Here is a 56,563-nt window from a genome sequence, read left to right on the forward strand (position 1 = left end):
AAAGCTGAGCGAATACTCAGTTTATTATCTAGTAATTTCAACAAGATAAGTGGTGCCCGGAGGCGGATTCGAACCACCGACACGCGGATTTTCAATCCGCTGCTCTACCAACTGAGCTATCCGGGCATTTCGCGTTGGGCAGTGTGCCCCGCTGAGGTGAGGGTCTTATAGGGCGCCTGATTTCCTCTGTCCAGCACCTCAATGAGTTTTCCCAAAGGCTTTTAGGGGGTTAAATCTTTTTTTCTCAGAACGTATTGCAAGGAAGACGCTGGCTCACAAAAAAAGGGCGCTGTTCATGCGCCCTTAGTTCTCTTCTACTCTCAACAGACTTAGACGCTGACCCAACTGGCCTGTTCGTGAGATTTGGCCATGGTCTGAACGAGGCCTTCAATGAAGATGCCACGTTCGAAGTCGATCAGGTGGCTGTCTTCACCCTGCAGGCTTTTCAGAATCTCGTTGACTTCAATGATCTTCAGATCGTTGAAGCCGAGACCGTGGCCTGGGGCCGGGATGAAGCGGTCGTATGGTGCATGGGCTGGCCCTGCCAGAACCGTGGTATAACCCTGCCCTGCCACGTCACCTTCAGCTTTGTAGACGTGCATTTCGTTCATGCGTTCCTGATCATAAACGATAGACCCTTTTGAGCCGAAGATCTGCGCTGCAATACGGCCTTTACGGCCCCATGCAGAGCGGTTGAGCTGGAGGGTGCCGTTGCCGCCGTTTTCCAGTTCAAACAGCACGGTGGCTGCGTCATAGGTCTCAACAGCTTTGTCGTTGCCTGCTGCGTCCTTACGGGTCGCATATGGCTTGGTCATGTGGCACATGACTTTTGAGATGCGCAGGTCCAGAGCCATGAAGAGAGACATGGTATGCACGCCAAAGTCATCCAGTGCGCCAAAGCCGGAAGCTGCGCCGCTTTTGATGCCCCATTCATCATCCGGGTTGGCCATGAAGTCTTCGTCCATTTCCAGACGGACTTGCAGCACTTCTCCGATTTCACCTGCATTCAACAGGTCACGGATGCGGCGCATCATGGGATTTTGGATGTAGTTGTACCCCAGGAAAGTTTTCTTGCCGGACTTTCGGGAGGCTTCCAGCATCTTCTGCGCGTCCGCGTAGGACGGAGCCATTGGCTTTTCGCAATAGACGTGCTTGCCAGCTTCCAGAGCTGCGATTGCCATTTCCGGGTGGAACTCATTCGGCGTGGTAATCGAGATAATGTGAATATCGGGATCTGCCAGCATATCGCGCCAGTTGCCCGTTGACTTGGCAAAGCCGAAGTCTTTTGCACGTGCTGCTGCCAGCTCTTCATTCACCTCAGCAAGCGTCACCAATTCTGGCTTCAGCTCACCACCAAACACACCGGATACAGCATTCCATGCCAGAGCATGACATTTGCCCATGTATCCGGTTCCAATCAGACCTACGCCGATTTTTTCCATCTCAGTAATCCTGGAAGTGCCCCTAGAATAGAACGCGTTATGAACGGGGCATTGATAAAATGAAGGAGCGGCACGATCGGGTAATGCCGCTCCTCAGTGTCTCACTGAACATCCTGAATGTTGCGTATGCCTGACACGAAAACCGATCTGCGATTTTCGGGAAAACACATCAAACAGTGCCGCCCAATGATGCCTCCAAGCTGGCAAGCTCCTGCCCGCCAGCCATTAGATCTTGTAGTTCCTCAGCGGTGATTTCACCCTTCTTCGCAGTGCCGAGGGTTTTGCCCCTGTTCAGCACTGTGAAGCGGTCACCCACTGCCATGGCGTGGCGCACGTTGTGCGAAATGAACACGACGCCAACACCCTTTTTGCGGACCTTGTCCATGGTCGAGAGCACGTTTGACGTCTGGCGTACGCCAAGAGCAGAGGTTGGCTCGTCGAGGATGAGGACCTTCGCTCCGAAATACACGGCGCGCGCGATTGCGACTGTCTGGCGTTCCCCACCAGACAGTGTGCCCACAGCCTGATCAGGTTCGCGCAGATTAATGCCCATCTTAGACATTTCTTCCATAGTGACTTCGTTGGCGTACTTATGGTCGAAATAAGAGATCGGGCCGAACTTTTTGACTGGCTCACGACCAAGCCAGAAGTTGCGGGTGATGGACATGAGCGGGATCATCGCAAGGTCCTGATGCACCGTTGCAATGCCTGCATTCATAGCATCACGTGGGCTTTCAAAGACGTGCTTTTGACCATCCACGACGATCTCGCCCTTACTTGGCTTGTGCACGCCAGACATGGTTTTGATGAAGGTGGATTTACCTGCACCATTGTCACCAAGCAGACAATGCACTTCGCCGGGCATGACGGAGAACGAAACACCAGCCAAAGCAATGACAGAGCCAAAATGCTTTTCGATGTTCTTCATCTCAACAATAGGTTTCGTCATGATCAGCGCTCCCCTGTGACGCGCTTGCGGATCATGTTGTTAAACAACACCGCGATCAGCAGCATGGAACCGAGGAAGACCAGATACCAGTCCTGATCGATATTGGTGTAGCTGAGGCCGATCAGCACCATTCCGAAGATGATGGAGCCGAAGAAGGCGCCAATTGCAGAGCCGTAACCGCCTGTCAGCAAACAGCCACCGATCACCGCTGCAATGATTGCCTCAAACTCCTTTTGGAAGCCACGGCGGGCGTCCGTTGAGCCTGCATCCATAACAGTCAGGATGGCAACAAGAGCTGCACAGCATGCGGTGAACATGAACAGGTACATTTTGACCTTGCGCACTGGTACACCGGAGTTGCTTGCCGCGTTGCTGTCGCCACCAGCTGCAAAGATCCAGCTGCCAAACGGAGAGCGAAGCAGAACCCAGGTTGCCAGAAGAGCCAGCAGACCAAACCAGAGAATATCGACCGGGATGCCATCTACTTTCGGCTTGCCGGACTTGAAGGTGTCGATCCAGCCCGCTTCAGCCAGCCAGTAGAAGAATGGTGTGAACGCTTCTCCGCTAAAGAAGTCAGCAAGCCAGCTGCCTTCAAACTCTGCACGGATGCCGCGCAGCTGAGTGGAGCCGCCGGTTGCCGCTTTAAGGCCTACCAGAGACAGGCCGCGCAGGATAAACAGGAACGCAAGCGTTACAATGAAAGACGGTAAGCCCGTACGGATGACGATCTGTCCGTTGATGGCACCCATTGCAGCTGCCACGATGAAGGTGACAATAATCGCTGCATAGAGTGGCAGGTCGAAGGTGACCATTGCCGCGCCGAAAATCAGGCCTGTGAACGCAACCATAGAGCCAACGGAGAGATCAAACTCACCGCCGATCATGAGAAGTGCTGCCCCAATAGCCAGAATGCCGAGTTGGGCAGCAGGCGTCATGAAGTTCAGGATCCCCGCGAGGGTGAACATCTTAGGGTCAGCAGTAAAAAGAAAGAAGATTGTTACGAGAGCAAGGCCAGCAATGGCGCCAAGTTCAGGACGCTTCATGAGCCGGGAGATGAGCGAGACGTTTTTTACTCTTTCGTCCGCGCTCTCAACAGCAAGATCGGACATTTTATTTCCCTCAGTTTTGCATGACATGAGAGGGATGCGTGCACCCCTCCCACAGCAAAGCTCCTTAACGGATGCCTTGAGCGGACAGCTCTACAACCTGACCGGCTTTATCAGCGGTGATCAGGTTTGGACCGGATGGAACGTTGCCACCAGGGATAAGTCCGTACTCTGCATTGAGAGCGAGGAAGATAACAGGCAGGTAGCCTTGAAGGAACTGCTGCTGGTCGATTGCAAATGCTGCTTTACCGTCAGCAACTGACTGCAGGAAGCCTGCGGACATGTCGAAGGTTGCAACATTTACTTCGCCAGTGCGTCCAACTGCTTCAACAGCTGCCACTGCTGGCTCACCCACGAGAGAAGCACCAAGACCCATGATGGTGTCGATGTCTTCGTTGGATTGCAGAGTTGCCTTGATCTTCGCTTCAACTTCAGCTGGATCGTTATTTGTTGGAACAACAGTTACGTTGCCACCAAAGCCAGCTGCAAAACCGTCACAACGCAGGTCGAGGGACACATTGCCCACTTCCTGGTTGACGCAGATGCCGACTTTGCCGCCCATGTCAGCAAGTTTTTGGCCTGCTGCTTTACCGGCGTCATACTCGTCCTGGCCCACGTGCAACAAAGCACCGAAGCTTGCAGACACATCACTACCGGAGTTCATGGAGATAACTGGAATGCCAGCTTCCACTGCTTTGGTAATGGATGGGCCGAGCGCGTCACCATCAGGAATGGACACAACAATTCCGTCCGGCTCCTGAACGATTGCTGCATCAATCAGCTGGCTCATGGCCACCATGTCAAAAGTTTCTGGAGCACGGTAAGAAACGTTAGCGCCGCTGTCTTTTGCTGCTTTGTCTACACCGTTCTTAACAACAGACCAGAATGGGTCATTTGCCTGGCCATGGCTCACAACAATGATGTCAGCAGCCATTACAGCAGGTGCAGTCATGATCGCAGCAGCAGCTACGAACGCGCGTAAAGTCTTTTTCATATAAACCTCCCAAGATTGGCGGATGCCAATTTTAAGTCAGGGTTTCCCCTAGAAGTCCGGTGTTTATCTCGTCCACAAACACTGGAGTTCGAATGCGTTTCCGCACGAATTGTAGTGCTCAGCCGTCCCACGGGCAAAAGCACCCATCACCCCCATTATATCAACGCAAGCCTGATTGCGGCAAATCCGTGCTGAAACAGCACTTTAAAAGGGTGATGGACAGAGCACGTGTTACCGGCCCTACAATCGTAGAATTCATCCAAATTTGAGCAATTCGGAAAATTCATTCCAAATTTATAGAACGTACATTGCGGTTTTTCAAGTTTTGGAATAGATTTTTTTCATGACACAGAATTTAGACGCAATTAGCCCAGACATTCCCTCGGATTACGAGAGCCTGAAAGCTCGAATAAGTACTCTTTCAGACAGCATGCCCAAGCGCCTTTTGCAGTGCGCAAGATATGCTTTGGCGAATCCGGACAGAATCGCTCTTGGCACCACAGCCGAGATTGCCAGCGCTGCAGGCGTGCAGCCTTCTACTCTTGTTCGCTTTGCCCAAACGCTGGGATTTGACGGTTTCTCGCAGATGCAGCAGATCTTTCAGGGGCAGCTGGTTGGTCGCAACTCTGAATATACGGAGCGCCTGACGAAGATCCGCGAGAGTGGAACAAACACTCCAGGCAGCATTCTTGGCAACTTTGTTGAACGGTCCAAACAGTCGCTTGATGATCTGCTGCGCCAGGTCGACACGGTCGCTCTTGAGCGCTCCATTGAGGCACTGTCAGCTGCAGAAAACATACACTTATTAGGCCTGCGGCGTGCATATCCGGTCGTCAGCTACCTACACTATACATTGGGCAAGATGGGCGTGAGAACAAACCTGCTGGAATACACGGGTGGCATTCTGGAGGAACGCGTTCAGTTCATCAATGAGAACGACGCATTGTTTGTTGCGACCTTCAGCCCCTACTCTCCTGAGGTGGTTGAGTTTGCGAGCAAGGCCTTTGGCCGGGGTGTCTCTGTTATATCCTTGACCGACAGCGTTCTGTCTCCAATTGCCCGCGTTTCTTCAACTGTTCTGGAGGTTAATGAGGCCGAGCATGGCGCGTTCAGATCACTCTCCACAACCATGTGTCTTGCCACTTCTATCGCTGTTGCGGTTGGCGATGCACGAAAGTGGACGTCCCTCTCCTAGAGTATCTCTAAGGAATCAATAGGAAGCCGGCAAAGGACTGAATTTGGAAGTGAGCTTGTTTAAAATTTTGGAACAAAGCTCATTCTATTTTGAACAGATATTCCACTTGTGATTATTTTTGGAATATGTAATCTTTCAGGAAATGCTAGTACCTGATTGGGAGAATCCGTTGAAATCACTTGATGTCATCACAATCGGCCGGTCATCGGTCGACCTGTATGGAACGCAGGTTGGCAGCCGACTGGAAGACATGTCTTCATTCAATAAGTATGTCGGCGGCTCACCAACCAATATGTCAGTCGGAACAGCCCGTCTTGGGCTGAAATCTGCCCTTATCTCCCGCGTAGGGGATGAGCACATGGGCCGTTTCATCCGCGAACAACTGGTTAAAGAAGGCGTTTGCGTTGATGGTCTTGTTACTGACAAGGATCGCCTGACCGCCCTTGTTATTCTTGGCATTCGCGACAAAGAGCAGTTTCCGCTGATTTTCTATCGCGAAAACTGTGCCGACATGGCGCTGTGCGAAGATGATATTGATCCTGAATTCATCGCCTCAGCTGGTTGTGTGACTGTTACCGGTACCCATCTCTCGCACCCACGCACGGAAGCTGCTGTTCTAAAAGCGCTGCGTCTTGCGAAAGAGAACGGTTCCCGCACTGCTCTGGACATTGACTATCGCCCGAACCTTTGGGGTCTTGCAGGTCATGGTGATGGCGAAGAGCGTTTCATCGCCTCTGAAAAGGTGACCACTGAGCTGCAAAAGCACTTGCACCTGTTTGATCTGATCGTGGGCACGGAAGAAGAGTTCCACATCGCCGGCGGTTCTACCGACACTCTTGAAGCATTGAATGCTGTGCGCAAGGTCAGCAAGGCTGCTCTGGTTTGCAAGCGTGGCCCAATGGGCGCTGTGGTGTTTGAAGACGAGATTGGCACGAGCCTTGATGATGGCAAGTCCGGTCCGGGTTTCCCGATTGAGGTGTTCAACGTGCTTGGCGCAGGCGATGGCTTTATGTCTGGCCTGCTGCGCGGCTGGCTGAAAGATGAGACCTGGGAAACCACCCTCACCTATGCCAATGCATGCGGTGCGTTTGCTGTCTCCCGTCATGGCTGTGCCCCTGCTTACCCAAGCTGGGAAGAGCTGCAGTGGTTCCTTGATAACGGTTCCTCTGAGCATGCTCTGCGCAAAGATAAGAAGCTTGAGCAGATCCACTGGTCTACCAACCGCAAGGGTAAATGGTCCAACATGAAGGTGTTTGCCTTCGATCACCGCTCTCAGCTGGAAGACATGGCAGCCAAAGTTGGCGCATCCGAAGACAAGATCCCTGAGTTTAAAGAGCTTTGCCTTAAAGCTGCTCAGCAGGTTCGTGCTGGTGGTGACGACTACGGTATTTTGTGTGATGGCCGCCTTGGTGAGGAAGCTCTGTTCAAAGCAACAGGTTCTGGTCTTTGGATTGGCCGTCCGGTTGAACTACCGGGCTCTCGCCCACTGGAGCTGGAGATTGGTCCGGACCTTGGTTCGCAGCTGGCGGAATGGCCGGTTGAGCATGTGGTCAAGGTGCTGTGCTTCTACCATCCGGATGACAGCGCTGAGATGAAGGCCCGTCAGCAAGAGACCATTTTACGCCTTGCGCATGCATGCCGTGAAAATAATTTGGAATTTTTGCTGGAAGTCATCCCGTCCAAGGTTGGACCGGTTGATGATGATACCACCGCGACCATCATTCAGCGCTTCTATGATCTGGGTGTTTACCCTGACTGGTGGAAGCTGGAGCCTTTGAAGACCGATGCAGGCTGGCAGAAAGCGTGTGACGCGATCAAGACAAATGATCCCTGGTGTCGCGGTATTGTTGTTCTTGGCCTTGATGCACCAGCTGAGGAGCTTAGCGCGAGCTTTAAGGTTGCAGGCAAGTATGACCTTGTGAAAGGTTTTGCTGTGGGTCGCACTATTTTTGCTGAGGCTGCTGAGAAGTGGCTTGGTGGAAACATTTCTGACGAAGAAGCCATCGCTAACATGGCTGCAAAATTTGAAGGCCTCGGATCTGTCTGGGAGCAGGCCCGAATGGATAAGAAAGAAGTTGCATGAGCACGATCAGATTAACAGCCGCGCAGGCTCTGGTTCGCTATCTAGCAGCCCAGAAAACGCCTGAGGGAGACAGCTTTATTGCTGGGGTCTGGGCTATTTTCGGTCACGGTAACGTGGCGGGTCTTGGTGAAGCGCTTTATCACACGCAGGACACGCTGCCGACCTATCGCGGTCACAACGAGCAAGGTATGGCCCATGCGGCTATTTCCTATGCCAAGGCATCCAACCGTCGCCGTGCGATGGCTGTGACGACCTCCATTGGTCCGGGCGCGACCAACATGGTGACTGCTGCTGCGCTGGCTCACGTGAACCGCCTGCCGGTTCTGCTGATGCCAGGTGATGTGTTTGCCAACCGTGCACCGGATCCAGTGCTTCAGCAGATTGAAGACTTTCAGGATGGCACTGTCAGCGCGAATGACTGTTTCCGCCCTGTAAGCCGTTACTATGACCGTATCCAGCGCCCTGAGCAGCTTTTGACAGCTCTGCCACGCGCCATGGCGGTTATGACTGATCCGGTTGAGTGCGGTCCTGTTACTCTGGCCATGTGTCAGGACGTACAGGCTGAAGCTTATGACTGGCCTGTGAGCTTCTTTGAAGAGCGCACCTTGCACTTCCGCCGCCCTGCACCTGATGCAGCTGAGTTGGAAACTGCGGTTGCTGCAATCCGCGCTGCGAAGAAGCCGATGATCATTGCTGGTGGTGGTGTTCACTACTCTCTGGCAACGGATGATCTGAAGAGCTTTGCCGAGACGCACAATGTACCCGTTGCTGAAACGCAGGCTGGCAAGTCCGCTCTGCCATGGGATCATGAGCTGAATCTGGGCAGTGTTGGTGTGACCGGCTCTTCTGCTGCGAACGCTGTTGCTGAAGGTGCTGATCTGATCATTGCAGTCGGCACACGCCTTCAGGACTTCACGACAGGGTCCTGGGCACTGTTTAAGAACCCGGATCGTCGTATTTTGCAGCTGAACGCAGCTTCTTATGACACTGGCAAGCACAATGCACTTCCGCTGGTGTGTGATGCACGTGTTGGCCTGCAGGCTCTCAGCCAAAACCTGGGTAGCTGGAAGGCCGAGACCGAGACTGCGTCTCACCTTGCGACCTGGCTCTCTGCCGTTGAGAATGCAACGGCAGCCCCCGAGGGCGGCAATGAGTTGCCAACTGATGCGCAGGTGATTGGTGCTGTTCAGCGTGCGTCCAATGCAGACACCACTGTTGTGTGTGCGGCTGGTGGCCTGCCGGGCGAGCTGCACAAGCTCTGGAAGACCGATAAGCCGGGTGGTTACCATCTGGAATACGGCTTCTCCTGCATGGGCTACGAGATTGCCGGTGGTCTTGGCGTGAAGATGGCCAAGCCTGAGAACGAAGTGGTCGTCATGGTTGGCGATGGCAGCTACATGATGATGAACTCCGAGCTGGCGACCTCCGTCATGCTGGGTCACAAGATCATTCTGGTTCTGCTGGACAACCGCGGTTATGGCTGCATCAACCGTTTGCAGATGGCAACCGGTGGTGACAACTTCAACAACCTGTTGGATGACGCCTACCACGTTGAGCCATCCAACATTGATTTTGCAGCACATGCGGGTGCAATGGGGGCAACCTCTGAGCACGTGAAGAGCATTGAAGAGCTGAGTGAAGCTCTGGAGCGCGCAAAAGCCAGCACCAAGTCCTACTGCATTGTGATCGACACTGATCCGCTGCCAACCATGCCGGAAGGTGGCCATTGGTGGGATGTAGCTGTGCCAGAAGTATCAAAAAGAAAAGAAGTTAATGAAGCTCGCAAGGGCTATGAGCATGCGCTGACCAATCAGCGTTTGGGGGACTAAGGCCAATGATCCGTTACGGAACCAACCCAATTGCGTGGAGCAATGACGACGACCGTACTCTTGGTGCGCACATTTCTCTGGAACAGTGCCTGAAAGAAGCCGGTGAAATCGGCTTTGACGGCATTGAAAAGGGCCACAAGATGCCAACCGAGCCAGCTGCTTTGAAAGCTGCGCTCGACCCGCATGGTCTTGCCTTTGTTTCTGGCTGGCATTCCCTGAACCTGTTGGCTCACAGCGTTGAAGAGGAAAAGAAGGCTATCCAGCCGCACCTCGATCTGCTCAAAGCCATGGGCTGTAAGGTTTGCATCACCTGTGAGACTTCCAACGCGATCCACGGCGCTGATGATACCCCGCTGGCAGACAAGCCTGTGCTGGCTGATGACCAGTGGGCGAAGTTTGGCGCTGATGTTGAAGCGATTGCTGCTTACTGCGCGCAGCAGGGTATCTCGCTCGTTTACCATCACCACATGGGTACTGTGGTACAGAGCGGTGAAGAGATTGATCGCTTTATGGACGTGACCGGACCGAACACCTACCTGCTGCTGGACACTGGCCATGCATGGTTTGGTGGTGCAGATCCGGTTGAAGTTGCCAAGAGGCATATGGCGCGTGTACGCCATTTGCATGCGAAGAACGTTCGCCCGACTGTCCGCGCACAGGTTGAAGGCGAGCGCCTGAGCTTCCTGGAAGGCGTCCGCCGCGGTGTGTTCACCGTTCCTGGCGATAAAGAAGGCGGCGTTGATTTTGAACCTGTGCTGAAGGTTGCAGCCGAGCATGGCTATGAAGGCTGGCTGGTGATTGAAGCAGAGCAGGACCCTGATCAGCGCAATCCGTTCACATACCAGAGCATGGGCCTGAAAGCACTGCGTGAGATGGCTATCAGCGCTGGTCTTGATAAGAAGGTAGTCGCATGAGCAAGCTTCTCGTAAAACCCAATGGTACAGAGGGCAAGGTGCATGACATCACGCCTGAATCTGCCGGTTGGGGCTACGTAGGTTTTGGCCTTTATCATCTGGAACCGGGCGCAAACGCCAAGGAGCTGATGAAGGGTAAAGAAGCCATTCTGGTTATCGTAGAAGGCAAAGCCTCCATCACTTCTGATGGTCAGGATTTTGGTGTGCTTGGTGAGCGTAAGAACGTGTTTGAACGCATCAAGCCATGGTGTGTGTACGTTCCTGCCGGAGCTGAGTGGAGCGCAACTGCTGTTACCAAGCTGACACTGGCTGTGTGTACTGCCCCTGCAAAAGACGGCAGCTACCCTGCCCGCGTGATTGGCCCGGATGATATTCCAAGTGTTGAGCGCGGCGTTGGTGCCAACACCCGCTACATCCACCCGATTGCCATGGAAGACCAGGACTTTGCAGAGAGCCTGCTGGTGACTGAGGTTTACACCCCTCAGGGCAACTGGTCGTCTTATCCTCCGCATCGTCATGATGAAGATAACTTCCCGGAAATGACCTATCTGGAAGAGACGTACTACCACCGTCTCAACCCGGACCAGGGTTTCGGCTTCCAGCGTGTGTTCACTGAAGACGGTGAGCTGGATGAGGCGATTGCCATGTCCAGCGGGGATGTTGTGCTGGTTCCAAAAGGGCACCACCCTTGCGGCTCTCCGTATGGCTACGAAATGTACTATCTGAATGTGATGGCTGGCCCGATGCGCAAATGGCGCTTCCAGAACCACCCTGACCACGACTGGATTGCACAGCGCGACGCAAAACCTGCGGACGCCTAAGGCACCTGATATCCGCGTGTTCCCACTGATATGTCCTTGGGAGCACGCGTTTAATAAGCGCGTAGGTTCTGCGGAAACCACCAGGCATTCGTTGGAGATGCGCGATATAAACGCTGTTGTGAAAGATAAGCTATGACTGTTTCAATTGGCCTGTTGGGAGCTGGCCGTATTGGCAAGACCCACGCAAAAGCTGTGAGCCAGCTTGAAAATGCCAAGCTGGCTGCTGTGTTCGACCCGTTTGAAGATGCTGCAAAAGAGATTGCAGCTCAGACAGGTGCACGCGTTGACGGCCTTGACGCCATCATGAATGATCCGGCTATTGATGCTGTGATCATTGCGACCCCAACCGATCTGCATGCTGAGCAGATTGAGCAGGCTGCGCGTGCTGGTAAGGCAATCTTCTGCGAAAAGCCAATCCATCTGGACGGCGACCGTGTGCGCGAATGCCTCAAGGTTGTTGAAGAGACTGGCGCAAAACTGATGGTTGGCTTCAACCGTCGTTTTGACCCGAACTTCGCTGAAGTGAAGCGCCAGATTGAAGCTGGAGTGATTGGTGACGTTGAGATGGTTCAGATCACCTCTCGTGACCCTTCCCCGCCACCAGTCGACTACGTGAAGCGCTCTGGTGGTCTGTTCAAAGACATGATGATCCATGACTTTGACATGGCTCGCTTCCTGCTTGGCGAAGAAGTTGTTGAAGTAAACGCCATGGGCAGCGCAATCGTATCTGAAGAGATCGGTGCTGCTGGTGATGTGGACACGGCAACTGCAACGCTGAAGACAGCAAGCGGCAAGATCTGCACCATCACCAACTCCCGCCGCGCCACTTACGGCTACGACCAGCGCGTGGAAGTGCACGGTTCCAAGGGTATGGTGTCTGCAGAAAACATGCGCACCACCACTGTGACTGTTGCAAATGGTGACGGCTACACCGCTGAGCCACTCATGGACTTCTTCATGGAGCGCTATGAAGCAGCTTACCGCATTGAGCTGTCGGCATTCGTTGACGCTTTGACCAGTGGTTCTGAGATCTCACCAAACGGCTTTGATGGCCTGAAGGCTCTCGAACTTGCTGAAGCTGCAACTGCAGAAGTTGCCAAAGCACGCGATCTCGCAAACGCTTAAGTTCAGTTAGATATACAAATACGAAAAGGGCCGATGCATTGCACCGGCCCTTTTTTTATTGTTTCCAAAACTTTGGCTTATGCCATGGCTGCCTGACGGCGGACGGTGGCGATGCGGAAGCGGTTGGCGACGTAGGCGCCGTCAGTGAGGCTGGCGTTGCCTGCCGGGTTGGCGCCGGTAACGTGGAAGTCAGAGTAAGCTGCTGACTGGTTCACATAGATGTTGCCAGTGAGGTTTACAGAAAGCGGTGCGCCTGCCCATGCGTAGGCATCAGTGGCCTGATCAATCACCTCTTCCTTTGTTGAGTACAGCGCTGCAGTGATTGCACCGTGGCTCTTGGCTGAACCCGCTGCTCGGGCGATGGCATCGTCAATGTCATCACAGGCAATGATGAAGGAGATCGGGCCGAAGCGCTCCTGCATATAGGCTTCTTCCTCTTTAGAATCGACAGCCACAACAGTTGGTGTTGCAGAGCGTGCGCCATTCATGCCTTCCACTGGCTCGGATGAGCGGATCACTTTGCCCAGTTTTCCTGCTGCAAAAATGCGTTCCAGTGTGGACGGGTTCTGCACGGCACCAAGGATTGTAGCTGCGCGGGCCGGATCGCCGAGAAGCTTGTCCAACGAGATTTTGATGGCTTGCGCCACTTCCTCAAAGCTCTTCTTGCCGTCATTGGTTTCAATGCCATCACGGGGAACGAAGATGTTCTGCGGTGTGGTGCACATTTGACCGGAATAGAGCGACAGTGAGAACGCGATGTTGCTGGCCATGCCGCGCAGGTTGTCGGTCGATTCAATCGTAATCGCGTTGACGCCTGCTTCCTCGGTGTAAACCAATGCATCGCCTGCATTTTCACGCACCCATGCCCCAAAGGCATTGGAGCCGGTGAAGTCGATGATTTTTACAGCATCATTGGTCACCAGTTCCTTGGTTTTTGGCGCATCCGCGGTATCAGCAGCCAGCATCAGCACGTTTGGATCAAAGCCTGCTTCTTTCAGCACTTCGCGGCCAATCTGAATGGAGATGGCCATTGGCAGGATCGCCATTGGATGCGGCTTGATGATGACCGGATTGCCGGTAACGAAGCTTGCGAACATGCCTGGATAGGTGTTCCAGGTTGGGAAGGTTGCACAGCCGATAACCAGCGCGACACCGCGTGGCACAACGCGGAACTTCTTGTCGAGCACGATCGGGTCATGTTTGCCCTGCGGCTTTGTCCAGGTCACCTCGGTCGGTGTCTGGGTCATTGCGTCATAAGCATAAGCGACGGCTTCCAGTCCCCTATCCTGCGCGTGTGGGCCACCTGCCTGAAACGCCATCATGAAGGCCTGACCGGAAGTGTGCATCACCGCGTTAGCGATGAGGAATGACTTTTTGTTGATGCGAGCCAGCATTTCCAACGCAACGCCAACGCGCTCTTCAACGGTGGCCTTCGCCCAGCTCTTGCCTGCTTCTGAGGCTGCTTTGACCAGCTCTGCGGGATCAGCATCTTCATAGGTGACACCCAGCTCTTTGCCATAGGGAGACGATTCTGCGCCTGTCCAGTTGCCGTTGGTTGGCTGGCCCAGTGCGAATGGCTTGCCGAGAATCCCCTCAAATTCTGCAAGCTGATCGTCTTTTGCTGTTTCACCATAGATCTTACCGGATGCAATCTCAGGATAAGCAGACCAGTAGTCTCTTGATTTACTTGTCTTTACTGCTTGAAAGAGCGTGTCTTTGTGCGTTTCAAAAAAGTTACTCATTGTTCCTCCTCGAAAAACCTGCGCCTACCGCAGTGCTTCTTCGACCAATGTGTGAGTTGAATTCCAATTGACAGCGGTTTCACTTCCAGACAATAATTTACCGACCGGTCAGTCATTTCAAGCAAAAAGTGCTAGAACCATCGACCAGCCTACGAAGTGATTAGGTTTTCCAGAGGGCTCTCCTCATGAATTTGGAAGTTCATTGAAGGAGATTCGGTGGTTCACTGGGGAGTGATGATTGATCTATTTGGAGGGAGAAACCATGAGCGAGACCACTGTCATTTCCGAGCAGAGCATTTTGGTGGATGTGAATGACAACTACCACGTGATTACGCTGAACCGCCCTGACAAGCTGAACTCGTTCAATGACGAGATGCATCGCGCGCTCTATGCGGCGCTGGAAGCTGCGGACGCAGATGACAACTGCCGCGCCATTTTGCTGACGGCTGCAGGCAAAGGGTTCTGCGCAGGTCAGGACCTTGGAGATCGCGTTAAGCCAACAGCGGACTCCCCTCCACCCGATCTTACTCAGACTATCGGCGATTTTTACAATCCCCTCATCCGCAAGCTGAAGTCGATCAACATGCCGATCGTGTGTGCGGTCAATGGGGTGGCAGCTGGTGCAGGTGCCAACATCGCCATGGCTTGTGACATTGTGATTGCTTCTGAAAAAGCCAAGTTTATTCAGGCGTTTGCCAAAATCGGGCTGGTGCCGGATTCTGGCGGCACTTACTTCCTACCACGGCTTGTCGGCTCTGCCCGTGCGCGCGGCCTTGCCATGCTCGGCACACCTATCACCGCTGCGCAGGCCGCGGAATGGGGCATGATCTGGAAGTGCTCTTCTGCCGAGACCTTTCTGGAAGAAGCCACTGCCATGGTGCAGGAGTTTTCTGTTGGACCAACCATCGGCCTTGGTCTGATCAAGCAAGCGCTGAATGCGTCTGAAGGCAACACGCTGGATGAACAGCTTGATCTGGAGCGGGATTACCAGGGCGAAGCCGGACGGACACCGGATTATCTGGAGGGCGTGACGGCCTTCATGGATAAGCGGGCTCCAAAGTATTCAGGCAAGCGCTGATGAACAAGCAGGACTTGGCGGAGGCCGTTGCGGCCTCCATGTGGGACGAAGATGAAGCAACGCAAGCGCTTGGGATGACGCTGGACGAGATTGCACCCGGACGGGCTGTGATTTCCATGAAGGTGTTAGAGCGCATGACCAACGGGCACAAAACCTGTCATGGTGGGTACATTTTTACCCTTGCGGACAGCGCCTTTGCGTTCGCATGCAACAGCCACAACCAGCGTGTTGTCGCCTTTCAGTGTTCCATCACGTATCTCGCCCCAGCCTTTGAGGATGATGTTTTAACGGCAACTGCCGAGGAACTTACCGTGCAAGGCCGATCCGGCATTTACGACATTCATGTGCGCAATCAGGATGGCGCGCATATTGCAGAATTTCGCGGAAACTCGAGGACCATCAAAGGGACTCATATCGAGTTAAGCACCTAGTTTTTATGGATAACCAGCATTTGAGGAGGAGAAAATGTTGGAGGTTGAAGAACGCAGGCCCGATCTGGAGCCTATTGAAACGGCTGCGCGGGAGGACCTTGCCGCACTGCAACTGGAGCGCATGCGCTGGTCAGTGCGGCACGCCTATGAGAACGTAAAGTTCTACAAAGACAGTTTTGATGCAGCTGGCGTGCATCCTGATGATCTGCAAAGCCTTGCTGATCTGGCGAAGTTTCCTTTCACCACCAAGCAGGATTTGCGCGACAATTATCCGTTCGGAATGTTTGCTGTTCCGGAAGAGGATATCTGCCGTATACATGCATCCTCTGGCACCACTGGCAAACCAACCGTTGTTGGCTACACCAAGAAAGACATTGAAACCTGGGCTGGTGTGGTTGCGCGCTCCATTCGTGCAGCAGGCGGTAAGCCGGGTGACAAAGTGCACATCGCCTATGGGTACGGGCTGTTTACGGGCGGTCTGGGTGCGCACTACGGCGCGGAAGCGCTTGGCTGTACCGTTATACCAATGTCGGGCGGCATGACAGAGCGGCAGGTGCGGCTCATTGAGGATTTCAAGCCTGAGATCATCATGGTCACCCCGTCTTACATGCTCTCCATTTTGGATGAGTATCGCAAAGAAGGCCTTGATCCGCGCAAGAGTTCCATCAAGATCGGCATCTTTGGAGCTGAGCCGTGGACCAACTCCATGCGCGAAGAGATTGAACAAGCCTTCGACATGCATGCGGTTGATATCTATGGCCTTTCAGAGGTTATGGGTCCGGGTGTGGCGCAGGAGTGTGTGGAGACCAAAGACGGTCTGCACATCTGGGAGGATCACTTCTATCCGGAGATCATTGATCCGGTAACTGGTGAGGTTCTGCCGGATGGATCAGAAGGTGAGCTGGTGTTTACTACGCTGACCAAGGAAGGCCTGCCGATCATCCGCTACCGCACCCGCGACCTGACCCGCCTGATGCCGGGCACAGCCCGCAAGATGCGGCGTATGGAGAAGATCACTGGTCGCTCTGATGACATGATGATCGTACGTGGTGTGAATGTGTTCCCGACCCAGATTGAGGAGCAGATGCTGCGCTGTGACGGGCTCTCCCCTCACTACCAGATCCAGATTGCCCGCAAGGGGCGTATGGACCAGCTGACCGTCAACGTGGAAGCCGCTGCACATGCAACGTCTGACGCTGATCGTCTGGCAAGTGCCAAGGAACTGGCGGTTCATGTGAAAAACAACATCGGAATTTCGGTTGGGGTAGACGTGGGCCTGCCAAATTCCATAGAACGAAGCCAAGGCAAGGCCACGCGGGTTATCGACCTGCGGCCTAAAGAAGATTAACGGAATTAAAAAGCATGGCGCGCACCAGAGCAGCGGATTATGACGACAAACGCAAATCCATCTTAAAGTTATCGGCGCGCGCCTTCGCGCAGCAAGGCTATGACAAAACCTCAATGGCACAGCTCGCCAAGATCTGTGGTTTCTCCAAGGCTTTGCTCTATCACTATTACGAGAACAAAGAGACGCTGCTGATCGACATCATCAGCGCTCACCTTGAAGAGCTGGTGGAGGCGGTGGAAAGTGTTGCTCAGGCAGAGCCGGACCCATTGGAACGCTTACGCGGCCTGTGCCGTGCTTTACTGCTGGCTTATGAGGACGCAGATTCTGAGCATAAGCTGCAGATCAACGAGCTGTCCTTTCTTCCAACTGAGAAGAAGCAGGACATCATTGAGCTGGAGCGCAAACTTGTTGCCATCTTCGCCAAGGCAGTTGCGGCCACAAACCCGCAGTTTGGCGATGGTAGTGCCCTGATCAAGCCCGTGACCATGAGCCTGTTTGGCATGCTCAACTGGTCTTATCTGTGGTTTAAACCGGGCGGCGACCTGACCCGCGAAGGTTACGCGGATCTGGTGGTGCAGTTGTTGCTAAACGGCTCGCAATCCATACAAGGTACGGCGGCGAGCTAAGCCTCGCCTGCTCCCGATATCGCCGGTTTCCTAAGTCATCAGCTCTCCGATGCGTAGTACCTTCACCATGCTGGGGGATCTCCAGTTGAGGCTGTGGCATCTGTTGAGTGACGGGCAGGCTTTGCGGTGTGCGATGCCTGCCTTTTTCCCAAATGCCTTATTGCAGTAAAAATGCAGCTTGCAAGACTCTTCTATTTTTCCGAGAGTTACGGGAAGACTCAAGGAACAGACCCATCATGAAAACAGAACGCGAAAAGATGGAAGCGGGTGAATGGTACACCTGCATCGATGACGAGCTGGAAACGCTGCGGCAAGCGGCCTACCACGCTATACATGAGCATCGCACGCTGCACCCGAGCAAGCGTGGCTGGATAAGCCCTGCCCTACGTGCGCTGCTTGGCAGTTCCACCGACAGCACAATCATCGAGGCGCCGTTTCATTGCGCTTATGGCATCAACATTCATTTGGGAGAACGGGTTTTCCTCAATGCGGGTTGCACCATTTTGGATACAGCGCCTGTGCGAATTGGTGACCAGACCATGCTTGGGCCGAATGTGCAGATCTATTGCGCCCAGCACCACAAGGATGCAGAGAAGCGCTGTGCGGGACTGGAAGTCGCAAAGCCGGTGACCATTGGCAAGCGAGCATGGATTGGCGGGGCTGCGATCATCATGCCGGGCGTGATTATTGGTGATGAGGCCATTGTTGGCGCAGGCAGTGTGGTGACCAAAGATGTACCCGCCGGAGCCACCGTGGTAGGTAACCCCGCGCGGGTGAGAGGCTAACCCTCTAAAGAGAAACTGGCTGCCGGTGTTCCCATGCAGCCAGTTTGGATCGGGGTCAGGCTTCCAGCGTTTGTTGCCCGGCTTCTGCCTTTGGGGCTGCTAGTCTCTTCCCAAACCACATTCTGCTGATGAGGTTATCTCGCAGGATAAACTGGTGAAACGCCCATCCAACAACATGCAGCACAAGCAAAGCAGTCAGCACGTTCGCGATGACACCATGGGCGACACGTGCCGGATACACTGTGAGATCTTCTGGGAGTGGGGCTCCGGAGCCGCCCAGCGTTATTGCAAAGAGATCAGCGTTATAGGCCATAACGAGACCGGAGAGCACCATACCTGCAACCAGCGCATACATGGCCCAATGGGTCAGCCCAGCGGCAGTGTTGAGTGCAGCTTTTCCCGTGTCTGCTTTTGCAGGCTTTGTTGTCACTAAACGGGTGATGAGGCGCAGAAGGATGAGCACGCCGATGGTCATGCCCCAGATGATATGCCCAGTCATACCAGTGAGTTTTTGCGGGTCAGTGCTTTCCATAGCTGCCATCATGGGCCCTCCCACCACCAGCGCCATAAATATCATCAGGGCGAGGATCCAGTGCAAGGCTACTAAGGCCGGGTGATAGCGTGTTGTCATCGGGTGTTCCAATCATCAATCTTCAACGGAACCGGCGGTGGGTTCCTGATTATGTCTGGAGTGCATTTTACGTTACCTAATGAGAACAAGAATGATATAATAAGAAACAAGGCATTACCCTGATGTAACAAGAGAGACACCATGAGGTCACTGGACTGGGAGCTGTTGCCGTCTTTTCTTGCTGTTGCGCGGGCGGGCAGTTTGAGAGCGGGCGCTGAGTTGCTCCATACTAACTATGGCACTGTGAACCGCAACATTCAGGCTCTTGAGGCCAGTTATGGCGTGGCATTGTTTAGTCGCTCCACCAAAGGCTTCAAGCTGACTGATGCCGGCGAAACCGTGCTTCCGTTTGCCGAGCAGGCAGAACAGGTGATCATCAATGCGCGCAAACGTGTTGAGGCGCTGGACAAGAGCGAAGCGGGGACGCTCCGCTTTTCTGTCACGCCCACGTTTGCCTATGATGTGATTTCTCCAATCATCAGCAGGTTTCAGGAGGCCTATCCTGATATTCAGGTGGAGCTGAGGCTCACTTCTGCCGTTGAGGAGATCAACAAGGACGAGACAGATGTCTCTCTGCGTGCGGCCTATGAAGTGAGCGAGGATGTGGTTGCCCGCAAACTCTACCCCATAGCCATCGGCATCTATGCAAGCCAGGCCTACATTGACGCTGCGTTTGCGCAGTCCGGACCGCAAGGCTCTGGTCTTTCCTGGATCGGTTGGCCAGGTGACGCACACACGACCAACTGGGTAGCTCAAAGCCCCTTCCCTCATGCTGACATCCGGCACATGGTGTCCGATGGATATATGCGCCTCCGATTGTTGAGAGAGAACTGCGGTCTCTCTTACCTCCCTGTGGTTTTTGAACGGTTCTTTCCTGATTTGTGCCGCGTGCCCGGCACCAAGACTGAGTTGGGGCAGTCGCTTTGGATTGTGCTTCATGCAGACCTGCGCAAAACCGTCCGCATCCGCCGCTTTGTGGATTTTCTGGCTGAGGAACTCATGGCCCTGCGAGAGGACATGCAAGGCGAACTTTACAGGCGCTAAAGCAGTTCGCTTAAGTGCTGGTCACAATAAGCTCAATTGCAGGTTGGTAAAGCTGCGTATAGGCTGTGGGCATCTGATCATTCCAGCAAACATAAGTGACCTATGAAACTGTTTTACGCTCCCGGCACCATTTCAATTGCCGTTGCCATTGCCCTTGAAGAATCCGGTGTCCCTTACACCACGCACAAGATCGACTTTAAGAACCCGGAGGTCAGCCGTCCGCAGCTGTTAGAGGTGAACCCGAAGGGCCGTGTTCCTGTTCTGGTGACAGACCATGGCGTTTTGACAGAGGCCGGTGCGCTGCTCGATTACGTTGCTGATCTTGCCCCGGATGACAGTCTGAAGCCTTCGGATCCTTACAAGGCCGCCAAGATGCGGGAGGCCATGTACTATCTGGCTTCCACCATGCATGTGAACCATGCCCACAAACTGCGCGGTGCCCGTTGGGCAGACAAGGAAGCCAGCTGGGACGACATGCGCGCCAAGGTGCCGGAAACCATGACTGCCTGCTGCGCCTATGTGGAAGAGAACATCGTCACCGGCCCTTACGTGCTTGGCGACACCTTCAGCATTGCTGATGCCTACCTTTACGTGGTCAGCACCTGGCTTAAAGGCGATGGTGTGGACATCACACCGTTTCCAAAGCTCCACGCCTTCCAGAAACTGATGGAAGAGCGGGATTGCGTGAAAGCGGTGAAAGCTGCGGGGATGCTGGGTTAAGCTCCTGACCCAAACAGGGCAGCTGCCGCTTTACATCCGAGGCAGCTGCTTTGCATTGGCTCAATACCAATTGGGCGTTTTAGTTGACCACCTCAAATGCAATTTCTCCGTTATGGAGAAAACAACATTTGGTGAAAACCGCCAGATCAACCGGATTGGGAAGACGAATATCAGACAGGTCCGGCAAGGGTTTCATTGCCAGATCGAAGTCCCTTTGAATCTGCGAAATCAAGGTGATAACGATCCCTGTTTTCCTTGCAAACTCTTTGAGCTCATTCAGCTGCAAGGAGAGTTCGGGGTTTTGGCGTTTTTGATCGAGCAGCTGCAGGTAATCAATAACAACTAGCGTCTTTGAGGGCGCATGCCGAAGTTCATTGATGATGTAGCGGGCACAAATCTCATCAGAGCAATCCAGATGGAAAGCCTCCCTCATCTGAGCAGGATTATAGCCGAGCTGGGATACACGCTTCAAAACATCTGCAGGCGTATACTCAAGGGTAAAAAAGTAACTCTCGCCCCCTGCTCTGCCAGCTTGAATGGCCAGTTCCAATCCAAACAGAGTTTTGCCCTGGCCCGGACGTGCAGCAATTAAAACAAGGTCTCCGCAGTCTAACTGGCGAAGGCATTTTTGAGCGCGGCCAGACCGTGAGCCAGAAACCGACAGGTGGCTCCAGCTGCTATAGCCTTCTTTTTGCGCGAGCTGATCCAGCGCCGCATGCAGTGGCATGCCACTTTCGCGTGCGGTTAACTTCGCTTGTCTTTTCAGCTGGTGAACAGGACTGGACAGTTTCATTGAAGAACCCTCTCTTCAGAGCATACATTGCAGTCCCTCCTTATGCGCTTGCTCGAACAGTATGGTTCTGATCCTGACGTCCTACATGTGCAATGCTTCCCGGATTGGAGGGCGGAGGCTTGGACTTAGCCTTGCTGCAAGGATAGAAATCTGGCTTACCGCAATCAAGAGGCAGATGTGTTTTTCAACATGCTGCTGAGAAGACCCAGCTGCAGCCGGTTGCTCAAAGATCAAGCCGATAGACAGCTTGCTGCTCGCCAAATCGTTCAAGTTGCCGGGTTTGTTGCATGCCCAGTTTTTGTAGCAGGCGGATGGAGCGGGTGTTTTGAAGTTGGGTTTCAGCGAGAAGGGATGTCAGGTTCAGCTCCTGCATAGCGAATGGCAGGAACGCTTTGAGGGCTTCCTCTGCATATCCCTGCCCCCAATGTTCCGGCAGGAACTCGTAGGAGACTTCCATGTCTTCTCCTTGATGATAAGGAGCTAGACTGAGCAGGCCGAGGAACTCGTTGGTTCTGCTGGATCGCACTACAGCATGATACACCCCTGCTTCAGCAACCACCCTTGCACATCGGGTTTCGATAGCTTCAGGGCTTTGTTTTCCTCCCAGAAACATTCTTGTTTGCTCATTGGCGAACAGTCGTCGGAGTGCGGTTTTATCTGAATGCGTTGGCTGGGAGAGTGAGCAACGTTTGGTGGCAAGATACATAGTCCCCTCCCCTACACCCCCAGCTTGACCACCACGTTGAGGAGTGTGTCGCGGAGGGATTGGACTTCTTCTTTGGTGAGGTTTTGATAGATGACGCGGCGGTCGCCGGCCATGACACTTTCCATGGCTTTTTCCACGGTGGTTTTGCCTTTGTTGGTCAGGCGTACGATCTTGCTGCGTTTGTCGGTATCGTGATCAATGCGCGTGACGAGGCCATCAAATTCCAGCTGCTTAAGGATCTTGGTCATGCCGCCTGAAGTCATCAGCAGAGCGCGGTACAAATCACTGGGGGACATTTCCCATGGCTCAGGACGGCCTCGCAGTGCCACCAGCACCTCAAAGGCGCCGTTGGTCAGGCCATAGACCTCCAGCTCTTTTGTGCAGTTCTGATCGAGGATTTCGCTGAACCGGTTCATACTCAGAAACAGCTCGGTTTCTACAGAGACAGCTTCTGGCCAGTTCTGGCGCATCTGTTCCAGGGCTTTGCCCATTGGGTAGGCTTTCGACATGAGATCCTCATCTGTCGGAGAGCAATAGAGCCTCATACCGACAAGCTATTCGATTCCGGGAAGTGTGCCGATACCGATCACATAGCAGAAAATTAAGTTGCATATTGACATGCGTCAAAATTGCTTCCACGGCAACTTTCTAAGTTATAAAATGTCATAGCTGTGAGGATTTCTCCGTCAGTCTGAGCAGTTTGTGAACGCCACAGGTCGGTCAACCCTGCAACCTCTGGCGGTCAGAGGTCATCGAGGGTGGGGCCGTAGGTTGTCGCTGTTTTCGGCGAAATTGCCTGGAACTTTAATCTTGCCCATATGCGCAGGTGCGTTTATTGCGATTGCATCAACCGCCTTATTCTCTTGCAGCAACAACCAATGATATTAGCTTTTCAAACTCGCGCCGAGCGATAAAGCGATGCTCGATGCAATATTCAGTTTCGCGGGCGGCGGGTTTGCGGCATGAGAGAATTAGCTGCATTATCGCCTCTTCTCCGGTCATTTTTTCACTAAGGGTCAGGGGTAAAAATCGCTTCAGGAACTCGGTGGTGTCTGACTGGTGGACGATGACCGTATTCCATTTTGGGATCACTATGAGTGCCTGATTTCCCAGCCCCCACGCCCAGAAAGTCCCCTCAGGCAAACCAGTTTCTTCTGCGGGTATCCACCACAGATATCCATGCCCGTTTCGCAGCCCGCCAAAGCCTGTTTCAGTGAAATCGGTCGTAATGAGGTCTATCCAGTTTTCAGCAAGAATGCGTTGTCCACCAGCAGCTCCGCGATTGAGGTAGAGACTACCAACTCTTGCCAGATCACGCGCAGACAATTTGAACATTGCTGCCCTATGTTCGGACTGCTGAGGATCAAACATATAAGACACGGCAGAGCGATCAAAGTCTTGCATCCCGACAGGTTGTGCGATCCCGATATCAAACAACTCTGCAATCCCGGAGCCTGTTGCCTTCTCAAAGACTGTCGTCAGCGCGTTATAGTCCCAGTTGTTGTAAGCCCAGATGGTACCCGGCTGGTTTTCTGCATACCCTAAACGCCTGTCTATATCCGCTTGCAGGCTACCTGATGCGGCTGCAGGGTGGTTAATACCTGAAACACTTCGCAGCAAATGGCGCACGGTTGTTTGTCGCTGCAACTGCGTTAGCGGAACCGGGGCATCATCAATGCCCAGTTCCAGCAGCGTCGCCTCAAGGCGCAGTTCGTTTGTATGCGAAGCCAGTTGCTGACCAACCAGAGCGCTCAGAAGCGATTTTCTTATCGAATGAACACTATAGGATTTTGAGAGATCACCGAATGCGCCAACCCTTTGACCATTGGTGACGATCATGAAGCTGTCAGTGCTCAAACCGGCAGCATAGTTAAAAACTGCGTCCAGCCTCTTTGGGTCCCAACTCAAATCTTCGATCTTAGCTGCGTCAAGTCGGGTTACGTTCAGGTTTCGGATGGGCCGTTCCTGACCTCCTGGTCCACGTTCTCCGGTCTCTATGAGATAAGTCAGTACGGATGCAGCAACCAGCACAACGGCGAGCGCAACTAGCAGATAACGGCGTTTCATAGGAAGCACACTCTCGAAAATTCACTCTTTGGAATTCATTAAAATCAATAGAGATTCGTTTCCAAATCAACCCAAAGTCAGCCACAGTCCGGGAAAATAGTAAACCAGGAATTTGCATTTGGATAGAACCGCAGAGCGGTGGCAGCTTTGAACTCTGCCGGACCGATCTCTAATATGACATTTCAATAGTCAGTACGAAACAGGATGACTCAGTGTGATCGCTTATCATTCACTGAGATCATCACAACTCTATCGGTTTTCTAAATTAAATCTTGCCAGAAAGATAGTTTGAATATATCTATCCAGAAAGCTACTTAGATAGATAGGTGTGACATGAGAAGTTTCTGGGACAGAGTTCGACACTCCGTGCTGTTTGAAGGGATCGCCCTTTCCATCGTCGCGGTGTTTGGAAGCTGGATTACTGGCCATTCCATTTCAGAGATTGGTGTTCTTGGACTGGTCATGTCCCTGATCGCCATGGGCTGGAACTTTCTTTACAACTGGCTCTTCGACAAATGGTATGTGGCCAACCGTGGTACCAAGCCAAGGACTGTTGCCTTGCGTATTGTGCACGCCCTGTTGTTTGAAGGCGGGCTGCTTGGATTTGGCATTGTCGCAATCATGTGGCTTCTGCAGATGAATTTTGTTCAGGCATTGCTGCTTGATATCGGCTTTGCGATGTTCTTTCTGGTTTACGCCTTTGTCTACAACTGGGTTTACGATCTGGTATTCCCCGTTCCGGTCGCAAAAGCCGTTTGAACGTGTGGTGCTGACATAAGAACGCAAGAAAAGCCGGAATAACGCAAATTCCGACTTTTCCTTTCAAACCAACGCAAACTATCGTTTTGATAGATCAGATGTCGTCGTAATCGACTGTTACATCGTCTGTTTTCGGTCTGGACTGGCAAGTGAGCACGTAGCCTGCCTCAATCTCCCATGGTTCCAGCGAGTAGTTGACGGCCATGTCGACTTTACCGGAGACCACCTTGGCGCGGCAGGTGCAGCACATTCCGCCCTTACAGGAGAACGGTGCTTCTATGCCCAACCGCAGGGCACCATCAATGATGGTTTCACCCGGCTCCAGAGTGACGTCGTGGCGTGCACCATCAACGATCATGGAGACCTTGGCCTTATGGTCTACAGCGCTGGAATCCTTGGCTTTATGGGCTGCGTGCGGATCACCGCCATCAGCAGGCACAAAGAGCTCGTTATGGATGTGTTCCAGCGGAATGCCATGGCTATTACAGGCTTGTTTGGCTGCCTCAATCATATCGCCCGGGCCACAAAGGAAGACGTGGTCGATGCTGTTCTCACCAACGGTCTTGGTGATGAATTCCTCAATCTTTTCAGATGTTAAACGACCATTGAAGAGGCTCAGCTCCTGCTCTTCACGAGACAGAACATGGTAGACACTCAAGCGATCGAGGAAGCGATCCTTCAGGTCATCCAGCTGATCCTTGAAGATCACGCTCTGGGAATTCTTATTGCCGTAGAACAGGAAGAAGTGGCTGTTCGGCTCGTCTTCCAGTACAGCCTGTACCATGGACATGATTGGCGTGATGCCGGACCCAGCTGCAAAAGCGGCGTAAACCCTTGCTTCTTCAGTGGTTCCTCTTGGCAGGTTGAAGCGGCCCATCGGGGTCATCACATCAATCTCATTGCCAACAGAGACATGATCCAGAGCGAAGCTTGAGAAGCGGCCACCCTCCACTTTCTTGATCGCAACGCGGATGTCATCATCCTTGGGAGACGAGCAAATGGAGTAGGACCGGCGTGTGTCTTCGCCATTAATAAATTCGCGCAGGGTGAGATACTGCCCTGGAATAAAAGAGTAATCTGACTTCAGGTCCGCAGGAATTTCAAAGGCGATAGAGACAGCTTCCTCTGTTTCCTGATGGACTGACTTGATCTTCAATCTATGAAACCGTGGTGACATGGTTTCCTCCCTTACATCTACCGGAGCCTTTCAGCCGAGCGGGTCAGATGCACTTGAAATAATCAAAAGGCTCGGAGCAATCATTGCAGCGGTACAGCGCTTTGCAAGCAGTAGAGCCAAACTCGGAAATACGGCTGGTGTTGGCAGAGTTGCACTTGGGGCAACAGACTTGCTCCTCGCCAAACAAGGCCCGGCGCGAGGCCTTGCCGTTTGGAGGTGCAATGCCGTAAACCCTTAGCTTTTCACGCGCTTTTTCTGAGAGCCAATCGGTGGTCCAGGCTGGCGTGAGAACGGCTTTTACATCCACCCTCTCAAAACCAGCGGATAGCAGAGCCGCTTCAATATCGAAAGCGAACATGCTCATGGCCGGGCAACCGGTGTAGGTTGGTGTGATGGTCACCTCTACAGAGCCATCTGCCTGCACGTGCACATCGCGCAGGACACCAAGGTCCTCTATGGTGAGCACCGGCACCTCAGGATCGGGTACATCGCACACCGCATTCCAGGCCTTTTGATCTAACTCAGATCTCAGAATTTTCGCTGCAACTGCCATGGGTTAGCTCCCGATCACCACTGGGCTTGTGGGAACGAGCGCTGCAGATACTGCATTGGCGACAGAATATGTCCCAGATGCTCGCTGTGCTCGCCCTTACGGCCACCTGTCTGCATCCAGCTTTCAGTTGGGCGTTCCAGATTGGCTCGTGCCAGAACGGTGTTCACCGTCTCGTCCCATAAGTGCTTGATAGACATAGGATCTACAGCAACTTCTTTGGCAACCAACGATGATACAACTTCGTCACATTCAAACATCTCGCCGGTGTACATCCAGAGGAACTCCAACGCATCACTGATGCGATTGTGGCTCTCCTCGGTGCCGTCTCCCAGACGGATCACCCACTCAGCAGAATGGCGCAGATGGTAGGCTGCTTCTTTCTCTGCTTTCGCTGCCAGACCAGCCAGTTGCTCGTCTTTCGAGTTCATCATCGCTTCCCAGAACGGGTGCATGAACGCGGAGAAGAGGAACTGTCGCATGATGGCATAGGCGAAGTCATCATTGGGCTGTTCGACCAGTAGAAGATTATTGAACTCCCGCTCAACCCTATGGAAACACAGGGCATCTTCGTCGCGGCCCTTGCCTTCGATTTGCCCTGCATAGGTGTAGAGCTCACGGGCATGGCCTATGAGATCAAGCGCGATATTGGTGAGTGCGATGTCTTCTTCCAGGTGAGAAGCGTGACCACACCATTCGCCCAGTCGCTGACTCAGAATTGCGGAGTCATCAGCCTGCCGCATGCAATATGTAAATAGTGGCGTATCTGTCATCATGGCCTCCTTACATATTCGCGACTTCGTCAGGCAACTCATAGAACGTCGGGTGGCGATAGATCTTTGAAGCTGTTGGCTCAAACATCTCGCCCTTCTCGTCCGGATCATTCGCGATGATTGCTGCTGATGGGACAACCCAGATAGACAGCCCTTCTCCGCGGCGTGTGTAAACGTCTCGCGCTGCCTGCAGAGCCATCTCCGCATCAGCTGCATGGACAGAACCTGCATGTCTATGAGACATGCCATTGCGCGCTCTGATGAATACTTCCCAAAGTGGTGTTGCTTGTTCGCTCATGTTCTGCCCTCCCTTAAGCAGCTGATTTCTTTGCGGCTTGCTTTGCAGCGTACGCCTGCGCAGCCTCACGCACCCAGGCACCGTCCTCATGCGCCTTGATGCGGTCTTTCATCCGCTGCTTGTTGCAGATGCCATTGCCTTTAATGGTGTTGTAAAACTCGTCCCAGTCCGGTTCACCATGCTCCCAATGCCCAGTTTCCTCATTCAGCTTGAGATCAGGATCCGGCAAAGAAATGCCAAGCACCTTTGCCTGAGGCACAGTGGCATCGACGAACTTTTGACGAAGTTCATCGTTGGTGAAGCGCTTGATCTTCCACTTCATGCTAACGGCTGAGTGTTTACTGTCCTTGTCTGAGGGGCCAAACATCATCAGCGCCGGCCACCAGAGCCGGTTGACGGCGTCCTGAACCATCTCCTGCTGCTCCGCTGTGCCTTTCATCATGGCAACGAGAAGATCGTAACCCTGACGTTGGTGGAAACTCTCTTCCTTACAGATGCGGATCATCGCGCGGGAATATGGCCCGAAAGAACAGCGACATAGCGGGATCTGGTTCATGATCGCAGCACCATCGACCAGCCAGCCAACAGCCCCGACATCAGCCCAGTTGAGGGTTGGGTAGTTGAAGATGGAGGAGTATTTGGCTTTTCCGGTCAACAACTGATCGACCAGTTCCTCACGGGAAACACCCAGGGTTTCTGCAGCGGAATAGAGGTAGAGGCCGTGACCACCCTCATCCTGAATCTTGGCAAGTAGGATGGCTTTGCGCTTCAAGGACGGAGCCCGCGTCACCCAGTTGCCTTCTGGCAACATGCCGACCACTTCTGAGTGCGCATGCTGAGAGATCTGCCGGACCAACGTTTTGCGATAGGCTGCTGGCATCCAGTCGTTGGGCTCAATCTTCTCTTCACGATCAATGCGAGCTTGAAAAGCTGCAAGCTTCTCTTCGTCCTCAACACCAGCGTCAACGGCCGGGTTGTTCAATGCTTGCGTGTACATAGGTAAGGTCCCTCCCAAGAGCACACCAATGTTCGTTTCCGCTTCAATATGTCACAGAATACCATTCTCACAAGTTTTTTTTGTAACATTTAAGGGTGCATTTTAGGACAATTCTAAATTCGCTAATGATTACAAAGGTTGGAACCGTTCAAAAAAAGCAGGTTCAGGAGATGGCAAAGCGCCCTCTGCATTCTTGGCGTTAGAATCAAGCCAGACCTCACCGTGATCTCTCAGAGTGTTGTAGATGCCCGCTGCAAGTTCTCGTGCAACGCTTCCCTCCCACTTATCTGGCAGGGCTTGTAAAGGCAGCTCAGGATCTCTGAGAACCAATCGTCGGAGGTCATGGATCAGTATGATACGGATAATCAGAGCTGTTTCTGGTGCAATAGGAGCACGACTTCCACACTCAAGAAGTGCTTGCAAGCCGCTGTAATTCTCAATGAACTCGCGGTATCCCTGCTGCAGGCTCTCCAGGTTCCAGGCTTGCCGGGCAAGCTGCACGGCTTTGTCAGGTTGCGCCGTGGATTGCATAAACACGACCTTCTCTGAGGATTTGGGCAATTGCTGGCCGATGTCCGGTTTAATCAACACGTTCGGGGCAATCACGCCAAAGCCCTGATCTGTCAGGTGTTCCCGGCGTTCAGCCCGCCCCTCCCCTTCACTCAGAATTGCCGTGATCCAGTTGCCATTCCCGTTCGCCGGACCGCGGGCATAAATGCGCGGCGTTGCCTGATCAAAAGCCTCGCGGCCCATTTTGGTAAGGCGATAGAACGAGTTACGACCAATGCGTGTGCGCTCCAACCAGCCATCGGTGGCCAGACGAGACATGGCGGTGCGGACCACTCCGGAGTTGATCCCAACCATCTGCATGATCTCGGTGATGTTTCCCATCCAGAGCTCGCCACCACGCGGAGCAACGCAGTCTCCAAAGATCGAGATGATCATTGACCATGAGCGGATTGGCTTTTGTGCGTGAAAGCGATCAATGAGCTTTTGTTGTTCCGTTTCGAGAATGCTCACGTTCACACGCCTTTTGAAGTTCAGAAGCTGCATATTTGTAAGGGGTCAATGCGCTTTTGTGCAAGTCTCTGTTTGAAAAGAGCAATAATGAGCAAGGCAAAGAAAAAGCCGGAGGCGTGAGCCTCCGGCTTAAATTCATCTACTCAACAAGGCCAGCTTACTTTGCAGTTGCGTCAGTGATGCGACCAGCCAGTTTAGGCTCGTATGCACCGCCCTGCGCTTTCAGGAAGTCAGCAAGTACGAACTCAAGGCCTGGGCCGTAGTCGTATGCGTTCTTACCTTCTGCTGCAAAGATCTTGTAGCCGTCACCACCGTTACGAACGTAGTTATTCGTTGCAAGCTTGTAGACTTTGTCTGCTTCAATTGCAGAACCGTCTTCCAAGGTTACTTCAACAACACGTTCACCAGCAGGCTTGGATGCATCGAAGGTGAACTTCAGACCAGCAACCTGTGGGAAGCGTCCGCCGCCTTCTTCGATCTTGGACAGACCGTTTTCCAGAGCAGTTTTGATGAACTTACCCTGAAGTTCGAAGGTCGCCAGAGTGTTCTGGAAAGGAAGAACTGCCAGAGCTTCGCCCATGGTTACTTCGCCAGCGTCGATAGAAGCACGCAGACCACCACCGTTGGTGATTGCGATTTCAACGCCTTTGTCTTTGGTTGCTGCAAGCATAGCGTCAGCTACGAGAACACCCATTTCACACTCACGTGCGCGGCAAGACTTGCGGTCACCATCTACTGGTGCTGCAGTTGCGCCGATAACTTCGGTGCGAATTTCGTCAAGCGGACCAGCAAGTTCTGCGATACGTGCTTTGGTTACTTCGTTTTCAGCAACCTTCGCGTCCATGATGATTGGCTCGCCAACAGCTTCGATCACGTCGCCGTTGTCGTCGAACTTCACGTTCAGCTCACCAAGGAATTTGCCGTAAGCGTATGCAGATACGATCGCAGCTTTCTTACCGTTTGGAGCTTCAACCCAAGTTGGGTATGGGCCTTCAGCACGGTCAGAAGTGTTGGACAGATACGTGTTGGTGTGACCGCCAACAATCACATCAATACCGTCTACAGCAGCAGCGATTTTCTTATCAACGTCATAACCGGAGTGAGACAGAACGATGATCTTGTTCACACCCTGCGCCTGAAGCTCAGCAACGTGTTTGTTAGCTGCTTCGATTGGGTCGTAGAATGTAACATGATCGCCAGGGCTGGACAGCTCATGAGTATCATCTGGCGTCAGGCCGATGAAACCGATTTTTTCGCCGTCACGCTCAACGATAGAGGTAGGCTTCAGAACGCCGATCAGCTTGCCTTCTTTGGAGAAGTCAGCGTTTGCAAGAAGAACCGGGAAGTTCACGATATCCATGAAGCCACGCAGAACTTCTGGACCATCATCAAACTCATGGTTGCCGACGGTCATTGCGTCGTAACCAAGAGTGTTCATGAACTCAGCAGCAGCCTTACCTTTGTAGTAAGTGTAGAACAGAGAACCCTGGAACTGGTCACCACCATCCACGAGGATAGAGTTTTTAGCAGCCGCACGGCGCTCTTTGATTGCTGTTTCCAAACGGGCAGTGCCACCCAAACACTTGCCTTTTGCATCATCCTTTGCGGAACAATTCGAGTCGTACTTGTTGATTGGCTCAATGCGGGAATGGAAATCATTCGTATGCAAAATGGTCAGATCAAATTCTGCCATAGCCGGCGCAGAAACGCCAAAAGACAACAAAAGCGCAGTTGCGCCCAAGAGATGCTTTTTCATAGGTCTTGCCTTTATTCAATTGCCCCAAGCAATTTAACGAGACGGCTACGCGAGAATCTCTATATCCGCGCAAACCTCCCAAGAACACGCTCGGTACAATTGCCCATAACTGTGACAGGCACAAGACTAAAGGAGATATATTTCGCCATCTAACTGAAAAAAAATTCAGAGCCTGACTTTTTAATCGCGAGCCTTATTAGTACCTATTACAAGGGGTAGGATTGTTGAGAATCCTTATAATATATCAATTTGTTGGCTCAATAAATCAGAGGTAGAAAACACCCGAATTTGGTAAAATTTATCGAAAAAACCCTTAGATTCTCGAAATATTTATCCCCAAATGCTCAGTGCAGAATACGTGAATTTTCTAGGTCAGTGATATCAGATTCAGAGAACTCTTCCTCAACCGCGGGTACGGAATAATGACCACTCAACCACTTGTTGAGATCCACCTGTTTACACCTGTCTGAGCAAAACGGCTTTGTTGCCTCTTGCGCTGGTTTCTCGCAGATCGGGCATTTTACTGATGGCTTCTTCATCATCTCTCTCAACTGCTAGTTTTGATCTTCGCAGATATGGCTGTTCACCTATCCGGCTCAGCAGAGCATCTGCCAGTGCCTCTAGCCAGAAATCTACAGGACATCAAGAGATAAAATCAGATCATTTTGATGGTTTTGTTGAATTTGGAGTAACGGAGCGTCAGCCCCCCTTCACAACTGCAAATTATCTCCTAAATTTAAGGCGTTAAACAGTTTAGCTGCAAACAACTTTGCAGCAATTAGAGTTCAGACTAAGATTAGCCATAGGCAGGCACTTTTGAACATGCTCGTATCCTTATCCGAATACCAGAACCACGTTTTAGGGATACACAATGAGTTCTGTATGGATTTGAAAGTATCTCGCGAACACCGGGGAAGCGTATAATGAACAATGAAGTTTCTTGGATCCTGACAGCGCACCTGGCCACCGCAGAACCAAAAGTCTTTGAAGGACTAATGGTGGAGATGGTGAAAGCAGTCCAGCAAATGCAGGGTGATGCCACAGCTTATGTCTGGTACCTGAGCGAAGACGGGCAATCCTGCGAGATTTTTACGAGCTTCAAGGACAGCAACTCAGCAATGTTGCACCTGACGTGGTTCTCCAACACCTATGCCAAGCAGTTTATGGACACATTGCACCCAACAGGCATGACGGTTTATGGCAAACCAACTCAGGAGCTGCGCAATGCACTTGCGAGCCTGTCACCACGATATGTGCAAACTGTGGGTGGGTTTGCGCGTTAGCCTTCTCCTGCCTATGCAGCAGGTACGGCGTCTTCGTCCCATGTTTTTTGAGTTGGGTAGCCAGCTGACTGTAAGAGGCTTGCGGTCTCCAGCAGAGGCAAACCGACAACGCTTGGGTAAGATCCAATCACACGCGCAATAAACGCGCCAGCAAGGCCCTGAATAGCGTAGCCGCCTGCTTTACCACGCCACTCCCCTGAGGCGAGGTACTTTTCTGTGTCATGAGAAGACAGACGACGGAAACGTACGCGGGTTTCAACCAGTTTTGTGCGAACCACGCCATCAGGCATGTTCACGCAAACGCCGGTGTAAACCTTGTGCATGCGACCGGAAAGCAGTTGAAGGCAGACGCTGGCCTGCTCCTTACTCTCGGCCTTTGGCAGGATGCGGCGTCCTACTGCAACAACTGTGTCAGACCCCAGGATGATGGAATGCGCTTTTTCGTCATCCCGGTCGATCAGAACACGTGCAGCGGCTGCTTTGCCGCGTGCAAGTCTTTGAGCCAGCGCGCGCGGGCTTTCCCCACGCACAGGCGTCTCATCAATGTCTGCAGGCAGGAGGAATTCCGGTTCTATACCAATCTGCTGAAGCAACGCCAGACGACGTGGTGACCCGGAGGCCAATACTAACGGCAGTTCTTTGGTCATATGCCAGTTCCCCGATGAATTACAGACCAGAGCTCAACTAAGGCAGGCTCATCATGAACCCGCGCTCAGTGGATCGCTTATTTGTAGCGATAGGTGATACGACCCTTTGTCAGGTCATATGGCGTCATTTCCACGAGCACTTTATCGCCAGCCAGAACGCGAATACGGTTTTTACGCATACGACCAGCAGTGTGAGCGATAATTTCGTGATCGTTTTCAAGTTTCACACGAAAAGTCGCATTAGGAAGGAGTTCGACGACGACGCCTGGAAACTCCAGCATTTCTTCTTTAGCCATTAGGATTCCTGATTAGTTAAATGGAATTTTCGCGGAACCTACCGGATAACTCGCCAAAAGTGAACAGGCTACCTCCATTTCTTGGAGGGCAGTTTGACGAGTTTTACCGCTTATTCCTTGTTTTGGGGTGGAAAACACATGCAAAGGCCACGCGTAGAGTATTTTCAGCAGCTTATTGCATACGTTGTTCTATCTTTCTCTTAAGCGTATCACGCACCGCTCTGTACGCATCCATGATCTGTGAACGGCTTCCTGTTGCCACTGTCGGGTCAATCGTCGGCCAGTACTCAACATCGACGTGCTGTGCGCGTGTCAGCTCCAATGCCATGTGGTGGGCCTCTGGAGCAAGCGTAACAATGAGGTCGAACCCGTCTTCGGCCAGATCCTCAAATGTTTTTGGATGGTGATTGCTCAGGTCCATCCCAAGCTCATCCATAACAGAGTCGACAAACGGATCACGTTCGCCTGCAAAGACGCCACAGGAGCGCGTATAGACCTGTTTGGGGTAGAGCAGTTGGGTCAAGCCCTCTGCCATCGGAGAGCGTACGGCGTTCATTCTGCAGATAAACAGGATGGAACTTGGCCGTGACATAAACTCGGCCATACTTACCCCCGGTGCTGCAAGGCGCAAATGAGCGTAAACAGTCGTCGGGCGGTTTGATGGTCGATGGTGATTTTCCCTTTCAGGCGCTCTTCCAATATGCAGGCGCCGTCGTCGTGTAGTCCACGACGCCCCATATCGATTGCTTCGATCTGTTTTGGTGAGGCACTGCGAATTGCATCGTAGTAGCTCTCACAGATCATGAAGTAGTCTTTAATGATCTTCCTGAAAGGGGTGAGCGAGAGGATGTGGGTTGCGATTTCGCTGCCCATTTCATCCCGAACTCCCAGCACAAGCTTACGCTTGATCATAGCCAGGTCCAATCGGTACGGGCCCTGATCGGGCCCGACCGGAGAAAACATGTTTTCCTCTACCAGATCAAAGATCGCAATTTTTCGCTCCCGCTCGACGTCTTTGTCGGCGCGCACAATAGAATCCGGATCAAGGACCACCTCAAAAAGGCGTTCTATTCCTTGTTGTCTCTGTTCTTCGTTTACAGGGACTTCCTTATTCATCAAGCGATCTTTTCCGTCCTGGATCAATTAACTAGTGGTTTAAGCGAATAGAGACTGAACGTCCATGCGCCTGCAGACCTTCCACTTCTGCCAGTGTGACGGCTGCAGGGCCGATCTGTGCGAGATTTTCCGGGTTACAGCGCAGAAGCGAAGTTCTCTTTACGAACTCCAGCGTAGACAGACCAGAGGAGAAGCGCGCCGAGCGAGCCGTCGGCAGCACATGGTTTGAACCGCCGACATAATCGCCGATCGCTTCTGGTGTGTAACGTCCAACAAAAACTGCGCCAGCATTTCTCATTTTTGGCAGCAGTGCATCAGGGTCCTCAACACACAGCTCAAGATGTTCTGGTGCAAAACGGTTGGAGAGCACCATTGCATCATCTAAATTGTCAACGGTGATGATCGCTCCGAAGTCATTCCAACTCTGACGCGCAACGTCTGCACGTGGCAGCGTGGTGAGCTGACGCTCCACGGCCTCTTCTACAGCCGCTGCCAGTTCTTCGCTGTCCGTGATGAGAATGGACTGCGCAACCGGATCATGCTCTGCCTGAGAGAGCAGATCGACAGCAACCCAGTCCGGGTTATTATCTTTGTCAGCAACGACGAGGATTTCGGATGGGCCAGCGATCATATCGATGCCGACAGTTCCAAACACACGGCGCTTTGCTGCTGAAACATAGGCATTGCCCGGACCAACAATCTTGGAGACCGGTGCAATTGTTTCTGTGCCATATGCCAGCGCACCAACAGCTTGAGCCCCGCCTACGCGGTAGATCTCTGAGACACCAGACATCTTAGCTGCTGCCAACACGAGTGGGTTGAGCACGTCATCAGGGCTTGGAACCACCATTACGATGCACTCAACGCCGGCAACCTTTGCAGGCACGACATTCATCAGCACAGAAGACGGATAGCTGGCAAGACCGCCAGGGACATACACACCAACAGCTTCCACAGCAGTCCAGATGGCGCCTAGCTCTACGCCGATGGCATCTTTGTAGGTGTAGCTTTCGGGCAGCTGCTTTTGATGGTGGGAACGAATACGATCGTGGGCAAGCTGCAAGGCTTCCAGTGTTTCAGCAGGGATTTGAGCAACAGCTACCTCTATCTCCGCTTCAGTTACTTTCAGCTCGTCCATAGATTTGGCCGACATGCGGTCAAATTTGTTGGTGTATTCGAGCACAGCTGCATCACCGCGCATTTCGACATCCCGCAGAATGTCGCGCACGATATGATCCACATCCTCTGAAGTTTCCCGCTTGCTTCCAAGCAGGGCACGAATTTCTTCTTCGAAACCTTCAGACTTTGAGGAGAGCTTAATCGCCACGTTATCGTTCCCAATTTACTATAATTCCCGGGACTGTTCTTCCCGAGATGATGTCAGAATTTTCGAAATGCAGTCCAAGCCTTCAGGTTGTGCCGGGATTTTACGAAACTATCCCGCGCTTTCCAACTAGCCTTCTAGATCATGTTCAGGTCTGCTTTCAGTTTCCCAAACGGAGCCCAGATCTGCCAGTTGCGCTTCGATGCACTCGATATTTGCTGCAATAGCAGCCCCACCGGAAAACTCAAGCTTCAACTGACCAGCCGGTGCATTTGTCTCTTCAAACAGCACACAGAGCAAAGACAGGACCATGTCTTTGTTTGTCTGGTTGATTTTCTGAGCTTTGACCGCATCCACCCGCGACACAGAAAGAACGGACCGTGCCCGCATTCTTCGTTTCTGGTTGTTTTCGTCTGTTTCCCAAAGGTATCGATTCATTGTCAGCACCAGGCGGCGCTCAGCAGGTAAGTACTTGATATCTGCGAGTTTCAGAACACTGTCCTGCACCATGGAAGAGATGATCTGCAAATCTTCCTGATCCAGCGCCATCAGCTTCATTGGTTTTACCTGTTCCATATTAATCCCTTGCAGATTTCCCTAGCCTCACGCACCGTATATAGCGCGAGACATCCTTACTATTACAACAATTTACAGAAAAACATCTATGAATGAACGCAGCAGATTTCAAGCATGAAGCTCTGATCCAGTTTCTTTGAGAATATCTCCATGAAAAAACCCGGACTGAAAAACAGACCGGGTTCAAATCATTTGCTTCGTTTTCGTTAGGCCGAGATACGCTCGATCACCGCACCGCAGCGAGACAGCTTCTCTTCCAGTCGCTCAAAGCCTCGATCAAGGTGATAGACACGACTGACCGTCGTTTCACCTTCTGCCGCCAAACCAGCGATGACGAGAGAAACAGATGCGCGAAGGTCTGTTGCCATAACCTGAGCACCGCGCAGGGTTTCAACGCCCTCAACAGAAGCCACCTGCCCGTCCAGTGTGATCTTGGCGCCTAGGCGTGCCAGTTCCTGAACGTGCATGAAACGGTTTTCGAAGATGTTTTCAGTGATCTTGCTCACACCCTTGGAGCGGGTCATGAGTGCCATGAACTGCGCCTGCAAATCTGTTGGGAAACCCGGGAACGGCTCAGTGGAAACGTCTACCGGGCTGATACCAGCACCGTTGCGCTTAATTTTGAGACCCATATTGGTTTCAGTGATTTCTGTTCCGGTCTGACGAAGGACATCCAGTGCACCTTCGAGAAGATCGCCGCGCGCGCCTTCCAGAGTGACTTCACCGCCTGTCATTGCCACTGCCATGGCATAGGTCCCGGTTTCGATACGATCAGGAATAACCGGATGGCGATGTGCGCCCAGGCTGTCTACACCCTGAATATGGATTGTGTCGGTGCCAGCACCTTCAATCTTTGCACCCATGCCAATCAGGCAGTTTGCAAGATCGGCGACTTCTGGTTCCTGAGCGGCGTTTTCGATCACGCTCTCGCCCTTGGCCAGTGTCGCAGCCATCATGACTGTGTGTGTTGCACCCACGGAGATTTTCGGGAAAACGACCCGACCACCCTTCAGGCCGCCCTTGGCATCTGCCTGAACATAGCCGCGATCCATCTCGATATCAGCACCGAGTGCCTTCAGTCCGTCGATGAAGAAGTCAACCGGACGCGTCCCGATTGCACACCCCCCTGGCAGAGACACACGGGCTGTATGCATACGTGCGAGCAATGGACCGATGACCCAGAAGCTTGCACGCATTTTGGACACCAGCTCATATGGAGCTGTTGTGTCGACAATGTTGCTGGCATTCAGGTGAATGGTCTGGCCGGTCATTGTATCCTGACCTGCCCGTTTGCCGTCGACCGAATAATCTACACCGTGATTGGAAAGAATCTGAGTGAGAAGTGCGACATCGCGCAAGCGGGGCACATTCTCAAGGGTCAACGTATCTTCGCAGAGCAGTGACGCGATCATCAAAGGCAGCGCAGCATTCTTCGCGCCTGAGATCGGAATAACACCATTAAGCTGATTGCCACCAACAATACGAATTTTGTCCATACTTCTATAACCCCAATAAAGCCCGCGGCGGGAAACACAAATTTGAAGAAGAATTGATCGTGTCCACTAACATCAGGGCTGTGGCATAAGCAAGGCAGCGCTTCTGCCTAGTTTCTTCCCCAACGGTTTTCCCCAATAGATCCTGCTGATATTTCGCATTAGCAGGACTTACAAGGACCGCAACATCCTACTCCACCCAAAACCTGAAGTTTTCGGCGAGATTTCCATATATTTTCAATTTAGCGATAAATGCTAGATTTTTACTTAACGCCCTCGCTATTGAGCAAAGCGCATGCAGCAATCTCTAGTCTTCGTCAGTGTTCTTCTTAGCAGCCTGTTTTCGGCGACGCAGATTGGCGCGTAAGGCTTCGGCCAAACGATCTGCTTTCGGGTCGTTTTTTGGCTTTGCTACGGACTTTGACTGGTTGCCCGTCGTTTCGGTTTTCTTTGAATCTGTCATGCTCAACAGGTACACGAGGACGGGATTGAAGCCAAGTGCCCTAATATACGACAAGTGCATGGCAATGCTCTCATTTCACTGTGTTATTCAGTTTCCACAGAACTGCCAATAAAACCCCTTGCAGGTTTAAAAGGGTTATGACATAAGCCTCCTCGTTCCGAGGGCGCTGCCTGCGGAGCACTTACCTCGTTGCAAAATACGCTGGTTTGGAAGATACGAGAAGCACTTAAGTGCTTCATATTTATGCGATGCTGCCGTAGCTCAGGGGTAGAGCACTCCCTTGGTAAGGGAGAGGTCGAGAGTTCAAATCTCTCCGGCAGCACCATTCTTCTAACAGCACTGCACAAATTTCGGCGCGCTGCCGTAGCTCAGGGGTAGAGCACTCCCTTGGTAAGGGAGAGGTCGAGAGTTCAAATCTCTCCGGCAGCACCATTCTTCTCTATAATCGATCGTTTCACCGATTAACGTCATGCGCATTGCCTTCCTGTTGCGCGTTCTGTGAAATCTGATTTTAAAAAATCACTGAATTTTAGAACAATTTACAACTCTGCCGTGAGCCCTCTCTAACGCGCAGACTTTTCTGAGGGCAAGCAATCGCACTTATCAACGGTAATCCATCGATAATCCAAAGCGGTCGCGAAACAAACAAACTCACCCGAACACATAAATATCAGCTCAATGAAATAAAATTCCACGTTCTTGAGCTGAGCTCTACATGCCTTTGCGGCACTGTGCCTGAGATGCAACGTGCCACAATTCGACCAAATTTCATCTTGGAGTTGGTTTACATGTGACGGGAGTCCTGCGACGTTTCTGTGGTCTTGGGGGCGTATTGGGGTAGTTTTCCAACCAACCGTTTTGCGGATCGGGGAAGAGGGTATGCCTCCCAAGCGCACTTGCATGAGCTCTCGCGCAAGTGTCCGCTGATATTCATTTTGTTGGAGTTTCAGGAGGTAAAAATGGATCAGGCAGTCATCGACGCAGATGTCCCGACAGCAGCACACGGAAAGTTTTCCGAAGCAGAGCTACAGATGCTTCGCTACCAACTTGAGGAAGCAGAGTTCGCCAAGCTCATTCGATTGGTATCCAGTCTTCCATCAGAGAAATGGGATCAAGCGATCAAGGCCCTCTCCGCTCTGTAGGTGTCATAGATGATCCACCTTGGGGGCAACTCAACGCCTCCGAGGAGGTTGTTGCATGCCTCATTGCGAAAAAGAAAACTCAGACCATCGTGGCTGAGTTTGCCTCGCCAATGATGCTGTTTCCGTCCCAGTTCTTTTTGTGTCCGCGGATTTCACGCGGTGCTGGGCCGAAATAACCTGCTGTTTTCACAAAGTCTCTTGGCTGAAGAATAATCGATGCAATGCGTTGATAGAGCGCTTTGGCAGAAATCGGCTTACACAGCAACTCGTGGATGCCCAGCTTTCTGGCTTCGATAATGCGGCTGCGTTCGGTATGGGCCGTGACCATAATAATCGGGATATAAGCGTACGGATTATTCTGGGTACGGATCATGCGCACCATATCAGCCCCGTCGAGAATTGGCATAACCCAGTCGAGAATCAGGATATCCGGATTAGCGCGATCCATCGCCTCCAGACCAGATGCTCCATCTTCCGCTTCGACGATTTTCCGGGCTCCAAACCCTTGAAGCATTGTACGCAGAATTGTGCGCATATAAGCGCTGTCTTCAACCACCAAAAACGATAAGGATGAGAGGTCTATACTCACGCAGTTATGCCCCGGTCACTTGACGCAACCCAATTAAATTAGAACAGAAATTCAGTTATTAGTTACAAGGTGTGGCAGAGAACATAACAAATTGCAAGACTGCCCAATTATAGTTCTATGTCAAAGACTATGTCTGCGATATATATAGGCTGATATGCGTTAGGTGAAAAAATCCTTTGATAAATCCGCAATTCCATGGACCGCGTCAATGTGTCCTTCGACAGGGATAAGGATTATCGCTAAGTTTAGGCTAACTCTAAAGTATCGCCGAATAATACCGCCGCAATATAAGGGGCAAAAAATGGACTACCAAAATATCTTCAATGAGGCGATTGCTTCTTTGAAGGATGAAAAACGGTACCGCGTATTTGCTAATCTCGAACGCATTGCAGGGCGTCACCCACACGCACTGTGGCGTAAGGAAAATCAAAACCTCCGTGAAATCGTCATTTGGTGTTCAAACGACTACCTGGGGATGGGCCAACACCCTAAAGTTATTGATGCCATGACAGAAACCGTTCAGCGCATGGGAGCTGGCGCAGGCGGTACGCGTAACATCTCGGGCACGAACTACCCTTTGGTACAGCTTGAAGAAGAACTCGCAGACCTCCACGGAAAAGAAGGCGCCCTCGTTTTCTCAAGTGGTTTTGTTTCCAACGAAGCGTCCATTTCGACAATTGCAAAGTTGCTTCCTGATTGCCTGATCCTGTCTGACCAGCTGAACCACGCTTCCATGATTGCGGGTGTTCGCGGCGCAGGGACTTCTAAGAAAGTATGGCGTCATAATGACCTTGAGCACCTTGAAGACTTGCTCAAGTCTGCTGGGAACGACCGCGCAAAGCTGATCGTGTTTGAATCCGTGTACTCCATGGATGGCGATATCGCACCGATCGAGCGCATTTGTGACCTTGCCGACAAGTACAATGCGATGACCTACATCGACGAAGTGCATGCTGTTGGCATGTACGGTCCGCGCGGCGCAGGTATTGCTGAACGTGACGCGGTCATGGATCGCATCGACATCATTGAAGGAACACTGGCGAAAGCATTCGGTGTGATGGGCGGTTATATCACTGCCTCTCAGACTATCATTGATGCGGTTCGCTCCTATGCTCCAGGCTTCATCTTTACCACTGCTATTCCACCAGGACTTGCTGCGGCAGCAACAGCTTCCATCAAGCACCTGAAGGAATCCGGTGTAGAGCGCGAAGGTCAGCAGCGTCAGGCACAGCGCACAAAAGATGTACTGAAAGCAGCAGGCCTCCCTGTGATGCCTTCTGACACGCACATCATTCCAGTGCTTGTTGCTGATCCTGATCTATGTAAGCAGGCAACCGATTTGCTGTTGGATAAGCATGGCATCTACATTCAGCCAATCAACTACCCAACAGTTCCACGCGGCACTGAGCGTCTGCGCATCACTCCGGGCCCAGTCCACAACGATGCCCTGATTGATCATCTGCGCGATGCTCTGGTGGATGTATGGCAGACTCTTGAGTTGCCATTCACCGATGCTCCAGCGGAAGAAGATCTGGATGCTGCGCAAGGCCAGGCTGTTTATCAGTTTGCTGGCGGTTAAACGCCACCTCAATTCATTGCAAAAGGCCGGCAAATTTGCTGGCCTTTTTTGTTGCTTATAATGCTGCAAAGAAAAAGGCTTGAAACGGGTCGCTTACAAGCCTCTCATTTCATATTTCTTTTCGCTAAATACAGCTCGTGACGCTGAGGTCCCTGCTCAGGAAACCTTGCGTTTAGCAGCTTCTACCGGTGTACTGTTTTCCTGCAAATCACCATCATCCAGTATACGCCACTTCGGCCCTTCCATATCATCATACTGACCAGAGCGGAGGGACCATAAGAACGCTACCAAACCTGCGCCACCAAGAAACAGCGCAATTGGAATGAGGTAGATTAAGACTTCCATAGTTCTGTTCAGGCCTCCGGATTGGGCTGAGTAGATGAGCCTGCGAGCATTCTCAGGCGTACAGCGTTGAGTGTCACAATAATGGAAGATCCCGACATAGCCAAGGCTGCAACAAGAGGTGTGACAAAACCTAGCACTGCAAACGGCACTGCAATCAAGTTATAGACAACAGAAATGGCGAGATTTTGGTTCATCACCCAGCGCGCTTTCTTTGAGATAGTCAGTGCGCTCATAACGGGCGCAAGGTTATCTCCCAAAAAGACAGCGTCTGCTGCTGCCTGACTAACGTGAACCGCTGAAACGGGCGAGATGGATACGTTTGCTGCCGCGAGCGAGGGGGCATCATTGAGGCCATCACCAACCATCAAAACCTTCTTGCCTTGTGCTTTCAGTTTTTCGATATGGTCGATCTTGTCTTGAGGCTTCATAGCAGCTTGCCAACTTTCAACACTAAGCATCTGCGCTGCGTGTTCGACTGCACCTTTATGGTCACCACTGAGAATTTCAATTGTGTAGCCCGCAGTTTTGAGCTTCTGGATCGTTTCAGTTGCCCCTTCCCTCATAAACTGGCCAACGGGAAGCAATTGTGCAGGCTTGTCTCCAGATTGGAAAGCGACAAAGGAGGCATCCGGTTGCTGCGTTTTTGCTTGTTCGAGCTGCTCATCAGAAACACCGCAAAATGCGGGAGAGCCTAGCTTCGCACACATTCCATCGACGACAGCTTCCACCCCTTTGCCCGCACTCTCTTTTGCATCTGGCAGTGCTTGTTGTGCGCCGGTTGCTCTTGCGATGGCCTGAGACAATGGATGTGAAGAAGACAGAGCAAGACGACCCGCCAGTTCTAGCTGCTCCGCAGAGAGACCATGCTCCTTTGAGAGTGAAGCTTCTGGCAATGTCAGTGTGCCAGTCTTGTCGAACACAATGGTATCAACTGTCGCCAGACGCTCAATCGCATCACCAGCGTTCAGTAGAACTCGTTCATTAAAGAACAAGCCGCTTGCCACAACCTGAACTGCCGGAATTGCAAGCCCCAAAGCACAGGGGCATGTGATGATGAGAACAGAGATCGCTATGACCAAAGCCGGTTGCCATGCCATGCCGAGCATGATCCAGCCCACAAGCGTCAGTAGGGCAGCCGCATGCACAACGGGCGCATAAAGCTGTGAGGCGCGATCTGCGATATGAACGTACTTGGATCGACCTTCCATAGCCGTTTCCAGAAGTCTGTTCACTTCATCAAGCAGTGTGCCTTTTGCAGCAGCAGTTACTTCAATCTTCAACACGCCGTAGGTGTTCATGGTACCAGCGTAGACGAGGTCCCCTTCCCCGACAGGCTGTAACAAGGTTTCACCTGTCACTAGACTCTGATCGACTTCTGATGTGCCCGTGGAGATCTTGCCATCGACGGAAATGCGCTCACCAGCTCTGACCAGAACACGATCACCAATAGACAATTTAGACAGAGGCACATCGAGTGCGCTGCCGTCCTCTTGTATCTTAGCAGCGCTCTCAGCCTTCAAAGTCGCGAGGTTTTCCGCAAAAGAACGCGTTTTTCTGCGCATGAGATGATCGCAGTAACGGCCAACGAGCAGGAAGAACAACAACATCACTGCGCTATCAAAATAAGCGTGCTCTGCTTCCTGAACGGTTTGCCACATGGAAAGGCCAGTTGCGAGCAACACCCCGATTGTGATTGGTACATCCATGTTCAAACGGCCTGTCTTCACAGCCATGTAGGCACTGCGGAAGAAAATACGGCCAGAGTAAACGACGGTTGGCAGTGCGATTAGTGCGGAAACCCAATGGAAGAAAGACCGGGTCTCAGGATCAATATCTGATGCGTTGCCAGACCAGATTGAGATGGACAACAGCATGATATTCATTGCTGCAAAGCCAGAGACGGCCAGTGCGCGCAAGATCTCTTTGCCCACAGCATCGCCGCGGGATTTTACCTGAGCAGGATCAAAAGGATACGCTTTATAGCCCAGCCTTTGGAGAAGATCGACAATAGGAGATGGATTGGTCTTCTCTCCATCCCAGTCCACTGAAAGACGGTGGGATGACAGGTTTACGCGTGCTTTTTCTACACCATCCAATTTCTGGAGGCCACGCTCGATTTCGTACATACATGCAGCACACGTAATACCGTCAACAGCAAGGTCCATATGAGCCTTACCGTCATCGGTATTTGTTACGAATGCAGCCCAATCCCTTTCAGGCGCAGACATGCTATTACCGCCTTACTCAGCGAAGAAAATCTTGTTTTTGGAACGGAAGATCGGAAGTGTTTTGTCACTTCGATCCGCGATTTCTACGACCACGTTCCAGTTGCCCGCGCCAATGCCAGATGCATTGGCTACATATTCACCTGCGGAGCGCTCAGACAGAATTAGGTCCTGATCAGCTGCGGTGATTGTTGGGCGGTGCAGTTTAACGGTGACCATTTCGCCAGTGATTGGAGCACCAGCTTTGTCTTTAGCCAGAACGCGAATATGGGCAGAGCCATCACCGTTGCGTTCAATGGCAGCATTTACGCTCCAGTTCAGAGCGGCCTGAGCATTCGCCTTGGCGATTTCTTTGTTGTATCGCTGGCTTACCTTGTAGGAGCTATCGACTTCCAGTCCTGGGAAGGTGTCGAGCGCAATATAGATCATAACAGCATTCATAGCGGCGATAGCACCGAAGAACGCGATAAGGCTGAACAGAACCATGCGGCCGGTAATCTGCCGTGGCTTGCGTGGAGACTTGTGGTCTACAGCCATTGTCATATCCTAGCTCCTTTTGGCGACTCATAAGATGGGGGGTGAGCTTCGCTTTTTGATTGTTAAAGTGATAAGGGGCGTACCCCTTATCACGCAAGTTTAATTAGGTGCTTTTACAGCCTGTGACTACTACTTGCCGGGTGCCCGGAAAAAGTCATTGATTACTGTTGTTTCACCCGTCTCTGTGTCCACCAGCTTAAAGCTCATAGGCAGAGAGCTTGGCATTTCAACGCCAGCTGGAGAGAACACCAGTGCTCGTACAGAACGGGTCGTATCAGCATCTACCGACAAGCTCAGCTGAGTATCCTTTGTCACGTCAGCCGCGTTCTTGTGAATGCCCACAACCTCAAAGGTAGCCCCTGTAGGCATATCCTCAACGCTAAGCGTGAAAGATTGCTCGTTGTTGTGTTTGTTCAGCAGACGGAGTGAGTAGCCGTTTCTGAAGGACCCGTCACTTTGTTTAACATACAGCGGGTTCCGGTCATGAACGACAGACAAACTCGTCATGGAGCGATTGAGCTGGGCGTACAGCATCCCACCTGCAATCAACGCAATGATTGCTGTATAGACTACAGTACGAGGACGGATCAGACGGTAAACTGCTGTCTCACCTTTCTCACGACGCTCAATGTTATCGTCCGTGTCATATGCGATCAGACCCGTTGGCTTTCCAACCTTGGTCATGATTGAGTCACACGCATCAATACACAGACCACACTGGATGCAATCGAGCTGCGCGCCTTTACGAATGTCGACACCAGTCGGACATGCATAGAAACACTGATTACAGTCGATACAATCACCAGCTGGCAAGCCTTCTGCGATGCGCTTTTTGCTCTCTTTCAAGTGACCACGAGGTTCACCACGGTCGTAGCGATACGTCACATTGAGCGCATGCTCATCCGTAAGAGCTGCCTGAATACGTGGCCAAGGACACATATACACACAGACCTGCTCACGCATGTGACCAGCCAGCGAATAGGTGGTGAACGTCAGGATACCGATCCAGACATAAGCAGAAAATGCAGCCTGACCGGTTGCCAGATCATACACAAGGGTTGGAGCATCCGCGAAGTAAAGAACCCACGCCCCACCAGTCCACCAGGCAATCATCAGCCAGAGAAAATGCTTCGTTCCCTTTTTGAGAATCTTTTCTGCATTCCAAGGCTGTTTGTCCAGCGTAATCCGCTTGCGGCGATCGCCTTCAATCACGCTTTCTACGCGGAAGAACAGGTCTGTCCAAACTGTCTGCGGGCAAAGATAACCGCACCAGAGACGACCTGCGATAGCATTCATCAAAAACAGACCAACAGCTGCAATGATGAGCAATCCGGCGAGGTAATAGACTTCCTGTGGCCAGATTTCGAGAAAGAAGAAGTAACCTCTTTTTCTCTCAAAATCGACGAGAACAGCCTGATCAGGGAGCAAAGGCCCTCTGTCCCAACGGATGAAGGGAGTAAAGTAATAAATTCCAAGGGTAATAAAAAGGATTGCCCATTTGATTTTCCGAAAACGGCCATTTACCTCCATAGGGTAAACTTTAGCCGCTGACGCGAACCAGGCTTCGTCCTCTTCTTTATCGATGGGTTCAACTTGGCTAGACATAATGTCTTCCTCAGTTGGCGATGTGCTTTGTGCAAGTGAAGCGAGGGCACTTACGCGTCCTCGCTTGTGTCGTCATCTCAAAAATATTCAGAGATCTTATTGACCGCCACCGAGTGAGTGAACGTACACAGCCAGTGATTTAACTGTGGTTTCACCCAGACGATCGATCCATGCAGGCATCACACCGTGACGTGGTGCATTCACCTGCGCGATGATGTCTTCTACGGACTTGCCATAGAGATAGGTTGGTGCTGTCAGGTTCGGAGAACCTGTTTCCAGATCACCCTTAGCGTTTTCCATATGACAGGCAGCACAGTTCTCTTCATAGATCACTTTGCCTGCTTCCAGATCAACGCCTTCTTGTGTTGGAAGACCTGCTATAGAACCAACATAGTTCGCAACCTGAACAATCTCTTCTTTTTCAAGCAGCTCATCACGGCCGAATGCAGGCATTTCCGCATACCGGGTTTCGTCATGTTCTGAACGAACACCATAAGAGATCGTGGTTGAGAGGGTGTCCAAGTCACCACCCCAGATCCAGCTGTCGTCCTGAAGGTTAGGATAGCCTTCAAAGCCTGTCGCACCAGTTCCATGACAAGGTGCACAGTTGTCACCGAATGCCACTTCACCCTGAGCCATAGCAAACTCAAGCAGTTCCGGAGTATCACGAATTTCTTCGAGAGATGCTTCGAGAAGCATCTTGCCGGTTTCTGCGCGCTCTGCAGCCGCTACATCAAAGTTCTCCGTTGCAACCGCACGCTGGCTGTAGTTCAGAAGACCTTTTGTATAGCCGTTGACCAATGGCCAACTTGGCATGAGGATCCAGTAGATTACGGACCATACGATGGTGCCGTAGAACATATAGAGCCACCACTTAGGGAGCGGATGATTGAGTTCCTTCAGGCCATCCCATTCGTGACCAGTGGTTTCGACACCCGTTACCTGGTCGATTTCCTTTTTGTGCTCAGCCATTAATCGTCCTCCCGCAGCGGGATCTGTGAAGCATCGTTAAAGCGCTCCCCATTGCTTGGCCAGCAAGCGTAAAGAACTACGCCTGCAAAGATTGCCATGAAATAGAGCAGGCCACCAGTTTGCGCGAAGTGTGCAAGAGCGGTGTAAGTCGCGTCCATCATCTTCTCCTTAGCGCAAGTTGGCTTTTTCGTCGTAGAGGCTAAAGTCTACGAGTGTGCCAAGCATCTGCAGATAAGCCACAAGTGCATCCATCTCAGTCACTTCTTTGGCGTTGCCGTCAAAGTCGCGGATGAGAACATCTGGGTAACGCTCTTCGAACGCTTCCGCTGCATCACTATCAGGCTCGGCCTGAGCGAGGAGATCCACTTTTGCGCTTGCGATCTGTTCCTCGGTATAAGGAACACCATACAATGCATTCACTTTCAGATGGTTCTCGATCTCGATCGTAGAGAGCTTGGCATCCATCAGGAACGGGTAGCCAGGCATCACTGAGGTCGGAGACACTGAGCGTGGGTTGATCAGGTGATCACGCTGCCACTCATCAGAGTACTTGCCGCCTACACGAGCGAGATCAGGACCAGTACGCTTAGAACCCCATTGGAATGGACGATCGTACATGGATTCCGCTGCCAGCGAGTAGTTGCCGTAGCGCTCCAACTCGTCGCGCATTGGACGGATCTGCTGTGAGTGACATGCATAACAGCCTTCACGCACATAGATGTTACGTCCAACAAGCTCAAGCGGAGTGTAAGGGCGCATGCCCTCAGTTTTCTCAATCGTGCTCTTCAGGTAAAAAAGAGGCACGATTTCCACGAGACCGCCGATTGAGATCATGATGATGATGCCAACAATCAGGATCAGCGAGTTTTTCTCGAAGATTTGGTGTTTTTTCCAAGCAGACATTCGTGATCTCCCGATTATTCCGCTGGCGTCAGAGCAGGTTGACCTGCACCTTCGCTCTCAACTGCTTCACCGGCACGAACTGTCATTACGAGGTTGTAAACCATGACGAGAGCACCTGCGAGGAAGAGCAGACCGCCGAATGCACGCATGACATAGAACGGGTACATCGCATCAACTGTTTCGATGAAGGAGTACTCAAGGAAGCCGAGGCTGTCGTAAGCACGCCACATCAGACCCTGCATAATGCCAGATACCCACATTGAACAGATGTAGAACACGATGCCAAGTGTAGAGACCCAGAAGTGCCAGTTAACCAAGCGCAAAGAGTACAATGACTTATTGTAAAGCCAAGGAACCAGGCAATACAGAGCACCGAAGGAGATGTAACCAACCCAGCCGAGTGCGCCAGCGTGTACGTGACCAATCGTCCAGTCAGTGTAGTGTGACAGACCGTTCACAGCACGGATGGACATCAGAGGTCCTTCGAAGGTCGCCATGCCGTAGAATGCAACGGAAACAACCATCATACGCAGAACAGGATCTGTCCGCAGTTTGTCCCAAGCACCTGACAGAGTCATCAGACCGTTGATCATACCACCCCAGGAAGGCATCCAAAGGATGATGGAGAAGGTCATACCGAGCGTGCCCGCCCACTGAGGCAGAGACGTGTAGTGCAAGTGGTGAGGACCAGCCCAGATGTATAGGAAAATCAGAGCCCAAAAGTGCACGATTGACAGACGGTAAGAATACACCGGACGCTCAGCACGCTTTGGAATAAAGTAATACATGATTGCCAGGAAGCCAGCAGTCAGGAAGAAGCCAACAGCGTTATGGCCATACCACCACTGCACCATCGCATCTTGAACGCCGCCCCAAACAATATAGGATTTAGTGGAGTAGATGCTGACAGGAATAGACGCGTTGTTGAACAAATGCAGAACTGCAATTGTCACGATAAACGCGAGGTAGAACCAGTTCGCTACGTAAATGTGAGCTTCTTTGCGACGCCAGATTGGCCCCAAGAATGTCAACAGGTAGGCCACCCAGACAATAGTCAGCAGCAAATCTGCGTACCATTCTGGTTCGGCGTATTCTTTACTCTGTGTAACACCAAGCAGGTAACCTGTACCCGCAACAACGATGAACAGATTATAACCCAGAACAACAAACCAAGGCGAAATCGTACCCATCAGACGGGCCTGACACGTGCGCTGCACAACGTAGAACGATGTTGCAATCAACACGTTTCCGCCAAATGCGAAAATCACGGCTGAAGTATGGAGAGGACGGAGACGCCCAAAATTGGTCCAAGGCAGATCAAAGTTCAACGCTGGGAATGCCAACTGCGAAGCGATAATCACGCCGACGGAAAAGCCTGCGATACCCCAAAAAACAGAAGCCCAAGTCGCAAATTTTACGGGCCCCATATTATAGTTCGGTTTGCCGTTAATCTCTAACGGTGCCGGACTGTTATTTCCGTCGAAGTATCGGCGAAAAATAAAGAAGATACCCGCCAGTGATGCTAATGCAATCAAAGCGGTATGAAATGCCAAGACCTGATCCCAGGTTTTCCCTGCAATGATCAGACAGAAAATCGCTGCTACCAAAAGAAGTACGGTGTAACCGCCTTCTTCAAGTGACAGATATCTGACTTTCCGCTCACCCATGATGTTCGCCCCATATAAAGTAAACAAGTTCGTCCAGATAGGACTACTTGAGCGTAGTTCTATGGGTGGCAAATTGCCCCGCCCTTGATACATGTCAAAAAGAACTCGAACAAAAAAAATAAAATTACTCTAATTCGCAACTACACCCCCCATTATCGGGTTTTCGTCATATATTACATGAATTTAGGGCAAGATGCGTTGTTTTGGCGCAGCTTGAAGCGAGTTTCACTGGTTCCTGAGAAAGTTAGCGTAATTTGATAGGTGAAGCGGAGGCGGCACGCATACATAGAATCATGATTAGCTAGATAAGTTCTCAATTTCATACCGCAGCGCACCAAACTCTCGCTGCGAAACTCGACCTAGGTCGCAACCGAATTTTCCGTGGGATCTGTTTTTTGCGCGCCGGTTGGCCCCAGCACGTATCTGGTCACAACCGGCATGAACGCTAAAAGTCCCATAAAGCGAGCTAACTGGTGGGTGGCAACGAACACCGGATCAATGTCCAGCAGGATCGATATAAGAAGCATTGCTTCCATACCTCCGGGAGCAAAGGCCAGAAAAACCTTATCGAATGAGACGTCCAGAGCCCAAGACGTCACCAGCGCCCCTGTTAGCGCAACTGACAGACTGATCGCAAACACCACAAGAGACGTGCCAAGCATAGGCTTTAAGGTGCTGCTTTCCATCTTCCCAATATAGAGGCCTACATTGGTTCCCATGATTACGTAGCAAGGTATGGCAAGCCAAGCAGGCAAGTTAAACTCTAAGATCCCCGTTGAGTTAAGGGCAGCACTGGCAAAGAATGCCCCAGTGAGCAGTCCAGCAGGCGCCTTCAGCCTTAAGGCCAGCATTGCAAAGATCGCGCAGACCAGAAGAGCAGCTATGAGTTCAACTGCAACCGTTGGACTGAACGCCACTTCGGCATCTTTAGCTATAACGTCGGCTACCTCATTTGAATCGACCATATTTGTGACAATCAAAGGCAGAACAGCAATCAAAAGGAAGAGGCGCACGAGCTGGACAATCATAATTCGGTCCATGGGCGCGCCCCTCTCCAAGGCGAGCGCAGCGGTCATTCCCAGTGCGCCCGGCAAACCTGCGAAGAATGCCTCATCCCTACCCCAGTTGCATTTTTTGTAAGCGTAAAGGTAGACCGTTGTGGTGATGCCACCGACAACAGCACCCAGTGCTAACATCGACAAAGGCCACAAAGAGGCTCCCTCCCAGAAATCTGGAGAGACAGCAGTCCCCATTGCAGCTCCGATAAATATGGAATTTGTGGAGGTTAGTTGCTTGGGAAATGTGAAACCCTGATTAGCGATCAAAGGTAGAGAAAGAGATTTCGCCAGAACCAAGACAACCATAGGCCCTGCCAGAAAACCAGCAGGAAGAGAAAGCAGTTCAAAGACAGCAGCTCCTGCCCCTCCAAGCGCAAGAACTCCAACTAAACTCAGAATGTCTTTTCCGCTCACGGCTTTACCTCCTCATGTCGTCACGACACAAGAAGTACAAATCGCAATTCATATGATCAATCTTGATAGAACCAATCAATATATAATTTCAATCAGAGAGTTTAGAACTGTTCGCAAACAGCCACGAATTGCTTGAAGGGACTTGAGTTTTTTAAAAACTCAGTGTTGTTGACAGGGATCAAAGTTCAATTAGTCCATTTGCGTATGGTAGCGTCATGACCGATCTAGAGCAAAAATATGCGTCCTTGAACGTACCCCGTTATACCTCCTATCCAACAGCTCCTCACTTCAGTGAAGCTGTGACGCCATCTCTCTATGGTGACTGGCTGGAGAGTATTCCTCATGACACTCCTCTGTCGCTTTATCTGCATGTGCCGTTTTGTCAGGAAATGTGCCATTACTGCGGATGTAACACCAAGGCGACACGCAAGATGGCGCCGGTGCTTGCGTATGTGGAGTTGATGCTCAAAGAGATCGACCTTGTGCTAAAGCGCCTTGGTACAGGCCGTCTGGTGCACCACATCCATTGGGGTGGTGGCACACCAAGCCTCGTTCCGCGCGAAGCCTTTTTGAAGATTGTCGAAAAGCTGAAGGACAACTTCGTTTTCTCCGAGGACATTGAGCACGCGATCGAGCTCGATCCGAGAACCGTTGGTGATTATCTGGCCGAGACACTTAAAATGGCTGGCATCACACGGACCAGCCTGGGCGTTCAGGACTTTGATGAAGACGTTCAGAAACAGATTGGCCGCATTCAGCCCTACAAAACAGTGATGAAGGCTGTTACCGCTCTTCGTAATGTTGGATTAAACGACATCAACTTTGACTTGATGTACGGGTTGCCGGGACAATCTGAGCAGACAATTCGCGAGACAGTTGAGTACACCAAAGAACTTGCGCCGGGCCGTGTTGCTCTGTTCGGTTACGCGCACGTGCCTTGGTTCAAGAAGCACCAGCAGTTGATCAAGGAAGAGAACCTGCCGGGCGCGAACGAGCGTATCCGCCTTTCAGACGTTTCTCGTGATGCACTCGTCGATGCTGGTTATGAAGTGATCGGTCTTGACCACTTTGCTCTGCCAACGGATGAGATGGCAATCGCTTTGAAGGAAGGCCGCCTACGCCGGAACTTCCAAGGTTACACCACCGACACTGCTGATACTTTGATCGGCTTCGGTTGCAGCTCCATCGGCTTTTTGCCACAGGGCTATGTGCAAACGACACCATCAGCTCGCGAATGGGAGCGTATGGTTGTTGATGATGTACTGCCGATCAAGAAAGGCATTGCCGTTGATCAGGTTGACCTGTGTCGTGCTGAAATCATCATGCAGCTGATGACCTACTATGAGGTCGATTACGCAGCCACAGCAGAAAAGCACGGGTTACCAGTCAGTGAGTTTGACAGCATTCCAGCTGAGATGCAGGAAATGATTGATGATGGCGTTGCGACCCTTGAGGGAACGGTTGTTGCGGTGACTGATGCAGGCCGACGCTATGTTCGCGTCGTGGCAGCGGCATTTGATACTTACCTTGCAACTCAGCAAGCACGACACTCTGTCGCGGTATAATCCCGATCTGATCCAAAGATGAAAGAAGCGGCCTTTATGGGCCGCTTTTCTTTTGTTCGGACAACAAAAAAGGCGCTGAGTTTTCAGCGCCTGTTTCATTCATTTACAGCGGATGCCTTATCAGGACATCTATGCTCTAGAAGTGAGTTTCTTAGTGCATACCAGTCAGCTGACAGATGCCACAGATATTGGTGATGTGGATGCTGTCCTGCTTTTCAACCTTGATCAGACCGCGACGCTTCAACTGAGAGATCACACGGCTTACAGTTTCAATGGTCAGGCCTAGATAGTCGGCAATTTCCTGACGGGTCATGGACAGAGCAACAGTCTTGGTATCTGGTCGACCCTCTTCATTCGGGCCTGAGCAGCCGTGTCCACCACGATTTGGCACCAAGCTCATCAGAAATGTAGAAACGCGCTCCAGTGCGGATTTACGACCCAGCAGAACTGTGTGTTCGTGAAGGATCTCCATCTGGGACAGCAAGCAACGATTTACATAGTGCTGCATCATCGGAGAAGTAGAGATCTCGCGACTTTCGAAAACCTGCAACTCAACTTCGGTCAGCGCTTCAGCCGTGCAGTCAAAGAAGTCACGGTTGGAGAAACCGAGCATATCGCCTTCACGCAGAATATAGACCACCTGGCGACGTCCGTCCGGAAGCAGCTTGTAGAGCATCATAACCCCACGCACGACTTCATAGAGGCGCTCTGCCTTATCACCCTCATAGAAAAGCACGTCATGCGCAGACAATCGCTGCTTACGACCAAGATGCTTTCCCGCGGCTTCTGGCTGCTTGAAGTTTTCCTGACAACCGTTGAATGGTGCCTGGCCATCAAGGTCGCTAAGCTTTGTCAATGTGGCCGATACCATAATCCCTCCTCGCGGATATCTCCGCAAACATCGTGCCTGGGCAAGTAGCGAGAACTATTCGTCTATTCTCTAAATGCCGCTTGGCCATGGCAAACATCCGTCATTGCTTGCCTGACCTGTTGATGCAGATTTACTGATTAGAATGCAACGTCAAAATACGCATTAAAACTTATGGAGCAGGTTCATATCTTAGTAATTTGATCTGAAACAATCGAAATTTTGCGTTAGATCAAGTTTACACGTACACCAATAAATCCTGTTCTTTCAATGGCTTACGAACAACAGGCGTTGTGGTGATTTTTGGCAAATCTCGCGTAATCTTCCAGAGAGGCTGGCCGCTGATTGCGACAATTTGTGGCGCCTCATCCAAAGCAGCAACCTTCTCAATCAAATCAGATCCCGCCAATCCGGGAAGGTGCAGATCAACAAAGACAGTGTCATCTATACGAGGTGAAGCATCTGAGAGAAACGATTCTCCATCTGCAAAAGCGGCGCATGAGAGTTCGAGGCTCTCAAACATCCTGGCAATTGCATCTCGCACAGATACATCATCTTCGACAATATAGATCACAACAAACCCCAGCGTTGTTCTCGTAGCTCATGAGACAAAGCACAAAGGTGCAGCACTTTGTCTCACCAGTCACCATAACCAAGCGCCGGGGTCTTGTAATGCGTAGTAACACTCGGGAATAACAAGATTGGCCGAAAGTATAGCCAGTCATTCCCAATGAAGTTGCGCTACATCAAGCAGCTGGAGGCTCACCTGTAAGGACGATGCGGACGAGATCCGCAGCATTACGTGCACCAAGTTTTTCCATGATGCGCGCGCGGTGAACTTCAACAGTACGTGGAGAGATCTTGAGGTTTCTACCAGCTTCCTTGTTGGAGGAACCAGCAGTGATCTCAGTCAACACCTGACGTTCGCGTGGCGTCAAAGTTTCTGCGCCAGGGAATGTCAGTGTATTTGCACCACTCGCCTGTGCATTTCTGGAAACAGCTTCACGCACACGAGAGATGATGGATTCAACATCAAATGGCTTTTCAATGAAGTCGTAAGCGCCTGATTTGATTGCTTCAACAGCCATTGGGATATCGCCCTGACCGGAAATGATAAAGATTGGCGCAGGGAAGTTCTCACCATTCAGGCTTTTCAGAATATCAATGCCTGAGCGTCCTGGCATATGAACGTCAAGAAGAACACAGTTCGGCGTTTCTTCTTCTACCCCACCAAGAAACTCTTCAGCATTCGCAAAGGATTTTACGCGAAACCCTTCTGTTTCAAACAGCAGAGAAAGCGCGTCGCGAACCGCTGGGTCATCGTCAACAATATGGATCACAGACGGCATGGTCATGATTGCTCAGGTCCTTATTCTTGTTGTTCTAAACAACAGCTTCAGCTTAGCTTGTTGCTTTTGAGTTTACCGGGAGCCTCAAAGTGAAGGTTGCACCTTTACCTTCCTCATATGGCTCTACAAGTAAATCGCCACCATGGTTTTGGGCTATACTCCGAGAAATCGCAAGTCCAATACCTAAACCGCGCCGCTTTGTCCCAGTAAAGGCCTTGAAAAGGTGCGACACTGCTTCCTCATCCAGCCCTGGTCCAGTGTCCATAACCTTAACAAACACATTGTCATCGTCACGTTCGACAGAAACAACTACTTGCTTAACAGGTTGATCCTTTACGGCTTCGCCTGCATTTCGGATCAAGTTTACAAGAATCTGTTGTATTTGTACGGAGTCCAACTCAAGCTGGTAGTTATAGTCCACGAAAGTAGAGATGAACTCGACATCATCCGCTTCGTGCCCTACCCGAACGAGCTCAAGGCAATCATCAATGAGTGTTGCAAGACCGGTTCCGATGCATTGCGGAGCCTGCCGTTCGACAAAGTTACGCATCCGCTGGATGATCTGACCAGCACGTTCAGCCTCCACCACAGCCTTATCCATCAGGCTGATCATAGGATCATCAGGCTGATCGGCAGCTCTTGCACGGCGCGCTGCCGTTTGCAGATAGAGCATCAGAGCCGTGAGTGGCTGATTAACCTCGTGAGCAATCGCAGCGCCCATTTCGTCCAACGCGTTCACGCGGGTCATTGTCACCAGGTTAGATTGCAGCACACGAAGGCGTTCTTCA

General features: G+C 51.8%; 58 protein-coding genes and 3 tRNA genes (1 of these 61 cut by a window edge). 20 read left to right on the plus strand and 41 right to left on the minus strand.

The genetic code is table 11. The features are described from left to right. Positions 1-50 precede the first annotated feature (50 nt). The 5 genes from PsAD5_RS10845 to PsAD5_RS10865 form a co-directional block, all read right to left on the minus strand. Positions 51-126 (minus strand) — tRNA-Phe (locus PsAD5_RS10845). A 203-nt stretch (positions 127-329) separates the two neighbouring features. After that, on the minus strand, positions 330-1,442 hold the full coding sequence (locus PsAD5_RS10850; protein WP_063292128.1) for a Gfo/Idh/MocA family protein: 1,113 nt from the start codon (positions 1,440-1,442) through the stop codon (positions 330-332). Between the two features lie 169 nt (positions 1,443-1,611). Then, positions 1,612-2,391, minus strand: a complete 780-nt coding sequence (locus tag PsAD5_RS10855; RefSeq protein ID WP_063292129.1) for an ATP-binding cassette domain-containing protein — start codon at positions 2,389-2,391, stop codon at positions 1,612-1,614. Between the two features lie 2 nt (positions 2,392-2,393). Further along, positions 2,394-3,500, minus strand: a complete 1,107-nt coding sequence (locus tag PsAD5_RS10860; RefSeq protein ID WP_063287373.1) for an ABC transporter permease — start codon at positions 3,498-3,500, stop codon at positions 2,394-2,396. Positions 3,501-3,564: 64 nt separating this feature from the next. Then, positions 3,565-4,491, minus strand: a complete 927-nt coding sequence (locus PsAD5_RS10865) for a sugar ABC transporter substrate-binding protein (RefSeq protein WP_063292130.1) — start codon at positions 4,489-4,491, stop codon at positions 3,565-3,567. A gap of 343 nt (positions 4,492-4,834) precedes the next feature. Between PsAD5_RS10865 and PsAD5_RS10870 the strand changes: the two genes are divergently transcribed. From PsAD5_RS10870 to iolG, 6 genes are all read left to right on the plus strand, one after another. After that, the gene (locus PsAD5_RS10870; protein ID WP_063287371.1) at positions 4,835-5,686 is read left to right on the plus strand and encodes a MurR/RpiR family transcriptional regulator; all 852 of its coding nucleotides are present in this window, start codon (positions 4,835-4,837) and stop codon (positions 5,684-5,686) included. A 142-nt stretch (positions 5,687-5,828) separates the two neighbouring features. After that, a complete protein-coding gene (locus PsAD5_RS10875; RefSeq protein WP_193778149.1) occupies positions 5,829-7,769 on the plus strand; it encodes a bifunctional 5-dehydro-2-deoxygluconokinase/5-dehydro-2-deoxyphosphogluconate aldolase in 1,941 nt (646 codons plus the stop codon). Continuing rightward, positions 7,766-9,598 carry a 3D-(3,5/4)-trihydroxycyclohexane-1,2-dione acylhydrolase (decyclizing) gene (gene iolD, locus PsAD5_RS10880; protein ID WP_063292131.1) on the plus strand — a complete coding sequence of 611 codons (1,833 nt, stop codon included), beginning with the start codon at positions 7,766-7,768 and terminating at the stop codon, positions 9,596-9,598. The genes PsAD5_RS10875 and iolD overlap by 4 nt, the downstream gene beginning before the upstream one ends. Before the next feature lie 5 nt (positions 9,599-9,603). Continuing rightward, positions 9,604-10,512 carry a myo-inosose-2 dehydratase gene (iolE, locus tag PsAD5_RS10885; RefSeq protein ID WP_063292132.1) on the plus strand — a complete coding sequence of 303 codons (909 nt, stop codon included), beginning with the start codon at positions 9,604-9,606 and terminating at the stop codon, positions 10,510-10,512. After that, the gene (gene iolB, locus PsAD5_RS10890; protein WP_063287368.1) at positions 10,509-11,333 is read left to right on the plus strand and encodes a 5-deoxy-glucuronate isomerase; all 825 of its coding nucleotides are present in this window, start codon (positions 10,509-10,511) and stop codon (positions 11,331-11,333) included. Before iolE ends, iolB begins: the two co-directional genes overlap by 4 nt. 132 nt (positions 11,334-11,465) lie before the next feature. Then, positions 11,466-12,458 (plus strand): inositol 2-dehydrogenase, encoded by a 993-nt coding sequence (gene iolG / locus PsAD5_RS10895; RefSeq protein ID WP_063292133.1) that lies wholly within the window; start codon positions 11,466-11,468, stop codon positions 12,456-12,458. A gap of 77 nt (positions 12,459-12,535) precedes the next feature. On the opposite strand, the gene paaN is transcribed toward iolG, so the two are convergent. After that, positions 12,536-14,200, minus strand: coding sequence for a phenylacetic acid degradation protein PaaN (paaN, locus tag PsAD5_RS10900; protein ID WP_063292134.1), 1,665 nt, complete (start codon positions 14,198-14,200; stop codon positions 12,536-12,538). Between the two features lie 262 nt (positions 14,201-14,462). Between paaN and paaG the strand changes: the two genes are divergently transcribed. From paaG to PsAD5_RS10925, 5 genes are all read left to right on the plus strand, one after another. Beyond that, positions 14,463-15,278, plus strand: coding sequence for a 2-(1,2-epoxy-1,2-dihydrophenyl)acetyl-CoA isomerase PaaG (gene paaG, locus PsAD5_RS10905; protein ID WP_208981741.1), 816 nt, complete (start codon positions 14,463-14,465; stop codon positions 15,276-15,278). Next, the gene (gene paaI, locus PsAD5_RS10910) at positions 15,278-15,709 is read left to right on the plus strand and encodes a hydroxyphenylacetyl-CoA thioesterase PaaI (RefSeq protein ID WP_063292135.1); all 432 of its coding nucleotides are present in this window, start codon (positions 15,278-15,280) and stop codon (positions 15,707-15,709) included. Before paaG ends, paaI begins: the two co-directional genes overlap by 1 nt. Positions 15,710-15,743: 34 nt before the next feature. Further along, entirely contained in the window at positions 15,744-17,057 is a 1,314-nt protein-coding gene (gene paaK / locus PsAD5_RS10915) for a phenylacetate--CoA ligase PaaK (RefSeq protein ID WP_063292136.1), read from the plus strand. A gap of 14 nt (positions 17,058-17,071) precedes the next feature. Beyond that, on the plus strand, positions 17,072-17,683 hold the full coding sequence (locus PsAD5_RS10920) for a TetR/AcrR family transcriptional regulator (protein ID WP_063292137.1): 612 nt from the start codon (positions 17,072-17,074) through the stop codon (positions 17,681-17,683). A gap of 236 nt (positions 17,684-17,919) precedes the next feature. After that, the gene (locus tag PsAD5_RS10925; protein ID WP_063292138.1) at positions 17,920-18,468 is read left to right on the plus strand and encodes a sugar O-acetyltransferase; all 549 of its coding nucleotides are present in this window, start codon (positions 17,920-17,922) and stop codon (positions 18,466-18,468) included. A gap of 55 nt (positions 18,469-18,523) precedes the next feature. On the opposite strand, the gene PsAD5_RS10930 is transcribed toward PsAD5_RS10925, so the two are convergent. Then, a complete protein-coding gene (locus PsAD5_RS10930) occupies positions 18,524-19,099 on the minus strand; it encodes a cytochrome b (protein WP_084405942.1) in 576 nt (191 codons plus the stop codon). 141 nt (positions 19,100-19,240) lie between these two features. Here PsAD5_RS10930 and PsAD5_RS10935 point away from each other — a divergent pair, with 141 nt between their 5' ends. Next, positions 19,241-20,143, plus strand: a complete 903-nt coding sequence (locus tag PsAD5_RS10935) for a LysR family transcriptional regulator (protein WP_063292139.1) — start codon at positions 19,241-19,243, stop codon at positions 20,141-20,143. 102 nt (positions 20,144-20,245) lie between these two features. Further along, positions 20,246-20,863, plus strand: a complete 618-nt coding sequence (locus PsAD5_RS10940; protein WP_063292140.1) for a glutathione S-transferase family protein — start codon at positions 20,246-20,248, stop codon at positions 20,861-20,863. 79 nt (positions 20,864-20,942) lie between these two features. On the opposite strand, the gene PsAD5_RS10945 is transcribed toward PsAD5_RS10940, so the two are convergent. The 4 genes from PsAD5_RS10945 to PsAD5_RS10960 all read right to left on the minus strand — a co-directional run bounded on the left by PsAD5_RS10945 (position 20,943) and on the right by PsAD5_RS10960 (position 24,429). Beyond that, complete coding sequence (locus PsAD5_RS10945; protein WP_063292141.1) at positions 20,943-21,656, minus strand: DNA helicase; 714 nt, start codon at positions 21,654-21,656, stop codon at positions 20,943-20,945. A gap of 223 nt (positions 21,657-21,879) precedes the next feature. Continuing rightward, the gene (locus PsAD5_RS10950) at positions 21,880-22,362 is read right to left on the minus strand and encodes a GNAT family N-acetyltransferase (protein ID WP_063292142.1); all 483 of its coding nucleotides are present in this window, start codon (positions 22,360-22,362) and stop codon (positions 21,880-21,882) included. 11 nt (positions 22,363-22,373) lie between these two features. Continuing rightward, complete coding sequence (locus PsAD5_RS10955) at positions 22,374-22,871, minus strand: MarR family winged helix-turn-helix transcriptional regulator (protein WP_063292143.1); 498 nt, start codon at positions 22,869-22,871, stop codon at positions 22,374-22,376. A 346-nt stretch (positions 22,872-23,217) separates the two neighbouring features. Next, on the minus strand, positions 23,218-24,429 hold the full coding sequence (locus tag PsAD5_RS10960; protein WP_063292144.1) for a serine hydrolase domain-containing protein: 1,212 nt from the start codon (positions 24,427-24,429) through the stop codon (positions 23,218-23,220). A 333-nt stretch (positions 24,430-24,762) separates the two neighbouring features. On the opposite strand from PsAD5_RS10960, the gene PsAD5_RS10965 reads away from it, so the two are divergent. Then, positions 24,763-25,188 (plus strand): PACE efflux transporter, encoded by a 426-nt coding sequence (locus PsAD5_RS10965; RefSeq protein ID WP_082597067.1) that lies wholly within the window; start codon positions 24,763-24,765, stop codon positions 25,186-25,188. 94 nt (positions 25,189-25,282) lie between these two features. Here the strand turns inward: PsAD5_RS10965 and paaE are convergent, their stop codons facing one another. The 8 genes from paaE to yacG form a co-directional block, all read right to left on the minus strand. Continuing rightward, positions 25,283-26,365, minus strand: a complete 1,083-nt coding sequence (gene paaE, locus PsAD5_RS10970; protein ID WP_063292145.1) for a 1,2-phenylacetyl-CoA epoxidase subunit PaaE — start codon at positions 26,363-26,365, stop codon at positions 25,283-25,285. Positions 26,366-26,408: 43 nt separating this feature from the next. Then, positions 26,409-26,918, minus strand: a complete 510-nt coding sequence (gene paaD / locus PsAD5_RS10975; protein ID WP_063292146.1) for a 1,2-phenylacetyl-CoA epoxidase subunit PaaD — start codon at positions 26,916-26,918, stop codon at positions 26,409-26,411. Between the two features lie 14 nt (positions 26,919-26,932). Further along, positions 26,933-27,691, minus strand: coding sequence for a 1,2-phenylacetyl-CoA epoxidase subunit PaaC (gene paaC / locus PsAD5_RS10980; protein WP_153041364.1), 759 nt, complete (start codon positions 27,689-27,691; stop codon positions 26,933-26,935). Between the two features lie 7 nt (positions 27,692-27,698). Further along, a complete protein-coding gene (gene paaB / locus PsAD5_RS10985; RefSeq protein ID WP_054664467.1) occupies positions 27,699-27,986 on the minus strand; it encodes a 1,2-phenylacetyl-CoA epoxidase subunit PaaB in 288 nt (95 codons plus the stop codon). A 13-nt stretch (positions 27,987-27,999) separates the two neighbouring features. Next, positions 28,000-28,983: a 1,2-phenylacetyl-CoA epoxidase subunit PaaA gene (paaA, locus tag PsAD5_RS10990; protein WP_063292148.1), complete on the minus strand. Its 984-nt coding sequence runs from the start codon at positions 28,981-28,983 to the stop codon at positions 28,000-28,002. A 129-nt stretch (positions 28,984-29,112) separates the two neighbouring features. Then, on the minus strand, positions 29,113-30,003 hold the full coding sequence (locus PsAD5_RS10995) for a PaaX family transcriptional regulator (protein ID WP_153041365.1): 891 nt from the start codon (positions 30,001-30,003) through the stop codon (positions 29,113-29,115). A 157-nt stretch (positions 30,004-30,160) separates the two neighbouring features. Next, positions 30,161-31,759, minus strand: a complete 1,599-nt coding sequence (locus PsAD5_RS11000) for a bifunctional metallophosphatase/5'-nucleotidase (RefSeq protein WP_063292150.1) — start codon at positions 31,757-31,759, stop codon at positions 30,161-30,163. Between the two features lie 344 nt (positions 31,760-32,103). After that, positions 32,104-32,301 carry a DNA gyrase inhibitor YacG gene (yacG, locus tag PsAD5_RS11005; protein ID WP_057464985.1) on the minus strand — a complete coding sequence of 66 codons (198 nt, stop codon included), beginning with the start codon at positions 32,299-32,301 and terminating at the stop codon, positions 32,104-32,106. A gap of 381 nt (positions 32,302-32,682) precedes the next feature. Here yacG and PsAD5_RS11010 point away from each other — a divergent pair, with 381 nt between their 5' ends. Next, a complete protein-coding gene (locus PsAD5_RS11010) occupies positions 32,683-33,042 on the plus strand; it encodes a hypothetical protein (protein ID WP_063292151.1) in 360 nt (119 codons plus the stop codon). 11 nt (positions 33,043-33,053) lie between these two features. On the opposite strand, the gene PsAD5_RS11015 is transcribed toward PsAD5_RS11010, so the two are convergent. The 8 genes from PsAD5_RS11015 to PsAD5_RS11050 all read right to left on the minus strand — a co-directional run bounded on the left by PsAD5_RS11015 (position 33,054) and on the right by PsAD5_RS11050 (position 39,017). After that, positions 33,054-33,689, minus strand: coding sequence for a Maf family nucleotide pyrophosphatase (locus PsAD5_RS11015; RefSeq protein ID WP_057464983.1), 636 nt, complete (start codon positions 33,687-33,689; stop codon positions 33,054-33,056). Between the two features lie 77 nt (positions 33,690-33,766). Continuing rightward, positions 33,767-33,985: a translation initiation factor IF-1 gene (gene infA / locus PsAD5_RS11020; protein ID WP_008549604.1), complete on the minus strand. Its 219-nt coding sequence runs from the start codon at positions 33,983-33,985 to the stop codon at positions 33,767-33,769. Positions 33,986-34,157: 172 nt separating this feature from the next. Continuing rightward, a complete protein-coding gene (locus tag PsAD5_RS11025; protein ID WP_208980475.1) occupies positions 34,158-34,589 on the minus strand; it encodes an arsenate-mycothiol transferase ArsC in 432 nt (143 codons plus the stop codon). A gap of 2 nt (positions 34,590-34,591) precedes the next feature. Then, the gene (locus tag PsAD5_RS11030) at positions 34,592-35,101 is read right to left on the minus strand and encodes a UPF0262 family protein (RefSeq protein WP_057464982.1); all 510 of its coding nucleotides are present in this window, start codon (positions 35,099-35,101) and stop codon (positions 34,592-34,594) included. Between the two features lie 31 nt (positions 35,102-35,132). Then, on the minus strand, positions 35,133-36,428 hold the full coding sequence (hisD, locus tag PsAD5_RS11035; protein ID WP_063292152.1) for a histidinol dehydrogenase: 1,296 nt from the start codon (positions 36,426-36,428) through the stop codon (positions 35,133-35,135). A gap of 126 nt (positions 36,429-36,554) precedes the next feature. Next, positions 36,555-37,001 (minus strand): DUF2948 family protein, encoded by a 447-nt coding sequence (locus PsAD5_RS11040; RefSeq protein WP_057464980.1) that lies wholly within the window; start codon positions 36,999-37,001, stop codon positions 36,555-36,557. 206 nt (positions 37,002-37,207) lie between these two features. Beyond that, entirely contained in the window at positions 37,208-38,497 is a 1,290-nt protein-coding gene (gene murA / locus PsAD5_RS11045) for a UDP-N-acetylglucosamine 1-carboxyvinyltransferase (RefSeq protein WP_063292153.1), read from the minus strand. A 304-nt stretch (positions 38,498-38,801) separates the two neighbouring features. After that, entirely contained in the window at positions 38,802-39,017 is a 216-nt protein-coding gene (locus PsAD5_RS11050; RefSeq protein WP_063292154.1) for a hypothetical protein, read from the minus strand. Positions 39,018-39,207: 190 nt separating this feature from the next. Here PsAD5_RS11050 and PsAD5_RS11055 point away from each other — a divergent pair. From PsAD5_RS11055 to PsAD5_RS11065, 3 genes are all read left to right on the plus strand, one after another. Next, positions 39,208-39,282 (plus strand) — tRNA-Thr (locus tag PsAD5_RS11055). Between the two features lie 32 nt (positions 39,283-39,314). Continuing rightward, a tRNA-Thr gene (locus tag PsAD5_RS11060) sits at positions 39,315-39,389 on the plus strand. A gap of 527 nt (positions 39,390-39,916) precedes the next feature. Continuing rightward, positions 39,917-40,099, plus strand: coding sequence for a hypothetical protein (locus PsAD5_RS11065; RefSeq protein WP_057464977.1), 183 nt, complete (start codon positions 39,917-39,919; stop codon positions 40,097-40,099). A gap of 79 nt (positions 40,100-40,178) precedes the next feature. On the opposite strand, the gene PsAD5_RS11070 is transcribed toward PsAD5_RS11065, so the two are convergent. Then, entirely contained in the window at positions 40,179-40,688 is a 510-nt protein-coding gene (locus tag PsAD5_RS11070; RefSeq protein ID WP_082597066.1) for a response regulator, read from the minus strand. A 301-nt stretch (positions 40,689-40,989) separates the two neighbouring features. On the opposite strand from PsAD5_RS11070, the gene hemA reads away from it, so the two are divergent. Then, positions 40,990-42,267 carry a 5-aminolevulinate synthase gene (gene hemA / locus PsAD5_RS11075; protein ID WP_057464975.1) on the plus strand — a complete coding sequence of 426 codons (1,278 nt, stop codon included), beginning with the start codon at positions 40,990-40,992 and terminating at the stop codon, positions 42,265-42,267. Between the two features lie 156 nt (positions 42,268-42,423). Here hemA and ccoS read toward each other — a convergent pair whose 3' ends face one another. The 9 genes from ccoS to PsAD5_RS11120 all read right to left on the minus strand — a co-directional run bounded on the left by ccoS (position 42,424) and on the right by PsAD5_RS11120 (position 51,993). Further along, positions 42,424-42,612, minus strand: a complete 189-nt coding sequence (ccoS, locus tag PsAD5_RS11080) for a cbb3-type cytochrome oxidase assembly protein CcoS (protein WP_057464974.1) — start codon at positions 42,610-42,612, stop codon at positions 42,424-42,426. A gap of 8 nt (positions 42,613-42,620) precedes the next feature. Continuing rightward, entirely contained in the window at positions 42,621-44,840 is a 2,220-nt protein-coding gene (locus PsAD5_RS11085) for a cation-translocating P-type ATPase (protein ID WP_063292155.1), read from the minus strand. Between the two features lie 12 nt (positions 44,841-44,852). Then, a complete protein-coding gene (locus tag PsAD5_RS11090; protein ID WP_063292156.1) occupies positions 44,853-45,380 on the minus strand; it encodes a FixH family protein in 528 nt (175 codons plus the stop codon). 123 nt (positions 45,381-45,503) lie between these two features. Continuing rightward, complete coding sequence (gene ccoG / locus PsAD5_RS11095) at positions 45,504-46,904, minus strand: cytochrome c oxidase accessory protein CcoG (RefSeq protein ID WP_063292177.1); 1,401 nt, start codon at positions 46,902-46,904, stop codon at positions 45,504-45,506. A 171-nt stretch (positions 46,905-47,075) separates the two neighbouring features. Next, positions 47,076-47,951 carry a cytochrome-c oxidase, cbb3-type subunit III gene (gene ccoP, locus PsAD5_RS11100; protein ID WP_057464971.1) on the minus strand — a complete coding sequence of 292 codons (876 nt, stop codon included), beginning with the start codon at positions 47,949-47,951 and terminating at the stop codon, positions 47,076-47,078. Beyond that, on the minus strand, positions 47,951-48,109 hold the full coding sequence (locus PsAD5_RS11105; RefSeq protein WP_057464970.1) for a cbb3-type cytochrome c oxidase subunit 3: 159 nt from the start codon (positions 48,107-48,109) through the stop codon (positions 47,951-47,953). The genes ccoP and PsAD5_RS11105 overlap by 1 nt, the downstream gene beginning before the upstream one ends. A gap of 10 nt (positions 48,110-48,119) precedes the next feature. Beyond that, complete coding sequence (gene ccoO / locus PsAD5_RS11110; RefSeq protein WP_063287341.1) at positions 48,120-48,854, minus strand: cytochrome-c oxidase, cbb3-type subunit II; 735 nt, start codon at positions 48,852-48,854, stop codon at positions 48,120-48,122. Between the two features lie 14 nt (positions 48,855-48,868). After that, positions 48,869-50,521, minus strand: coding sequence for a cytochrome-c oxidase, cbb3-type subunit I (ccoN, locus tag PsAD5_RS11115; protein WP_057464968.1), 1,653 nt, complete (start codon positions 50,519-50,521; stop codon positions 48,869-48,871). A 359-nt stretch (positions 50,522-50,880) separates the two neighbouring features. Further along, entirely contained in the window at positions 50,881-51,993 is a 1,113-nt protein-coding gene (locus tag PsAD5_RS11120; RefSeq protein ID WP_063292157.1) for an AbrB family transcriptional regulator, read from the minus strand. Between the two features lie 215 nt (positions 51,994-52,208). Here PsAD5_RS11120 and hemN point away from each other — a divergent pair, with 215 nt between their 5' ends. After that, positions 52,209-53,558 (plus strand): oxygen-independent coproporphyrinogen III oxidase, encoded by a 1,350-nt coding sequence (gene hemN, locus PsAD5_RS11125; RefSeq protein WP_063292158.1) that lies wholly within the window; start codon positions 52,209-52,211, stop codon positions 53,556-53,558. Positions 53,559-53,709: 151 nt separating this feature from the next. On the opposite strand, the gene PsAD5_RS11130 is transcribed toward hemN, so the two are convergent. The 4 genes from PsAD5_RS11130 to PsAD5_RS11145 form a co-directional block, all read right to left on the minus strand. Further along, entirely contained in the window at positions 53,710-54,429 is a 720-nt protein-coding gene (locus PsAD5_RS11130) for a Crp/Fnr family transcriptional regulator (protein ID WP_063287338.1), read from the minus strand. A gap of 235 nt (positions 54,430-54,664) precedes the next feature. Next, positions 54,665-55,000: a response regulator gene (locus tag PsAD5_RS11135; RefSeq protein ID WP_057464964.1), complete on the minus strand. Its 336-nt coding sequence runs from the start codon at positions 54,998-55,000 to the stop codon at positions 54,665-54,667. Between the two features lie 172 nt (positions 55,001-55,172). Continuing rightward, positions 55,173-55,775 carry a response regulator transcription factor gene (locus PsAD5_RS11140; protein WP_181952038.1) on the minus strand — a complete coding sequence of 201 codons (603 nt, stop codon included), beginning with the start codon at positions 55,773-55,775 and terminating at the stop codon, positions 55,173-55,175. A gap of 52 nt (positions 55,776-55,827) precedes the next feature. Next, a protein-coding gene (locus PsAD5_RS11145; RefSeq protein WP_057464962.1) for a two-component system sensor histidine kinase NtrB crosses the window boundary here: on the minus strand, positions 55,828-56,563 show its 3' portion. It continues 371 nt past the right edge of the window; the window shows 736 of its 1,107 coding nt (coding positions 372-1,107); its start codon lies off the right edge, out of view; the stop codon is at positions 55,828-55,830.

The organism is Pseudovibrio sp. Ad5, from assembly GCF_001623095.1.
Taxonomy (GTDB): Bacteria; Pseudomonadota; Alphaproteobacteria; order Rhizobiales; family Stappiaceae; genus Pseudovibrio.

Bases quoted from the DNA above. Each gene is read 5' to 3' on its own strand.
- PsAD5_RS10875 (WP_193778149.1), top strand. From the start codon at position 5,829: ATGCTAGTACCTGATTGGGAGAATCCGTTGAAATCACTTGATGTCATC.
- ccoP (WP_057464971.1), bottom strand. From the start codon at position 47,951: ATGGCTGAGCACAAAAAGGAAATCGACCAGGTAACGGGTGTCGAAACC.
- paaE (WP_063292145.1), bottom strand. From the start codon at position 26,365: ATGTCACCACGGTTTCATAGATTGAAGATCAAGTCAGTCCATCAGGAA.
- ccoS (WP_057464974.1), bottom strand. From the start codon at position 42,612: ATGGAAGTCTTAATCTACCTCATTCCAATTGCGCTGTTTCTTGGTGGC.
- paaK (WP_063292136.1), top strand. From the start codon at position 15,744: ATGTTGGAGGTTGAAGAACGCAGGCCCGATCTGGAGCCTATTGAAACG.
- paaC (WP_153041364.1), bottom strand. From the start codon at position 27,691: ATGATGACAGATACGCCACTATTTACATATTGCATGCGGCAGGCTGAT.
- iolE (WP_063292132.1), top strand. From the start codon at position 9,604: ATGATCCGTTACGGAACCAACCCAATTGCGTGGAGCAATGACGACGAC.
- PsAD5_RS10865 (WP_063292130.1), bottom strand. From the start codon at position 4,491: ATGAAAAAGACTTTACGCGCGTTCGTAGCTGCTGCTGCGATCATGACT.
- PsAD5_RS11140 (WP_181952038.1), bottom strand. From the start codon at position 55,775: ATGCCGTCTGTGATCCATATTGTTGACGATGACCCAGCGGTTCGCGAC.
- iolB (WP_063287368.1), top strand. From the start codon at position 10,509: ATGAGCAAGCTTCTCGTAAAACCCAATGGTACAGAGGGCAAGGTGCAT.
- PsAD5_RS11025 (WP_208980475.1), bottom strand. From the start codon at position 34,589: ATGGCCGAGTTTATGTCACGGCCAAGTTCCATCCTGTTTATCTGCAGA.
- PsAD5_RS11085 (WP_063292155.1), bottom strand. From the start codon at position 44,840: ATGTCTGCGCCTGAAAGGGATTGGGCTGCATTCGTAACAAATACCGAT.
- PsAD5_RS11030 (WP_057464982.1), bottom strand. From the start codon at position 35,101: ATGAATAAGGAAGTCCCTGTAAACGAAGAACAGAGACAACAAGGAATA.
- PsAD5_RS10870 (WP_063287371.1), top strand. From the start codon at position 4,835: ATGACACAGAATTTAGACGCAATTAGCCCAGACATTCCCTCGGATTAC.
- PsAD5_RS10945 (WP_063292141.1), bottom strand. From the start codon at position 21,656: ATGAAACTGTCCAGTCCTGTTCACCAGCTGAAAAGACAAGCGAAGTTA.
- PsAD5_RS10930 (WP_084405942.1), bottom strand. From the start codon at position 19,099: ATGACAACACGCTATCACCCGGCCTTAGTAGCCTTGCACTGGATCCTC.
- yacG (WP_057464985.1), bottom strand. From the start codon at position 32,301: ATGATGAAGAAGCCATCAGTAAAATGCCCGATCTGCGAGAAACCAGCG.
- hemN (WP_063292158.1), top strand. From the start codon at position 52,209: ATGACCGATCTAGAGCAAAAATATGCGTCCTTGAACGTACCCCGTTAT.
- hemA (WP_057464975.1), top strand. From the start codon at position 40,990: ATGGACTACCAAAATATCTTCAATGAGGCGATTGCTTCTTTGAAGGAT.
- PsAD5_RS10935 (WP_063292139.1), top strand. From the start codon at position 19,241: ATGAGGTCACTGGACTGGGAGCTGTTGCCGTCTTTTCTTGCTGTTGCG.
- PsAD5_RS11105 (WP_057464970.1), bottom strand. From the start codon at position 48,109: ATGGACGCGACTTACACCGCTCTTGCACACTTCGCGCAAACTGGTGGC.
- PsAD5_RS11010 (WP_063292151.1), top strand. From the start codon at position 32,683: ATGAACAATGAAGTTTCTTGGATCCTGACAGCGCACCTGGCCACCGCA.
- PsAD5_RS10860 (WP_063287373.1), bottom strand. From the start codon at position 3,500: ATGTCCGATCTTGCTGTTGAGAGCGCGGACGAAAGAGTAAAAAACGTC.
- PsAD5_RS10955 (WP_063292143.1), bottom strand. From the start codon at position 22,871: ATGTCGAAAGCCTACCCAATGGGCAAAGCCCTGGAACAGATGCGCCAG.
- paaB (WP_054664467.1), bottom strand. From the start codon at position 27,986: ATGAGCGAACAAGCAACACCACTTTGGGAAGTATTCATCAGAGCGCGC.
- PsAD5_RS10960 (WP_063292144.1), bottom strand. From the start codon at position 24,429: ATGAAACGCCGTTATCTGCTAGTTGCGCTCGCCGTTGTGCTGGTTGCT.
- PsAD5_RS11050 (WP_063292154.1), bottom strand. From the start codon at position 39,017: ATGCACTTGTCGTATATTAGGGCACTTGGCTTCAATCCCGTCCTCGTG.
- PsAD5_RS11090 (WP_063292156.1), bottom strand. From the start codon at position 45,380: ATGACAATGGCTGTAGACCACAAGTCTCCACGCAAGCCACGGCAGATT.
- paaA (WP_063292148.1), bottom strand. From the start codon at position 28,983: ATGTACACGCAAGCATTGAACAACCCGGCCGTTGACGCTGGTGTTGAG.
- PsAD5_RS10925 (WP_063292138.1), top strand. From the start codon at position 17,920: ATGAAAACAGAACGCGAAAAGATGGAAGCGGGTGAATGGTACACCTGC.
- PsAD5_RS10855 (WP_063292129.1), bottom strand. From the start codon at position 2,391: ATGACGAAACCTATTGTTGAGATGAAGAACATCGAAAAGCATTTTGGC.
- paaD (WP_063292146.1), bottom strand. From the start codon at position 26,918: ATGGCAGTTGCAGCGAAAATTCTGAGATCTGAGTTAGATCAAAAGGCC.
- PsAD5_RS10965 (WP_082597067.1), top strand. From the start codon at position 24,763: ATGAGAAGTTTCTGGGACAGAGTTCGACACTCCGTGCTGTTTGAAGGG.
- iolD (WP_063292131.1), top strand. From the start codon at position 7,766: ATGAGCACGATCAGATTAACAGCCGCGCAGGCTCTGGTTCGCTATCTA.
- PsAD5_RS10850 (WP_063292128.1), bottom strand. From the start codon at position 1,442: ATGGAAAAAATCGGCGTAGGTCTGATTGGAACCGGATACATGGGCAAA.
- PsAD5_RS10920 (WP_063292137.1), top strand. From the start codon at position 17,072: ATGGCGCGCACCAGAGCAGCGGATTATGACGACAAACGCAAATCCATC.
- ccoG (WP_063292177.1), bottom strand. From the start codon at position 46,904: ATGGAGGTAAATGGCCGTTTTCGGAAAATCAAATGGGCAATCCTTTTT.
- paaG (WP_208981741.1), top strand. From the start codon at position 14,463: ATGAGCGAGACCACTGTCATTTCCGAGCAGAGCATTTTGGTGGATGTG.
- infA (WP_008549604.1), bottom strand. From the start codon at position 33,985: ATGGCTAAAGAAGAAATGCTGGAGTTTCCAGGCGTCGTCGTCGAACTC.
- PsAD5_RS11065 (WP_057464977.1), top strand. From the start codon at position 39,917: ATGGATCAGGCAGTCATCGACGCAGATGTCCCGACAGCAGCACACGGA.
- ccoN (WP_057464968.1), bottom strand. From the start codon at position 50,521: ATGGGTGAGCGGAAAGTCAGATATCTGTCACTTGAAGAAGGCGGTTAC.
- murA (WP_063292153.1), bottom strand. From the start codon at position 38,497: ATGGACAAAATTCGTATTGTTGGTGGCAATCAGCTTAATGGTGTTATT.
- PsAD5_RS10950 (WP_063292142.1), bottom strand. From the start codon at position 22,362: ATGTATCTTGCCACCAAACGTTGCTCACTCTCCCAGCCAACGCATTCA.
- iolG (WP_063292133.1), top strand. From the start codon at position 11,466: ATGACTGTTTCAATTGGCCTGTTGGGAGCTGGCCGTATTGGCAAGACC.
- PsAD5_RS10940 (WP_063292140.1), top strand. From the start codon at position 20,246: ATGAAACTGTTTTACGCTCCCGGCACCATTTCAATTGCCGTTGCCATT.
- PsAD5_RS11000 (WP_063292150.1), bottom strand. From the start codon at position 31,759: ATGAAAAAGCATCTCTTGGGCGCAACTGCGCTTTTGTTGTCTTTTGGC.
- PsAD5_RS11130 (WP_063287338.1), bottom strand. From the start codon at position 54,429: ATGGTATCGGCCACATTGACAAAGCTTAGCGACCTTGATGGCCAGGCA.
- paaI (WP_063292135.1), top strand. From the start codon at position 15,278: ATGAACAAGCAGGACTTGGCGGAGGCCGTTGCGGCCTCCATGTGGGAC.
- paaN (WP_063292134.1), bottom strand. From the start codon at position 14,200: ATGAGTAACTTTTTTGAAACGCACAAAGACACGCTCTTTCAAGCAGTA.
- PsAD5_RS11015 (WP_057464983.1), bottom strand. From the start codon at position 33,689: ATGACCAAAGAACTGCCGTTAGTATTGGCCTCCGGGTCACCACGTCGT.
- PsAD5_RS11040 (WP_057464980.1), bottom strand. From the start codon at position 37,001: ATGGAACAGGTAAAACCAATGAAGCTGATGGCGCTGGATCAGGAAGAT.
- ccoO (WP_063287341.1), bottom strand. From the start codon at position 48,854: ATGTCTGCTTGGAAAAAACACCAAATCTTCGAGAAAAACTCGCTGATC.